This window comes from Streptomyces sp. 6N223, from assembly GCF_052246635.1.
In the GTDB taxonomy this organism is placed as follows: Bacteria; Actinomycetota; Actinomycetes; order Streptomycetales; family Streptomycetaceae; genus Streptomyces.
Window position 1 is genome coordinate 1 of the sequence record NZ_JBQQCA010000024.1, and the last position, 56393, is coordinate 56393.

Consider the following 56393-nt stretch of genomic DNA (forward strand, 5'->3'; position numbering starts at 1 on the left):
GTGGGGGCGGTGGGCGGGGGTCAGTCGCCGACGTCGAAGCCGCGGATCCGCAGCTGCTCGATGGTGTCGTCCTGCCATCGGCGCAGGGCGGAACTCAGGCCGTCCGGCTGTCCGATCGAGCCCGACATCTCGTCCATGAGGCTGGCGAATCCCTCGGTCATGTCCGGCCCCCACTCCCAGGACGGCGGGACGCTCTCGGCGGCGGCGAGGGCGACCTCGGGCAGGCCGATGCCCTTGACGTAGGGGTTGGCCGCCTCCAGCTCGGTGCGCCACGCCTCGAACAGCTCGGTGTTGGCGGGCATCGCCGTGCTGACGGGGGCCGCCGCGGCCACGGCCTCGGGGGAGGTGGAGACCCAGCGGGCGAACTCCATGGCCTCCTCGGGGTGGGAGGCGCCCTCCGGCACGGCCAGCGTCGAGCCGCCGTAGTTCCCGGCGGCGGGGTCGTCGGTGTCCCAGGCCGGGAGGGGCACCACGCCCCACTTCCCGGCGAGTTCGGGCACGAAGCGGGAGAGGTTGCCGGCCATCCAGGGGGCCGCGATCATGCCGAGCGAGCGGCCCTGCCGCAGGTCGGCGATGTGCTTCTCGGCGAAGACCGGCTCGGCCCACACCAGGCCGTCGGCGATCAGGGCGTCCCAGTAGTCGGCGACGGACCGGCTCGCCTCGTCGGTGGCGTCCACCTCCCAGGCGCCGCTGGAGGTGTCGAACCACTCGGCCCCGGCCTGCCAGGCGAGCCCGGCGACGAGTCCGGCGTCCGTGTTGCTGACGGTCGCGATGACGCTGCCGGGATGCCCCGCGCGGAGCTCCTCGGCGCTCTCGCGGAACTCCTCCCAGGTCGTGGGGGGTTCGAGGCCGTACTCCTCGAAGAGGTCGGAACGGTACAGCAACACCATCGGAGCCATGTTGACCGGCAGCGCGGCGATGTCGCCGCCGAGCGCCACCTGGTTCCAGGCCCACTCCGGGTACTGGTCGCGCAGCTCCTCGACGCCGAAGGACGTGATGGGCTGGATGACGTTGTGCGTGACGAACGCCGGGACCTGCGGGTACTCGACGTTCACGACGTCGGGCGCCCGCCCCGCGCGGACCGCGTTGTACATCTTCGAGTAGCCGCCGGCGGTCCCGGCGGGGATCAGCTCGAAGGTGACCTCGATGTCGTCGTGGGTGGAGTTGAAGCGGTCGACCATCTCCTGTGAGCCGGAGGTCCACGACCAGAAGGTGATGCTCGTCCTCCCCTCCTCGGAGCCCGAGCCGGGCGAGCCGCAGGAGGCGAGCAGGGCGACGGCTGCCCCGGCCGCGAGCAGGCCCCGGACGAGTCGGTTTCGTCGGTGAAACACGGCAACGGCTCCTAGGTGTGGCGTGCGCTACTGCACCTTGGCCCAGTCGCATCCATGAGTCAATAGAAATGATCGAGATTGTTCATGATCGAGCATTGGGGCCAGGATGCTCAACAATTGATCATGCAAGCCGCGCCGCCCGCCGCTCGGCTCGTTCACGCGGTGTGGCCGAGATCGCTCGGCGGCACGCCCCAGGCGGCGCAGCTCGTTGCCGAGGCGCACGCCGAGCGCCCGGGCGCCGGCCTGGTCGCGCCCCGCCGGGCCGGGCGCGAAAGGAGCGGGTCGCGCGGGCATCGAGATGAGCACGTTCGGTAGTCCCGGGTCACTGCCGAGCGTGACGGGGGTGGGCTCTTCCAGCCTTGCTCACGCACGAGCGTCAATCAAGAGGAATGTCTCACATGCATTCAATATTGGCAACAATCATCTAGGATGCTCAACAGATGCTCAATGGATGCTCGCGAGGAGACGCCACGGGAGGTGCTCGCATGTCCGGCATGCTGGTCGCGCAGCGACAGGAGCTGCTGGTGCGGGAGCTCCAGGCGTCCGGGATCGCGCGCATTCCCGAGCTGGCGGCGCGGTTCGGGGTGTCGGCCGGGACGATCAGGCGGGACCTGGCGGACCTCGCGCTCGCCGGCCGCGTGACGCGGATACGCGGCGGCGCCATGCCGGCCACGGGGCTAGCCGGGACCGATCCGGCGGCGCACGCCACCGCGCGGCCGCGCCCCGCCGGGCCGCCCGCGACGGGGCCGGAACCGGCCGCCGAGCGCAGGACCGTGGGCCTGCTGGTGCCCTCGGCGACGTACTACTACCCCCAGGTCGTCGCGGGCGTGCGGGCCGTGGCGGCCGAGCGGGGGGCCCGGATCGTCGTCGGCCTCACCGACTACGCCCAGCCGCGCGACCTGCAGCAGATCGAGGAGCTGTACGCCTCCGGCGTCGACGGGCTGCTGATCGCCTCCGCCGGCGGCCACCGCCTCTCGCCGGAGACCCTCGGCCGGCTCCGCTCCGGGGGGCGCCCCTTCGTGCTGCTGGAACGCCAGCCCCCGAACGCCTACGAGCCGTGCGAGTTCGTCGTCACCGACCACCGGCAGGGCGCGTACGCGGCCGTGCGGCACCTCGCGGAGCTGGGGCACGAGCGCGTCGCCCTCTTCACCACCGGCAGCCCCACCGCCGCCCTGGTCCGGGAGGGGCACGCGGCGGCGGTCGGGCGGCTCGGCCTCGTGCCGTCCGCCCCGGTCACGGACTGCGGCCAGCCCACCCGCGGCTCGGCCGAAGCCGCGAAGGCCTACGAGGAGTTCATCGACGCCTGCCTCGCCACCGGGTCGCACGCGGCGCTCGTCCACTCCGACCACGACGCGATCGAGCTGATGCAGCGCATGCGCTCGCGCGGCCTGCGCACGCCGGACGACCTTGCGCTCATCGCCTACGACGACGAGATCGCCGCCCTCGCCGAGGTGCCGCTCACCTCGGTGGCGCCGCCCAAGCAGGAGCTGGGCGACTACGCGGCCCGGCTGCTGCTGGAGCGCCTCGAGGCCGCGGAGCCGCCGCCCGTGCGGCAGATCATCGCGCAGCCGCGGCTCATCGTGCGGCAGTCCTGCGGCGGCGCGCGCTGAGGCGGCGCGGCCTCAGGCCCGGGTCGCCGCCCCGCAGGAGGACCTGACGATCAGGCGCGGCTGCACGAGGATCTGCCGCACCGGCGGCGGGTCGCCCGCGTCCAGGCGGTCGAGGCGCTCCAGCATCAGCCGCGCCGCCAGCTCGCCGAGCTCGTGCTTGGCCGGGGCCACCGCCGTCAGGGGCACGTCCGCCAGGGCGGCGATCTCGTCGTCGTACGCGATCAGCGCCAGGTCGTCCGGCGTACGCAGCCCCTGCGAGCGCATGCGCTGCATCAGCTCGATCGCGTCGTGGTCGGAGTGGACGAGCGCCGCCCGCGTGCCGCTGGTCCGGCAGGCGTCGATGAACCCGTCGTAGTGCCCGGCGGCCTCCGCCGCGCCCGGCGTGGGGCGGCCGCTGTCCCGGACCGGGGCCGAGGCGTCGAGGCCCAGCAGCTCGACGGCCGCCGCGTACCCCTCGGCGATCGGCGCGGCGGTGGGGCTGCCGTTGGTGAACAGGCCCACCCGGTCGTGCCCCAGCTCCGCCAGGTGCCGCACCGCCGCGACCGCGCCCTGCCGGTGGTCGGAGGCGACGAACTCGTAGGGCCCGTACGGGTCCTGCGGCTGGCGTTCCAGCAGCAGGAAGGGCAGGCCCCCGGAGCGGAGCCGGTCGAGCGTCTCCTGGGGGAGGAGGTGGCCGCCGGCGGAGGTGACGAGCAGGCCCGTGGCGCCGGCCGCGCCCAGCTCCTCGATCTGCCGCGAGTCGTCGGGCCGGGCGTAGTCGGTCAGGCCGATGATGATCCGCGCGCCGTGCTCGGCCGCCGCGGCCCGGACCCCGGTGACCACGCGCGGGTAGTAGTAGGTGGCGGACGGGATCAGCAGCCCCAGCGTGCGGGCCGGCCCCGTGGGGGAGGGGAGAGCGGCCGCGCCCGCCGGCCGTGGCACGGCTCCCTCGGCGGCGGGCGCCGCCGAGGTCGGCGTGGCCAGCAGGGCCCCGCCTCGGACGCGGGTGACCCGCCCCTCGGCCTCCAGGTCGGCCAGGTCCCGCCGGATGGTGGCGCCGGAGACGCCGAGGCGGGAGGCCAGCTCGGACACCTTCAGGCCGCCGGCGGCTTCCAACTCCCGCAGCAGCAGCCCGTGCCGCTGGGCGACGAGCATCTCGGCCATGACCCTCCCCGCGAACAGGTGGCGAACATCCTAGGTGAACGGTACCGATCATCCCCCGGCGCGTGTCGCGAACGGGGCCACGCGCACCCCGCCCCGCCGCATCGTGAATGATGATGGACTCTCGCGATCATTAGCGTTCACTAGCGAGTTATAGCGGTCACTTCTATTGACGACTGTTCATTCCTGTTCCAAGGTGCATGGCAAGGCAGAGAGAGGCAGTGAGAGGGAGCCGCCCTCGCCCACCGTGCGCCGCACCGAGCCCCAGGCCCCACCGAACCCGATGCACCGGAACGCCGTGCGCGCCGGCCCCGGCCGCAGCACGTCTCCTCCCCTCCCGACTCCTCCGCCGAACAGCCTCCACACCCCCCACCAAGAAGCCGAGGAGGTCTTCATGAAACACAAGCACCGGTGGCGTTCCGGCCGTTGGCGATCCGCCACCGCCGCGGGGATCCTGGCCGTGAGCGCCGCGCTCGTCGCCGGCTCCGCGAGCTTCGCCTCGCCCGGCGACTCGACGACCGCGGCGTCCTCGTCCGGGCCGGGCGCGTCGACGACGCAGGCCGCGCGCGTGATGGAGAACCTCGGCCGCGGCGTCGTGGCCGTGCGCTCCAGCGACACCGACGTGCTCGTCACCTGGCGGCTGCTGGGCCTGGACCCGGAGGGCATCGGCTTCAACGTCTACCGGTCCACCGCCGGAGGCGCGTTCGAGAAGCTCAACGCCGAGGTCCTGACCGGCGGCACCAACTACGCCGACTCCACCGCCGACCTGTCCCAGGACAACGCCTACCGCGTCGCGCCGGTGGTCGACGGCGCCGAGCGGGAGCCCAGCGAGGCGTTCACGCTGACCGCCGACCACGCCACGGAGCCGGCCGTGCGCCTGCCGCTGCGCTCCGGCGGCGCCGTGAAGTTCGTCTGGGCCGGTGACCTGAACGGTGACGGCGAGTACGACTACGTGCTGGACCGGCAGGAGTCGCCCCAGAGACTGGAGGCCTACTCCAGCGACGGGGAGTTCCTGTGGGAGGTCAACATGGGGCCGAACAGCACCAACCAGGACAACATCGAGCCGGGGTCGTCCACGATCGACGTGGGCCACAACGACGGCGTCACCGTCTACGACTTCGACAGCGACGGCATGGCGGAGGTCGCCGTGCGGATCGCCAACGGCGTCACCTTCGGCGACGGGGAGACCTGGACGCACGAGGACGACTCACGGCAGTTCATGGCCATCCTCGACGGCCGGACCGGAGCCCTGCGCAGCTGGTCCGCGGTGCCGACCGACTACCTCGCCGACGGGCCGATGGCCGCGCGCCTCGGCGTGGCGTATCTCGACGGCACCGCGCCCAGCCTGGTGGCGTTCCTGAAGAACCGCCAGGACGGCGGGGCCTTCAACCTCATGGTGGGCGCCTGGCGGTTCGACGGCGACTCGCTGGACCTGCAGTGGAAGTGGCTGCGCGGCGACCAGGACGCGCCCGACGGGCACAACTCACGCGCCATCGACGTCGACGGCGACGGGGCGGACGAGTTCGTCGAGATCGGCTTCGCGCTGGGCGGCGACGGCACCCTGAAGTACTCGATGGGACCCCAGGGCATCGTCCACGGCGACCGCTTCCACATCGCCGACATGGACCCGGAGCGCGCGGGCCTGGAGGGCTACGGCGTGCAGCAGGACAACCCCAGCGGCCTGCTGGAGTACTACTACGACGCCACGACCGGCGAGCTGATCTGGGAGCACGGCGGCGGCCCTGGCGACGTCGGGCGCGGCATGGCCGGCGACATCGACCCCCGCTTTCCCGGCATGGAGGTCTGGTCCTTCTCGGGTCTGTACAACGCGCCCACCGACGAGCTCACCGAGCCGGACACCGCGCTCGCCCCGTGGCCGCAGCTGGGCCTGCACTGGGACGGCGACCTGACCATGGAGCTGCTCAACGACGGCAAGATCGAGGAGTGGGACCCGGAGAACCCGACGGACAGCGCCGACCTGCCCCGCCTCCATGAGGTCGGGGACTACGGCGCGGTCACCGCCGCCCAGGGCGGGCCCACCCTCTACGGCGACCTGATGGGCGACTGGCGCGAGGAGGCGGTGTACACCAACGCCGCCTACGACGAGCTGATCATCTTCACCACAGACCAGCCCACCGACACGCGGCTGTACACCCTCGCCCACAACCCCGCCTACCGCAACGCCATGACCTTCCACGGCTACATGCAGTCCCACCACGTGGACTACTTCCTCGGCGACGGCATGTCCCCGCCCCCGCGGCCCAACATCACCTACGCGGGAGCCGGTGCCGCCCTCGCCGCATTCGAACAGATATCCCGAAATGGCCCTTGACCAGCCAGGATTGTCAGTCCGAAGCGGTATCCTGTAAGGAGTCAGCCCGGGTTCAGCCAGGCCGAGGAGGTCGCCCATGCCAGTGGCGTACGCCCCGACAACACCCGTAGCCAAGAAGCCGCTCCCGGCGGGGATGCCCCGCGAGTGGTACGTGGCGCACAACCGCATGCTCAAGGCCATGCGCATCTCCATCGCCCTCCTCGAGGCGGGCGTGTACACCCCGCAGCAGGCGCGGAACGAGGTCATAGGCCGGATGGCCGAGCTCATCGGGGTCCACCCGCCGTCGCCGGTCACCTGCCGGCTGGTCCGCAGCCTCCTCTGGTCCTCCGACCCGAGGAGCCGCCTCACGCGATGAGCGGCCGCCCAGGCGGCGTTCCATCGAGGGCCGGGGCGTCCCGAACCACAGCCGCACCCTGGCGCGGTGCGGCGCGGGCGGGGTAGCGTCCCGGAGACCCCCCACATCACGAGAGCGCACATCCGCACAGAGATCCCCCCACGTTTCTTACGGAGTCGCCATGTCATCACGCCGCTGGGCCGGCGGGCTGTTGCTCGCGGCCGCCCTGGCATCCCTCGGACCGCTCGTCGCCTACGGCAACGCGGCCGAGGAGGCGGAGGATCCACCCAGCACCGCCGCCGTCCCGCTCGACGAGCTGGCCGCCACCTCCACCCAGGTCGCCTCCGGCCTCTCGCGCCCCATCGCGATCGCCGCCCCCGACGACGGCACCGGCCGGCTGCTCATCGCCGAGAAGCCGGGCACCGTCCGCGTCTACCATCCCGACACCGGGCTGGCCGAGAAGCCGCTGTTCAGCATCGCCGACGCCGTCGACGACTCGGAGAACGAGCGCGGGCTGCTCGGCCTCGCCATCCCGCCCGACTTCGCCGACAGCCGGGAGCTGTACGTGGCGTACACCGCGCTGGAGGACGGCGCCGTGACGCTGGCCCGGTACTCGCTGGCCGACGACAGCCTGGAGGTGCTGCTGAGCCAGGAGCACGCCAAGTTCGGCAACCACAACGGCGGGCATATCACCTTCGACGCCAACGGCCTTCTCTACATGGGCATCGGCGACGGCGGCGGCGCCGGCGACCAGGACAACAACGGGCAGAGCACCGACACCCTGCTCGGGAAGATCCTGCGCATCGACGTGAGCGCCGCCTGCGGCGAGCTGCCCTACTGCATCCCCGAGGACAACCCGTTCGTCGGCGTCGCCGGGGCCCGCGAGGAGATCTGGGCCTACGGGCTGCGCAACCCGTGGCGCTTCTCCTTCGACCCCGCCGACAACTCCCTGTGGATCGGGGACGTCGGCCAGGGCGCCCAGGAGGAGATCGACCACCTCGCCCCCAACCAGGGCGGCGCGAACCTCGGCTGGTCCTGCCGCGAGGGCACGGTGGAGTTCGACCCCGCTCACTGCCCGGACAACGCGGAATTCGTCGAGCCGGTCCACACCTACCCGCTCACGGGCGGCAACTGCTCGGTGATCGGCGGCCTCGTCTACCGGGGCCAGCAGTACGCCGACCTGGCCGAGGGCACCTACCTGGCCTCCGACTACTGCGGCGCCACGGCGATCGCCATCCGCCCCACCGCGGACGGCGCCTACGAGACGGCGGAGATCGGCACGTTCGAGACACAGCCCACGGCCTTCGGCGCCACCACCGAGGGCGAGTTCTACTACGTCAACGACCTGCCCGGCGGTCTGCACCGCGTCGAGTTCCAGGAGGCGGGCGGGGCAGGGTGACACCCCGCGCCCCCATCACGGGCCGCGCCGCGCCCGGGATCCCCGTGCTCGGCGCGGCCGCCGTGGCCCTGCCACTGCCCTCGGCGCGGGCCGCCGCCGCCCGTTCCCGGTCCAGCTGGGGGCGTACACCGGCGGCGACGCCGAGCACGGCATCGGCGTCGCCCACGCCGACGATGCCACCGGCGCCCTCCGGCTCGAGCTGCGGCTCCTCGGACACCACCCGTGCGGCGGGAGCGGACCCCGCCACGTCGGCCCGGACGCCGAAGAGCGCTGGATGTTCGTCGCCAGCCAGGACTCCGGCTCCGTCGCCGTGTTGGCCCGGGACCCCACCACCGGCGCGCTCACCCCGGCCGGCGAGCCCGCGGCCCTACCCGCAGGCGGTGTGCGTGCTCCCGGCCAATACAGCTAGAGCGTCAGGCCGCGCTCCAGCACCGCGAGGGCGCGTTCGAACGTCGCCATAAGGTCGCTCCGCTGGCCGTGGCGGCCCCAGTCGTACACCGCCTGGGTCAGCGCGCCCATGACCGCCCCCACCACGACACGGAGTTCGAGGTCGTCCGCCGGCCGCCCGGTCCGCTCGGCGAGCGCCGCGCTCAGGTCCTCGACCATCCTGTCGTGGGCCTCGTGCACGTGCGCCCGCAGCGCGGGCACCTTGGACACCAGCTCCAGCCGCCGCGCGAACTCCGCGCTGCACTCCTCGTGGAGGAGGCGCGCCACCCCGATCACCGCCTCCCGCAGGGCGACCAGCGGCGGCTCGTCCGGCGGGCGGGCGAGGAGGAACCCGATGCTGGGGGCGGCGTAGTCCTCCGTGAGGATGATGTCTTCCTTGCTGGGGAAGTACCGGAAGACGGTGCTCGGCGAGACCTCGGCGGCCGCGGCGATCTGCTCGATGGTCGTGTTCTCATACCCCCGCTCGTCGATCAGCCGGTGGGCGGCCTGCCGGATCGCCTGGCGCGTGCGCAGCTTCTTGCGCTCACGCAGGCCGAGGTCGGCTTCGGCGGCGGCGAACGCCGATGACGTCGGTTCGGTGGGCGTGGCGGAGGACATACGGTTCATTGTCGGGCATCCTCGCGCGGACGGGGTAGGGACTCGATCGGCGGCCGGATCCGGTGTCTTCGCCGGCCCGGCGCCGACCGGCCCACGTTCTCACGCACGCGTACGCCGACGCCGACGGAGTTGCGCCGGCGGTTCACTCCGGCGCGTCGGCCCCGACCGAGGTCAGCGCGGCCCGCAGGTCCGGCAACGGCCCGATGTGCCGGTCGGCCGTGTCCGCTCCCTGCGGCTGGCCGGTCCGCACCAGGACGTCGCGGATCTGTTCCGCCGTCCACGGCTCCTGTCCCGTGGACGTGACGTAGGACTGGATCGCCGCCACCGCCGCGGTGACGATCGGGCCCGCGCCCGACGTGCCGCCGAACGAGTCCGTATAGCTGGCGTCACGGTCGCCCTCGACGCAGTGGAGCGTGCAGTATCCGGTGGTGACGATCTCGCGCCCCCAGCCCTGCAGGTCGAACCGCTGGCCGTGGTTGGAGAAGTCGAGGCGCTCGCGCGTGCCGCTGTCACCGGCGCCGACGAGTATCGAGCCGGAGGCGTTGCCCGGGCGGAACCACGGCTTCCCGCCCCTGGTGTAGGCGGGATGCTCGGTGCTGTTGTAGCCGTTGCCCCCGGTCGCCACGACCGTGACTCCCAGGCCGGTCAGCACCTGGATGGCCTCGTGCACGGGGACGTTCCACTCCAGGGGCGAGTAGCAGGTTCCGGACTCGGCGGGGCAGTCCGCGTCCGGGATCACCTGGCCGCCCTGCTGCTCCAGCAGCACCACGTCACCGGGCTTCAGGAACAGCTCGCCGCCGTCGTCCTCCAGGGCGGCGAGGAAGGCCAGCGCGGGGCCCGGACGCCATGACGTGTCGCCGTTCGGGAGCTGCTCGACCGGTGAGATGCCGTAGATCTCGGCGTCGGGGACTCCGCCGGTCACGCCGAAACGGTTGTCCACGGCGGAGAGCTGGCCGAAGACCGCCGTACCGTGGTCGTCGCCGAACGTGTCGTCGCGGACGAACCGGCCCTGGCCTATGTCGGTCGACCAGTCGAGCTGGAGATCCTCGTGGAAGGGATTCCAGTTGTACTCGAGATCGACGATCTTGATTCCGCCGCCACGCGCCCCCGGGGTGTCGCGCGAGAAGTCGGCGTCGATCCCGTTCACGGCGGCCGGGCCGAAGTAGCCCTGCAACGGCGTGAAGTCCGGAGTGTCGACGGGCTGCCTGCCGGCCGCGGGCGAGCTGGGCGGGGGAGCGGGCTCCGGAGCCGGCTCGGCGAACGCGACCTCCGGCAGCGTGCGGAGCTCGGCCAGGACCTCGTCGACATCGGTGTCCGCCGGAAGGATCAACGTGTACCAGGAGCCCAGGTCCGGCACCGGTTCACCGCCCCGCAGCCGCGGCCCCTGCGCGGCGTCGCGCAGCCCGCGCGCCGCGTCGTCGTCCAGGAACGGCAGGAGAGCCCGGGCGTCATGGCGGTCCAGCAGTGCCCGGACCCGCGGCAGGCCCTGCCCGTCGGCGCGGCGAACGGCCCTGCCGGAACCGCGGACGTTCAGCGCCTCCTCGAACTTGACCTCGACGACGACGTCCGCGCCGGTCAGCTCCGGACCCGGGGCCCCGGCCCGTACGCCGGCGTCGATGACGGTCCCGCCGCCGGCCGCTCGGGCCGCGCCGGCCGCACCCGCGCTCGAACCCACGGCGCCGGCCAGGCCGACCGCCGCCATCGTGGCGAACGCGACTCCCAGAACGAGATGCCGAGCCATGACGTGCTCTCCTCTCACAGGTGGGCGCAGCCGCCCGGGGCGCGGCCGCCGATGTCGCTGGCGGCTTCGAAGTCACGGCCTGCGCGCTGTTGCCGGCCAGCACCGGACCGTAGGCGTGGCGGAACTCGCTGAACCGCTCGGCCCACTTGTTCGGCGGCACCTGCGTGTTGTCCGTGAGGCTGACGGACCCGGCGAACGTGGTGCCGGCCAGCCGGCGGAGACAAGCATCGACACGAGAGCGGCGACCACACGCCCCACCAGAGCTCACCTCCGAGGTGCGTCCGACCTGATGCGCCAGTCCGTGCCGCCGCTAACACCCGGACCACCGGCCGGAGTTACGGGGATCCTGCCTCAGCCGTCGCGGGGTGGCAACCCCCTCACGCCGGGGCGCACGGGCCGGCTCACCGTTCACCGCACCGTCAGCCGGTGGTGGAACGGGGAGCGGCCGGTGATGAGCACGCGAGGGCCCGGAGGCGTCAGGGTGCCGTCCAGCCAGGTGTAGCGCTCGCCCGGGTCGACGACCGGAGGCTGGTGAGGTCGCCCTCCTCGCGGAAGACGAGTTCGATGGCGAGGGGCACCTCGGATTCCGTGACGTCGAAGGCGATGTCGAAGCCGGTGCCGGACTCCGTCACGAGGATCTCGGTGCGGAGCGTCCGGTATTCCTCGGGACGACGGGGGAAGTCCATCGCCGACCAGAAGCGGCCGTCGCCGGTGAGGGGATAGATGCCGTCGGGACGGCGGTGCTGAGGCGGGAGGGGGAGGTGGCAGGCGGCGCGGACGCGGGCGTTGAGGCGCCAGGTGCCGTTGCCCACGGGCTCAAGGCCCTCGGCACGGAAGTGGCCCAGGGAGAAGAACTGCGGGGAGAGCCGGACCGAGTCGAGGATCGCCGCCCCCTTGCGGACGCTGAGGAAGGTCGGGTTGGTGGACAGGCCGGAGGCGATGGCGCGGACCGCGGGGAAGTCGGTGCCGCCGAAGAGGGTGGCGGAGGTGTCACCGCGGCGGACGCGCACGGTCCGGGTGTCGGCGTCGTGGTGGGTGAAGCGGGTGGGCAGCGGCCGGGCCAGCTCGGGGTCGTCCATGACGTGAGCGAGCGCGTCGCCGGGCGGGTCCTCGAAGGGCGATGGCCAGCAACGCCCAGCCCGGCTTGGTGATCCAGCCGCCCCGGTCGATCCCGACGCCGGAGAGCACGTCGTCGACCGGCCAGTCGGCGTTGAAGACCGCCCGCCAGGCCAGCGCGATGCACCTGCCGTGACACGAGAGTTCATCCTGATGACAGGACAAGGTCCGTGCGGCAGCGAAGAATGTGAAGAGAGTGAAGGTTGTGAGGGCGGCGAGGTGGCGAGGACGGAGAGGGCAGCGAGGGCTCTGACGGACCGCCGGCCCTCGCGCCGTCGCGGTGTGACGACGGGGCGAGGGCTCGGGCGTCTCGGCTCGGTTCAGTTCGACGATGAACTCGGCGCGGGCGCCGCCGTGGTGCGGTTGGCCGGCGCCGCTAGCCGCCGGTGGGCGTGATGGCCAGGCGGTAGGCGAAGGCGGCGTCCATGCCGGTCACGGGGATGCTGACCTCGCCGTTGCTGACGGCGTGGGTGGTCTCGGAGACCAGGGTCGGCCCCTCGACATGGGTGAACCGGTCGGTGGTGGGGGCGCTTTCGAGGATGGCGTCGACCTCGGCCCCGAAGTCGGCCAGTCCCGTGACGTGGATCGTGTTGTCGCCGGACTCGTTGCCGAAGAGCACGTCCACGCGCTGGGCGCTCGGGTCGTGGCTGGCCAGGCCGTCGATCCCGGTCGTGGCGGGCGGGACGGACTCGACCATGTCACCCGTCATCTCCCCGTACCACACATAGAGCCAGTAGACGCCGGTGGGCAGCCCTTCGGGGGTCAGCAGGCCGCCGACGGTGCCGTACTCGTTCCAGAACGCGCGGTGGGCGGAACGGACCTGCGCGCGTTCGAACTTGGCGAGGTAGCTGGCCATGACCCCGGGGATGTTCATCTCCTCCGGGGTGCCGTACTCGTTGATGGCGATGGGGAGGGGGCCGATGCCCAGCTCGCCCTCGGCGGCGCGGTAGTCGGCGACGTTGGATTCGATCGCGACCGGTCCGCCCAGCTCGTGCCAGCAGATGATGTCCGGCACGGTGCCGGAGGCAACCGCGGAGGAGAGGAAGTCGCGCATGGCGGCACCGTCGTACCAGGAGAAGCTCGGGCCGACGATCGGCGTCTCCGGGTCGCCGGCGCGCACCCGCTGGAACGTCGTCGCCCAGCCGTCGTTGAACGGCCCGGCGGCCGCGGTGTCCCACGTCCAGTCGGGCTCGTTCCACAGCTCCCAGCCCTCGATGTTGGTGATCTCCGTAGCGGCGAGCCGGTCGCCGACTTGCGTGTCGACGCGAGCCAGCCAGTCGTCCCAGCTCACCCACTGATAGGGGAAGTTGGGATAGATGTCGGGCATGCGGATGATCACGGTCGCGCCGACGCGGTCGGCCTTGGGCGCGGTGATGAGGGCGTCGCCGCCCGGCGGCTGGCCGTTGGGCTGCTGCTGGACGCGGGGGGCGGGCTGGGTGACGGAGTGCATGCGCAGCGGCATGATCATGTCGTCCGAGGGGACCTCGTCGTCCTTGAGGGCGTACAGTCCGCCGGACGCGATCGCGCGGGTGGTGGGCCGGTAGGCGGATGCGGCGTTGACGGTGAGGGTGGCGCTCTGCGCGGAGACGGTCGCCGCGCGGGTGAGTACGAGCCCGGCGCCGAGGGCTGTGGCTGACGCCAGGACGGCGCGCCTGCTCGGTCCGCGCTCCACCCGCCGCCTCGCGTGGCGGGGGTGGGTGGGGGTGTCGGACACGGGAACCTCCTGGGTGGGGGGAGAACGTCAGCCGCGACCGGAGTCGTCCCAACCTGGCTTGGCGCGGCGTCCCGAAAACCTTTTCGGACCATAGGAGGAGTCATGCGGACGGTCAATAACTCGCACGCCTGAAACGCTTTCGGATTCGCTGACACCATGTGAGATGCCGCCGGGTGGCTGCCCGCTCCGGGGCATCTGCTCGACAGGTCGCTCGGGAGTGGCGAAGGACGACTACGGAGATGACCGCCGCGACCTCGGCCGCCGGCCGGAAGCCGACCCTGCGGGCCCGAAAGGCACCTGGCGCGGGCCGAGGCCGTTCGACCGCGTCCACGGTGGTTGGCCGTCGTCACGGGCCTGCCGGTCACCACCGGGCCGAACACCGGGCTGTTCTACGGCACACCGGCGGTCGCCCACCCCCTCGCGGGCGCTGCCGCCGTCCGGCCCGGCGCGTACCGTTCCGCCCTGTGGGCAAGGTCACGTCACGCTCGTGCGCGGTTATGCCCTGCCGTGGTCGCGCAGGGTGCGGATGGCGCCCAGGGTGACCACGCCGCGCCATTCCACGGTCTGGCCGGGCGAGAAGTGCAGGAAGTGGAAATCCCAGCCGCCGTCGTCCAGTTGCTCGCGTTCGAGCCGGTCCACATCGGCCGCGATGGTCTCGTCGCCGAACAACGCCCGGCTCGGGGTTCCGGGACGTGGCGAGAGATGGAGGGGCTTGAGGTGTTCGTTCTCCATCCCGCCCTCGACGGCAACCGTGCCGTCGTCGCGGATCGCGGAGCGGAAACGGTCGACGGCTGCCGCGGCGCGGGCGGGGTCGGGTACGGCGTCGAGGAACTGCAGGGCGAACACGACCGTGTAGCCGCCGGGTTCTTCGATCGCGTCGATCTGGTTCCAGCACCAGGTGGTGGCCTTCTCCAGCCACGGGTGCCGCACGCCCAGCCGCCACAGCCTGGCCGCGAGCGCGTAGGTGAGGAAGCCCGCCTCGGGGCTGGGCTCCATCCACGGCGCGCGCGGGTGGCCGTGGGCCGACGGCAACACCGTCGGCACGCCGCCGTCCGGGTGGGCGATCGCGGCGATCCAGTCGGCCACCTCGGTGACCATGGAGTCATGGGCGGCGTCCAGGTCGGCAAGCACATCAAGCGCGGACAGCGCTGCCGACGGCTGGCTGCCAGGACACCGCACGTCGGGCTCCAGCGCGTGGCCGAACCCGCCGTCGGCGTTGTGGTACGCCTTGAGCGCCGTCAGGACGGGCTCGATGGGCCCGTCGTCGAGAAGGACAGCGAGCTGGTGCCGTTCCAGGACGCGGGCGGTGGATTCGATGAACTGCCGGGCTGCACTCAGGTCAACACTCATACACCCGACGCTAGGCAGCCGTGAGCGTGGCTTCTTCCAGAAATCGGACAGGCGTGAGACCGGTCAGGCGCCGCACCTCATCGGTCATGTGCGCCTGGCTGGCGTAGCCCGCCGCATACGCACGATCGGCCAGCGCGCCCCCGCGCACAGCGACCAGCCGGCGCAACCGTGCCACGCGAGCCAGGAACTTGGGGCCATACCCCACGGCCGCGGTGACCCGCCGGTTGAGGTGGCGCTGGCTGACTCCGAGGTCATACGCCACGGTCGAGACCCGAGCGTCGGGGACGGCCATCCGGCGCACAGCGGCGCCGACGAGCGGGTCCGGTTCGGCCTTCCGGCGCAGTACAGCCTCGGTCAACAGCCGGAGCCGTGCCGAGGAGTCCGCGGCCTCGGGACGGTCGGTCAAGGCCTCTGCTGCCGGCCAGAGGAGAGACAGCGGGACCTGCTGATCGCGCACTTCGTCGGCGGGCACGCCCAGAACAGCGCCCGCCATCCCCGGCCGTAGCCGGATCCCGCCGGCCGGCGCACCGACCGCCTCCCACACCACCGGCTGGGTGTCCGCGCCTACGACGAGGAGCCGCTCACCGAGCCAGACCAGATCGACACACCCATCCGGGACGACGCGCTGCGTGCCGTCGACGAGAGCATCGCTTTCCCACACGCACGCCACCACCGGTTCCAGCCCGGCCGGAGGCCGGTACTCGCGGTAAACGCCCACGGAGGCACCTTAACCAATATGCGCGGTTATGCGCGGTGAAGCGGCCCGCTCTTGTGACGGACCGGATGGTCACGTCCGTCCAGCAGCGGCCCACCTGCACCCATGGCAGCGGAGTCGACGAGCGGGCCGGGCCCCACCACGGCGGAACCCGCTGCGGCCGTCGAACGTCCCAGCGCGCATGAGACACGGACAGCTCCTCCCTGTTGTCGCGGTGGCCCTCGCGGCCGTGGCCGCCCTGACTGGCTGCGAGACCGAGGCTGAGACCGAGGGCGGCGCCGGCAACGGCACTCCCACCAGCCCTGCCACGCCCACCCCGGCGGGCGGCGGGGCCGACGACGGCGCCGCGGAACAGCTGACGGACTCCCGCTGGCTTCCCGAGCAGGTCACGGTCGACGGCACCGAGTACCCCCGGCCGCCGGGCTTGACCCTCGTCCACCTGGACGTGCCCGACGTCGAGGACTTCCTCGACGAGTACGGGTGCAACTACGGCTCTGACGTGACGGTCAGCAGCGACACCCTGCTGGTGGGCGAGGTGGTCAGGACGGACACGGCCTGCGCCGAGGACGGGGCAGACTTCGAGGAGAACTTCCTCCACGTCTTCCAGGGCAGGCTCACCTACGAGATCGACGACGAGGACGGCCCCGGCATGAACGAGCCCGCCACCCTCACCCTCACCAATCCCGCGGGCGGGACCATCACGCTCACCGAGAACCTCCCAATCCCGGTGCCCACCACCTAGAGGGGCCCTGGCCAACTGGCTCCGCACATGATCGCTGGCACGCACGCTCATGGCAGATCGGCGCCTGAGCTGGGCGGTGACGACGTGTCATTGGGGCGTTCGGGGGATTCTGGGTCGGTGCCTGGCACATGCGGTGCCTGCGGCGCTGCTTCCGGCGGCGTGCAGCACCCGTAGGGCGTTGAGCGTCACCATCCGGTTGGCCCCGGAACGCCCCCAGTCGACGGTCTCCGGGGTGAGCCTGCTTCCCGGTGGTTTCCACCACTGGCCGCCGACACCCCACCGGCCGTCCGGCCGACGGCGCCGTTCCAACTCCTCCAGGGCGTCCGCGGCGCGTGGGTCGCGTGCCTTGCCGAGCCGGGAGAGCACGAGCAGCGCTTGGAGGATGTCGTAGTGCCAGTAGGGCGGGTAGCGCGGCATGAGCCACGCGCGGTTGATGACCTGGCCCCTGCGCCGCGAGCGGAAGAGCCGATGGTCCAGCAGCAGCTCAGCCGCCCGCGCGGTTGCTTCCCGGGCCGCCGGATCACCGGTTGCGCGGGCGTACTCGCCAAGGCCCCACAGCGCCGGCAGCGTCTCGTGGAAGGAGGAGCGGCGGGTGGCGTTCTTGTCGCAGTTCCATCCGCCGTCCGGCCACTGCCAGGCGATGAGCGACTCGGCGAGCATGCGCACGCGTGGGTCGGTGGCCAGGCCGAGGCGGCAGCATGCGCCCAGCGCGTTGCCCTCCTTGGAGGCGCAGCGGCGCACCAGCCCGTCGATGACGGTCACGCGGCGGGAGGCAGGCACGGTCAGCCATGCCAGGACGTGCTCGGCCGCGGCCACCGCTCGGGGTTCCCCCGCCGGGATCCCCAGCTCGGCCAGAGAGACCAGCCGCCAGTGGGACCCGGTCCACCTGCGGTAAGGGTGCGTGCCGAACCCACCGTCCGGACGCTGCCCCGACAGTGCGCTGCGGAGGACACCGTTTCGTCGGTGCTTCTTGGTGTCCGAGGGGGGACTTGAACTCTCCCCTCGGATACTCGTCTGTTGTGTCGCTGACCTGCGACAATGTGCCGAATGAACCGTCCTTGGAGGGCATGGTCGTTGCGCCTTTTAGCTGGGCTTCGCCGAGTGTCCGCGACCGCTGTTGTTCACGCGTTGTGCACGGCAGCGGATTTCCCATAGGAACAATCACCGCATGTCCCAATATGCTCTGTTCGATGTCCGGCTAGGGATCCGATCTCTTGAGCGGTTCGGACCACAGCGCAGGAAGCCACTGAGGCGGAAGTGCCCGCTCAACCTCGAAGATAGCGGCGAGTTGGTCAAGGGGTTGGGCAGGCCGCAGTCGGTGCGGGCGTCGGATAGGGCGAGGGCGCAGTGGCGCAGGTCGGCCGCCTGACCTCGGAATGAAGCTAACGGCTCACACGAGGGCCTCCGTCACGCCAGTCCCCTTTGAAGGATGCTGGTGGTCTCGAGCCAAGCACTGCGAGAGCCGTGACGTGCTCCACAACTCGTGGTTCGCCCGGACTGCGACAGCCCGGAGCTGACGGAGGGCTCCTACTACAGTTGCGCCATGGGATTTCGGGCGCGCTCGGCGGAGGAGGATGTACCGCTACGCGTTCCGGCTGGGCGACCGGGACCTGTCCCTTGGCGACGGCTTTGGCTGGACCATCCTGCTGGTCGGTGACAGCGGCGAGGTGACCAGGGAGTTTCTGCTGCGCTACGGCGTGGAGCTCAGCGTGAAGACTGCGCACCGGGTGCGCTTCGCCTTCTTCTCCGGCCTCGCTTTGCAGGGGACGGATCATGTCGCGATGGGCCGCAGACTCCCCGGGCACTCGGCGAGAGGGTTCCTCGACCGGCTGCAAGCCGGGCTGGGGCGCACGCGCCGGGGGCGCCAGCCGCTTGACTGGGAGGGCGATGGCTGGCGGGAACCGGTGCTGCTGATCCCGCGGTGCAGCGAGATTCCCGACGAGGCCGTCCTGCCCGGCGACTGCCGCAAGATCCTGGCGATCGTCCGGGCTGCCGACGGCCCGGTGCAGGTCAGGGGCATCGGCGAGGAGCTGGGCGTGGAGGTGAGGGCGCGCGGCAAGCTGGAACCGCTGCGCGCGAAGTTGACCAAACTCGCCGACCGCGGCTGGCTGCACAAACGACCTCACGATGCACACATCTCATTGAGCCCGACGTCCTGGGGCGACCCTGTCGATCCAGCCGTCGCAGACACCATCCCAGCTGGCGTACGACCGGGCTCGGTGACGAGCAGCGGAGTCAGCTGCTGACCTTGACCTGGGGCAGCAGCATCGTCAAGCAGACGGACATCCGCACCGGGGCGCTCCTGATGGTGGTCTCCGGCTCGCCAGCCTGGTGGACGCGCACGTCGATAAGGCGCTCGACAAGGCTCGTGCGACGGGCTGATCGCCCAACGTCGCTGCTGCGTGGGTGGGTTGGGGGGCCGCATGCTAGCAGCAGCAGACCTGCGGTATCCACTTCATTGCCCTAGTGGGTGCTCCTTCGGATACTCTACGTCGCGATCTGGAGCAAGAAAATCACGCAGTGGGGGATCTATGTCTGATTTGGGTAGCGCGACTGCTTCAGCCGTTGCCCTCGCCCGAGCGCGCGAGGCGGGCGGCTACCCCTACTTCCGGCGTCTCACCGGGCATCCGGCCCCCGGCGAGGTGCTCGTCGAAGGCATCCGGGCCATCAATGCCGCGTCCACCGACTACCTCGGGCTAGCCCGCGATCCGAGGGTGAGCCAGGCGGCGGCCCGCGCTGCCCACGAGCTGGGCGCATCCTGCTCAGGTTCGCCGCTCGTCATCGGCACGCTGGCGTTGCACAGTGACCTGGAGGAAGAACTGGCCGACTTCCTTCACCGGCCGGCGGTACTGCTGTCGGCCACGGGATTTCAGGCTAACCTCACGATGGCCTGCCTGTTCATCGAAGGCGCCACGGTCCTTTCCGACTGGCACAACCACGCCTCGCTCGTGGACGCCGTGCGGCTGGGACACACAGTCAATCGGCGGTTTCGGCACAACGACCCGCTTCACCTCGAAAGGCTGCTGGAGGAGGCGGCAGGCCAGCCTCTCCCGCCGGTCATCCTCACGGAGGGCGCGTTTTCCCTTGGCTACGACCTGGTGAAGCTTCCGCAGATCGCGGATCTGGCCGACCGTTACGACGCGACTCTCATCGTTGACGGGGCTCACGACATCGGCGTGCTGGGAGCGGGCGGGCGCGGCGTCGGCGAGTACTTTGGACGTGAGCCGGACATCACTGTGCTGACCGGCACGTTCTCCAAGGCCTTCGGGTCGGTCGGAGGATTCGTAGCCGGGCCCGCGGACCTCATCGACCACTGCCGCATCTTTGGACGCGCCGCCGTCTACTCAGCGTCCATACCTCCCTCTGCCACTGCGGCAGCCCTCGCCGCCCTGCGCATCATCCGCTGCGAGCCTGAACGCCGTACCGTCGTAGGGGAGTTGGCTGCCCACCTACACCGAGGACTGGCCGAGCAGGGACGCGTGGCCCCGGCCTGGACGGGGCCCGTGGTCCAGCTGCCTGTGGGCAGCCCGGACGAGTGCCTACGCGTCTGGCGGGAGTTGCTGGAGGCTGGCGTCTTCACCGCTGCGTTCCTTCCGCCGGCCGTGCCCCCGGGGCAGTCCAGCATCCGACTGTCGGTGACCGCGGCGCACACGGCCGCGCACATTGACCGGATCCTCGAGGTCCTGGACAGTCTTCTCCCCCCGGCCGCTAGCCAGCTTCCCGAGCAGGTGCCATGTCCGGTCACTTGAGCGCATCGCCGACGGCGGGTGAGTTCACCATCGTGCAAGCTCGTACACGCGCCGACATGCGAGACTTCATCCGCCTGCCCTACTCGCTCTACCGGCAGAACCTGCAGTGGGTGGCTCCCCTGGAAACGGAGCGCCGGCGGTTTCTGGACTCTCGCCACAACCCGTTTTTACGCCGCAGCAAGGTTGCCTACTTCCTCGCTGGCCGCGCTGGCCGCGTTGTCGGCCGGATCGCGGCGCTCCTCAATCCCGACAGCCCGCCCGGCGAGCGCGAGGGCTATGTGGGCTTTTTCGAATGCGCCAACGAGCCCGCCGCGGCGCGCGGCTTGTTCGACCACGCGGTGAACTGGCTGCGCACCTACCAGGTGCGCACCGTGATGGGGCCGATGAACCCGAACACACACCACGAATGCGGTCTGCTCGTCGCCGGCTTCGACGACGCACCCCTGATCGGGATGCCCTACAACCTGCCTTACTACGAGAGCCTGTTCATCACCAACGGCTTCACACCGGTCAAGGATCTGCTGTCGTGGCGGATCGACCCCGGCAGTCGAGCGGTCGGCGGGATTTCGGCGTTTGCGGATGGTCTGCGCCGCCAGCACGACCTCACCGTGCGGCCCTTCGACTGGCGACGCTACGGCTCGGAGATTGCCCTTGTCCGGGAGCTGTATCACTCCTGCTGGCAGGACAACTGGGGTTTTACCCCTGTCGGTGACGAAGAGTTCGGCCATCTAGCCCAGCAGGTCCGCCGGGCGGCCCCGGACGGGATCCGCATCGCCGAACGCCAAGGGGAGCCGGTCGGCTTCAGCGTCCTGCTGCCTGACGTTAATCAAGCTCTGGCACCGGCTCGGGGGCGCCTGACTCGCCACGGGGTGCCGACAGGTGCGTGGCGTCTGTGGCGGGCCAGCCGCGCGATCACCCGCGGGCGGCTGATGGCACTCGGCGTTCCACAGGTGCGACGGACTCAGGGAGCCGCGTACGTCCTGATAGCCGACGCTCTGCGCCACGCCCGGGACAAGCGCTGGAGCGAGGTCGACGTCTCCTGGGTGCTGGACGACAATGACAGCGCCAATCGCCCCTTGGCGGCGATGGGCGCCTCACTCCACAAGCGCCATCGCCTCTATGCCCGCTGCGTGCACCACGTCAGCAGTTGTCGCCCTCTTACCACCTGTACTTCCCATTCCCAGGAGGACTCCCATGCCATCCACTCATGAGGCCGTTGTTGCGGCGCTGGCCGACGTTCTCGGCGTGAGCGAAGAGGACATCACGCCCGAGACACCGTTGGAGAGGCTGGAGATGGACTCCTTGGCTGTGGCCGAGTTCGCCACAGTCCTCGCTCAAAAGTACGGGATCAACCTGGCGGAGAGTTTTGTCACCACGCAGGCCACCACTGTCGCCGACGTGGTGACCTGCGTGCACGAGCAGGACCAGCCAAGCACTGCCGCTCCGGCCGGACCCACAGCCCGATGACCGTGGATGTGGCCGTCACCGGCCTCGGGCTGATCACGTCGGCCGGGCACAGCGTAGACGCCACCTGGCAGGGCTTGTGCGCGAGCCGCTCCTTCGCCGTCCGTGACCCGGTCCTGGCCGGATTGCCCGTCGACTTTGCCTGCAGCGTCTCGGACTTCGACGCCGCGGATCGCCTCCCGCGCCGACTGGTCAGGCGCACGGATCCCTTCGTGCACTTTGCCCTCACGGCCGCCCAGCAGGCATGGGATGACGCGGGCCTGGCGCCCGGCCACGTCGATCCGGCGCGCATCGGCATTGTGCTCGGTGTCGCCTCCAGCAGCTACGTGGGCTTCGGGCCGGTCTTCCAGCGCTTGGACCGAGGCGAAGAGCACCTGGTCTCCCCCCTGATGATGGCTCGCAGCATTCCCAGTATGGCGGCCGGAGAGACCGCCGCTCATCTCGACTGCCGGGGCCCGAATTTCACCGTCTCCAGCGCCTGTGCCTCCGGTGGCCATGCTCTGGGAGTGGCCCGTGATCTGATCCGTGCCGGAACCTGCGACATCGTTCTGGCCGGCGGCGCCGAGTCCGGCCGCGCAACGTTCAACGGCATCGCCTTCGCGCGGATGGGCGCGCTCTCAAAGCGGCGCCACGACCCGGCAAGAGCGTCCCGGCCCTTCGACCGGGACCGCGACGGGTTCGTCCTCAGCGAAGGTGCAGCCGTCCTGGTCCTCGAGCGCACCGATCACGCCCGGGCCCGAGGCGCCACTGTCCACAGCGTCCTCGCCGGATACGGCGCCTCTGCCGACGCCCACCACCCCACCAACCCGCACCCGGACGGCCGGGGCCTGCATCACGCCATCACCACTGCCCTCGCCGACGCCCGCATCAGCCCGGCCGACATCGACCACATCAGTGCCCATGGCACCGGAACCCCCGTCGGAGATCTGATCGAGGCCCGTACTCTGGCCGCATCCTTCCCCGCTGGGCCTCCGCCGGTCACCGCCCTCAAAGGCGCCATCGGTCATGCGCTGGGGGCAGCCCCGGCGATCCAGGCCGCTTGCGCCGTGCTGAGTCTGCGTCACCAGGCCATCCCGCCCACCGTGAACCTCGACAACCAGGACGAGGCCATCGACCTCGACATCGTCACCAAAGCCCCCAAGGAAGTCCCGCTGCACAGTATCCTCAGCACGGCCTGCGGTTTCGGCGGCGCCAACGCCGCCCTGGTCCTCCGAGCCCCCTGACCGAAGACACCGCCGCCCTGCCCTCAGCGGGCCCGACTGCTATCACCGACGGGCCTGCCTATTCGGGTTCCCTCTCTGGCCGGCCAGGCTCGCACACACCCCAGGCGCGTCCGCGCCGACACATGGTCAGCCATGACACGTCATCTCTCTAAATGTGCTGCGCAGTCCCTCCGCGAACCCGACGCGGGCCGTGAAGGAGAAGTCCCTGCGGGCCCGGTCCGGCGATGCGGTCCATGCCACGCACACCGCCTCACGGGCCTTGTCCCGGTTGAACACCGGCACAACGCCCCACGGTCGCAGCACGGTGTCGCTCACCGCGACCGCCGCCCGCACCACTGGCGTCGGCACCGGCACCACCCGCGGCTGGCGAAGGCCCAGCACGGCACTCGCCGTCCGGCTCATACTCCGCATGGTGTGCTCCACACCGTCGGTGAGGTAATACACGCCGCTGTGGCCGTCGCCCGGATCCGCCGTTCGGCCGCGTGCTGCCGCGGCGACGAGCCCGTCGCACAGGTCATCCACATACAGCAGTGAATAGGTGCGCACTCCCAGCCCCGGCTGCAGGACCAGGCCGGTGCGTGCCATCGACATCAACGACGGTATGAACGCCTGATCCCCAGGCCCGTACACGATCGGGGGCCGCACGATCAACGTGGCGACCCGGTCCGAGACCCGCCTCGCGTGCATCTCACCCGCGAACTTGCTGCGCCCGTACCACGACACAGGACAGACCGGCTCCTCCTCACGGCGGGGCGCACCGACTCCCGCAGACGGGCCAGCGGCGGCCAGCGACGAGCACAGCACCAGCCGCGGAGCCTCACGCATGGCCGCCAGGGCCTTGACGAGCGTGCCTGTGGCCACGATGTTGCCCTGATCGAGTTGGGCACGCGACCCGCGCACGGTCCCGGCCAGATGCATCACCAGGTCCGCCCGCGCGACCGCCTCACGGACACCGCCACCGGTGAACAGGTCGGCGAGGGCGAAGTCGACCGGGCAACCAGCCAGAACGCGGCGGTCGGATCCCTCTCTCACCAGGGCGATCACCCGGCCGCCGAGTTGGTTGATGCGACGGCACAGACGACGTCCGATGAACCCTGTCGCCCCCGTGACCAGCACCCGCGCCCCGTCTAGCTCTGGGGGCGCGAACTCCTCATGCTGCGGGGCGCGTTGCATAAAATCTGTCACCTCAGAACGCTAGCGGTGTCGTGTGTCGTTCGGCCATTCCACAACCGGGCTGCCAGCACAGCCGCCGCCACCCGAACGAGTAACGGCCCCAGGGAGCGTGCCGACATGCCTCATGAACGGACGGTCTCAGGGGGGCGCCAACCGGTTGGCGCCCCCCGGTCGCCCGATGATCCAATCCCTGTTCTCGGAGCACTTGGACGCAACTGTCGAAGATCATCCGTCTCAATGCGACCTGTCCAGGCATCAAATGATACTGGCGCTCGCCAGCCCCAGTGAGGGCGCGCCAGTCAGGCCACACAGCACCCGCCGCAGCGGCCATACGCGGATGACCGCTGCGGCGGTTCTACCCGTGACCTGGTGTGCCCGTTAATCGTTAAGTCCAACTGTGCAGGTTCCCAGGCGCCCGTCCGTGCTGGCGCCGCGCCACATCTCGGCGAGAGACATGGAAGCGGTTCCTCGCACACTCCCCTGATCGAACGCACGCCTCGCCCCCGTGCACCCCGCGAGCCCAGCTGACAAGGGGCCACGGTCGGCTGGGCCACAGGACAGACATGGAACAGCAATCCCCTTCACCAGGGCGGCCGAGCGGAGGAAACCGTGAGAATACCCGATATCACCACAGCGCGGCCTACGGCGCTGCCCCCGGGTCCCCGACTGCCATTCGTAGTGCAGGCACTGCGCATGATGTATACCCCCGAAGCATTCACCCGGGCATGCCGACAGCGCTACGGCGGCACCTACACGCTTAGGGTGCCGCAGCAGCCAGCCACCGTGTGGAGTTCGGATCCGGCGCTAGCGCGCCTGCTGACCAGGCTGCCGCCAGCGGTCTCGACGGCCTCGGAATGGAACGCCTCGGCGGAGTTCATCTGGGGCCCCTGGTCGCCCCTCATCATCGAGGGGGAGGAACACCGGCGGGCTCGTCGGCTGGTGGTGCCTGATCTGCGCGGCCCTCGTATGCTCGCATACCAGGACGAGATCATCGACACAACGCAGCGGGCGGTCGCGGGCTGGAGCCGGGCCACGCCAATACGACTGTTGGAGCGAATGCGCGAGCTGCTCTTGGACCTGGTGGTCCGTACCGTCTTCGGCTCCACCGCCGACCCCCTCGCACGCCAGGTCGCCGAGCACACCGAAAACCTGCGGAAGGTCACCCTCACCCCTCTGCTGCTGCCGTGGACCAGGAACGTTCCCGGCAGCCCATACGGCCGGGCGCTGCGCACTCGACGTGAGCTGGCCGACTGCCTTGAGACAGCGTTCCGAGTACGTTCCCGACAGGGCGGTGGGCCGGGCCTACTGGGCGATCTCACGAGGGCCTGCGCCGAGCAGCGGCTTGCCGAAGCCGCCGTCACCGACCAGGTGATCGCCTACCTGATGGCCGGGTACGCGACGACGGCGACGGCGCTCACCTCCACGTTCGATCTGCTGTTGCAGCATCCGGACGCACTGAGCAGGGCCGAGAGCGAGGCCACCAGCGGGGCGGACAGCGGCGGGCACGGCGCCTGGCTGACTGCGGTCGTCGAGGAAAGCCTACGGCTGAACCCCCCTGTGTGGGTCTTCGGACGGGTGCTGCGTCAATCGGTGGACTTCGGCGAATGGCGGCTGCCAGCCGGGGTGTGGGTGGCCTTCGACATGCGGGAGATGCACCGACGGGTGGACAGCTACCCGGCGCCGGGCGACTTCCGGCCCGAGCGGCACCTGGCGCGGGCAGTGGACGGTGGCCCGTGCCCCAGCACAGTGGCGTCCTGGTACGTGTTCGGCGGCGGCAGGCGGGTGTGCCCCGCAGCGTCCTTCGCGCCTTTCGTGATGCGGGTCGTGCTCGGCGCAGTGCTGGCGCAAGTGCGGCTGCATCCGCGGCGGGACCGGCCCGGGGCGCTCACCCGCGAAGCAACGCTGCTGGTGGTCAAGGACGGCGTGCCGGTCACCGTGTCGGACCGCTGAGCGCGGTCCCACCGGAACGGAGGTGTCGTGGAGGAAGCTGTCACCAGGTACATGAAGCCGCGTTGACGGTCGAAGGCCAGTGTGACGCCCTCTAGCAACTCCTTCACCCGCGGGGCACCTCGCCCAGCAACTTCCGGATCTGCGCATCGGGTGAGGTCAAGCAGTGGCTCTGAACTCCGCATGCCGGTGACGCTACCGGCCCGTACCCCAGCCGCGAGGTCTGTCCACATGTCGCTGCGCCTGCAGGTAAGTTCGACGCGCCGCCAGTCGGTGGCGATGAGCAGCTGGCGGAGGCGCTGGCAGCCATCGACCCGGACTGGAACCCGAAGTGGCCGGTGGAGTGGCAGCGGCACTACGCCGTACGCGAGACGCTGCGTGAGGAGACCGAGCTGACCGAGCTACTGCCCGGCGTCACCGCCCACGGCATGAACGTCGGCGAATGGCTGACCCGCCAGCGCGAACACACAGTTCGGCAGAACCTGATGCCCGAGCAACGCGAACAATCTGAGATGGCGAAGGCCCATTGTCCACCTCTGCGACGACGTTGTAGTCGGCGTCCAGTACCGGGCCTCCGAGGGCAAGTCGACGGGGAATGCTTGCACGTGATCGGCTCCATGTCCTGGTTCTGGTACACGACAACCGCTACGTGAACCACACAGGCACGGAGGCGTTGCAGAACGAACCAATCAGGTCCGTACCCCACATCCCGCTACGGGCTGAGGACCCCTACAAAACAGGCCGGACGACGGAGTCACGGTGCAGCGAGACGAAGGCGCCTTGATGGACAACCTCGGTCGACGCTTGCTTCCACCCCATCGTCCCAGCCCTCCCCTCGCCACTCCGGACAACGCTAAGCCCGCGTTCGGTGGTCCGGCAGTCCATCCAGCCACGGACGGCGATGAAGCCGAACTGACCACTCCCGTCCTCGGCGAACTCGATGAAGCCGGGACCGACGAGGTCAATGGCGTCGCGATCCCACATCTCCATCTCCACGATCCGCCACCGACCGGTCAGGGGCACTGGTCCTCCACGCTCGTCGCCCGTACAGCGCCACTGTAGCCACCGCGCGGACTCCTCCGATGTGTTCGCGGTCTCTGGCCAAGGTGGGTGATTGCGGAACAGATTGGGCATGTGGGCCGCGCGGTGGGGTAGTTCCGACCTCGTCTGATCAACGTCTGCTGGGTACCTGAGAGAAGGCGACGCTCATGAGCAATCTTCTTGCCGCAGATGCCTCTTATCGCGTCCCCACTGGAGGCGGTATCGAGGGATCGTGTGCGGCCCTCAACGGGCAGTGTGTTGGCGACGGGTGTGCTCCCGGTATCGCGCCGGAGGGGCGGTATCACCATGCCGTCGCGCGGAACATCTCCATCGAGGACCCGTACCTTGTCCCGTTCATGTCCTTCCACCTGGCGCAGTTCGAGGATGACGAGCCGCATATCGCCTTCGTTGCCGACGGGTCCTGGGCCGAGCTTGACGAGGCGGCCACGGAGCAACTGATCACGGACGTGACCGCCTGGCTGGGGGATCTGAAGCGCTCCCGTGCTCACCTCGCCGCAGCCAGGATCACGCGACTGGTAATGGGGGGTGTTGACGCTGCGGTGGCCAGGCACTCCGCCGCTGGGTGTCCGCAGCCGGGCACACCGGAACTGGTAGCCGCACACCAGGCCGAAGAATCACGATCGTCCCCGGCCGCGACAGCAGGCACTGGACGGGTTGACCAAGGCCCGGGGCAGCGCGAGAGGAGATCTGCGTGACGACACGACGACCTCCAGTCGGGTTGACCAACGGTCCGGTCATCGAGGAGGGGGCATTGGCGGGGTGGGTGCGCCGCAGCGACATCTCGCCCGACAGCAAGAAGAGCGTTCCGGGCGGGTTGAGGTTCGCGTTCTATGGTCGGGTGTCGACGGAGGACCATCAGGATCCGGAGACCTCGCGCGCCTGGCAGGTGCTGCGGGCGGAAGCGATCATCTCAGGATTCGGGCGGATCGTGGCGGAGTTCTTCGATGTCGGGCACAGCCGGGTGGTGCCCTGGGCGCGCCGGCCGCAGGCCGCCGCGTTGGTGGGGGCGCTGTCGGATCCGGACCGGGAATTCGACGCGGTGGTGATCGGCTCCAGTGAGCGGGCCTTCTTCGGCAACCAGTTCGCCGCTATGGCGCCGCTGTTTGAACACTTCGGCGTTCAGATGTGGGTCCCCGAACTCGGCGGCGTGGTGGACCCGAAGGTCGCCGGGCATGAGGAGCTGATGATCCTGCTCGGGATTCTGTCCAAGCGGGAGATCGCCCGCACCCGCATGCGGGTGCGGGCGGCGATGACGGTGCAGGCCCGTGACCAGGGCCGCTACCTCGGCGGCCGGCCACCCTACGGATACCGCCTGGTCGACGCCGGCCCGCACCCCAACCGTGCTCTGGCCCGGCGTGGGGTGCGGATTCGCCGGCTGGACATCGACCCGGAGTACGGGCCCATCGTGCGGTGGATCTTCGCCCAGCGCCTCCAGCGGCACAGCGTCGCGCGCATCACCCGCGCCCTGAACGACGCCGGCATCCCCTGCCCGTCAGCCGCCGATCCGGAGCGCAACCCGCACCGGTCGGCGGCGAGGTGGGGGCTGACGGCCGTGCGGGCGATTCTGGCCAACCCCCGGTACACCGGCCGCCAGGTATGGAACCGGCAACGTACCGACCACGAGCTGCTCGACCCGGACAACACCAGCCTCGGGCACCGCGACGTCATGCGCTGGAACACGCCTGAGGACTGGATCATCTCCGCCAAGCCCGCGCATCCCGCGCTGGTCAGCGAGGCCGACTTCGTCACCGTCCAGCACCTCCACGCCGCCCGCGAGAACGCCCCGAAGCGGGTCTACCTCCTGGCTGGGCTGCTGCGCTGCGGGGTCTGCGAGCGGCGGATGGAGTCCTGCTGGATTTGGAACCGGCCCGCCTACCGCTGCCGCCACGGCCACACCAGCACCACCCGGCCCAACCCCGACCGCCCGCCCAACGCCTACGTTCGCGAAGACCACATCCTGCCCCACCTGCCGGCCCTGGTGATCCGACTGTCCGCCGAAGACGGCCACCTGCCGCCGCCCGCGGCGACCGGGACGGTCACGCCGACGGACGCGGTCGCACAGGTGCGGGCCCGGCAGGTGGCACTGACCTTCGATCCGACGGCCCAGACCCTGACCGCCGACACCCCGAGAGAGGAAAGGATCACTATCGGCTGAACGCTTCCCTGCCTACCCGGACACCAGCTCCCGCTCTCTTGTGAGAGGAGGAAGACCAGGTCACAGCCCTGAGACGACGAACACCCGCCTCCGGCCGGGAGCCGGAGGCGGGTGCCGGTTCCGCCTGCCCACGAATCGCGCCCCGTGGGGGAAGAGTGTGTCCGAGGGGGGACTTGAACCCCCACGCCCTTAATCGGGCACTAGCACCTCAAGCTAGCGCGTCTGCCATTCCGCCACCCGGACAGGGAGCGTGCGTGACCGGAGAGCACCGGCCAGCGCAGCGTGGGAAACCTTAGCAAAGTCCTGGCCTTGGGGATCTCCCTTGGGGCGGGGCGGGGGAGGGAGGAGGATGGGGTGGCGAAGGAACGCCGTAAGAGGAGGCAGCGTGAGTCAGACGAGCGCGGGGGCGGAGCGCACCGAGGAGGGCCGGGGCGGGGCGTCGGCCGAGGACGAGGTCGTCGGCATCTGCCGGGATCTGATCCGCATCGACACCAGCAACTACGGCGACGACTCCGGGCCGGGGGAGCGCGCCGCCGCCGAGTACGTCGCGGAGCAGCTCGCCGAGGTCGGCCTCGAGCCGAAGATCTTCGAGTCGCGGCCCGGCCGCGCCTCCACCGTCGTGCGCATCGAGGGGGAGGACACCTCGCGGCCGGCGTTGCTCATCCACGGGCACACCGACGTGGTGCCGGCCAACGCCGACGACTGGACGCACCACCCGTTCTCCGGCGAGATCGCCGACGGGTGCGTCTGGGGCCGGGGAGCGGTGGACATGAAGGACATGGACGCGATGACGCTGGCCGTGGTCCGCGACCGGATGCGCTCCGGGCGGCGGCCGGCGCGCGACGTGGTGCTGGCGTTCCTGGCCGACGAGGAGGCGGGCGGCAGCCACGGCGCCCGCTACCTGGTGGACAACCACCCGGAGCTGTTCGAGGGCGTCACCGAGGCCATCAGCGAGGTCGGCGGCTTCTCCTTCACCGTCAACGAGAACCTGCGGCTGTACCTGGTGGAGACCGCCGAGAAGGGCATGCACTGGATGCGGCTGACCGTGGACGGCACCGCCGGGCACGGGTCGATGACCAATGACGACAACGCCATCACCGAGTTGTGCGAGGCGGTCGCCCGCCTCGGGCGGCACAGGTTCCCGGTGCGGGTGACCAAGACCGTACGGGCCTTCCTCGACGAGCTCTCCGACGCCCTCGGCGTGGAACTCGACCCGGAGGACATGGACGAGACGTTGGCCCGCCTCGGCAGCATCGCCAAGATCATCGGCGCCACGCTGCGGAACACCGCGAACCCCACCCAACTCGGCGCCGGGTACAAGGTGAACGTCATCCCCGGCCAGGCCACCGCCCACGTGGACGGGCGCTTCCTGCCGGGGCACGAGGAGGAGTTCCTCGCCGACCTCGACCGGATCCTGGGGCCGCGCGTGCGCCGGGAGGACGTGCACAGCGACAAGGCGGTGGAGACCACGTTCGACGGGGCGCTGGTCGAGGCGATGCAGTCGTCGCTGCGCGCCGAGGACCCGATCGCGCGCGCCGTGCCGTACATGCTCTCGGGCGGCACGGACGCCAAGTCCTTCGACGACCTGGGCATCCGGTGCTTCGGCTTCGCGCCGCTGAAGCTGCCGCCCGAGCTGGACTTCGCCGGGATGTTCCACGGCGTGGACGAGCGGGTGCCGGTGGACGGACTGACGTTCGGCGTACGGGTGCTGGACCGCCTGCTGGACCAGTGCTGACCCGGCCGCTGATTCGGGCGGGCGTGCGGCGTTCCTCAAAGTGGGTGAATGCCCTCGGCGATTCGTGCCCTTGATCAACGCGCCTCGTTACATGGAGTGCAGTTCCCAGCTGGGACCGCATTGTCACCAAGGAGGAAGCATGATCAAGAAGGTCGTCGCTGCAGCGGCTGCCACCAGCGGTCTGATGCTCGCTGGCGCCGGCGTTGCCGTGGCGGACGCCGGTGCCCACGGGACCGCCGTCGGTTCCCCCGGAGTCCTGTCCGGCAACGTCGTCCAGGTGCCCATCCACATCCCGATCCAGGTCTGTGGCAACACCGTCAACATCGTCGCCCTGCTGAACCCCGCGTTCGGCAACACCTGCGTCAGTAAGTGATACCGCGGCCCACTCCATGAGGGCTTGACGTCGGGCGGCCCCGGGACATGCGTCGTGCACGCGGCCCGGGGCCGCCCGGCTGTACAGGGGTCGCGGGTGCCCTCATCCCCCCACCCCGCGGCCCACGAACGAACAAGGGGAACCAAGCATGCGACAGGTCACGAGGAAGGGCCTGCTCTCCGTAGCCGCCGCGGGCGGCGTGCTCGTCATGTCGGCCGGCGCGGCGGCACACGCCGACTCCGACGCCACGGGCGCCAGCAAGAACTCACCGGGTGTGGGGTCGGGCAACACCGCTCAGGTGCCGGTCTCGGCGCCGGTGAGCCTCTGCGGCAACACCATCAACCTGGTCGGCCTCCTCAACCCCGCCATGGCGAACGTCTGCGTCAGCGACGGCGGGGCCGAGGAGGAGCCGGGCCACGGCGGAGGCGGAGGCGGCAGCGGAGACGGCGGAGGCGGAGGCGGAGGCGGCGGAGGCGGAGGCGGCGCCGGGACCGGGGCCGACGGGGAAGCGGAACGGCGGGAGCCGGGCCGGGACGGCGGCGGAGCGGACGCGGACGGAGTGGCGGCCGGGTCGCCGGGCGTCGCTTCCGGGAACCAGGCCCAGGTCCCGGTCGAGGTCCCGGTCAACGCCTGCGGCAACAGCCTCAACGTCGTGGGCGCCCTCAACCCGGCCATGGGGAACGGATGCGTCGACGCCTCCGGCCCGCAGCGGTCGGCCGGGCCCGAGGAGCCGAAGGAGCCCGGCGAGCCCGAGCCTCCGTCGGAGCCGGCTCCGCAGGAGCCCGATCGGCCGAGTGAGCCGGCCGACGGCCAGGAGGCACCGGACGCGGACGACGCGCCCGAGCCGGAGACGCGGACCGGCGCGCAGAAGCCGGCGGACGACCCCGCACCGCAGGGCGGAGAACTCGCCAACACCGGCGCGGGTCTCGAGCTCATCGCCATGCTTCCGCTGGGCGCGGGCCTGCTTCTCGGGGGCGCGCTCCTCTACCGGCGGCGGGGCGCCCGCCCGGCCCACCGGGGCTGAGCCGCCCGGCACCCTCACCATGACGACGAGTGGGTCCCGCCCGGCGGGACCCACTCGTCACCACGTGGCGCGCATCTGCCGGATGATCCTCCGTCTCAACCGCACCCGGCGGCTTCCGTCGGGGTACAGGCGCAGCCGGGCCAACTCCCAGTGCCCGTACTCGGCATGTTCGGTCAGCAGGCGGGTGGTCGCGGCACGGGAGACCCCCCGCGGCACGTACACATCGCGAAACTCGTATTCCGGCATCGAATCTATTGTGCGGCCAAGGCCAGGATGCCGATACCGTCTGCACCATGTCTGATGCTGTGCAGCCAGGCGCTGCCGAAGTCCGTGCCGCAGCCGACGCCCTCAAGGGAGCGATCGACCGGCACCTCGCAGCCATTGAACGGCGGGCAGCGGCGCCCGCCGCCGACGCCGAGGCGGATGCCGAGGTGTTCGCCGCGTTCAACGAGATGGCCGCCGCGGGCGAGGCGTACGACGAGCTGCTGTACGACGTCTACGACGAGGTGACCCCGTTCGAGGTACCCGAGACCGACGGGGGCGCCGTCTACGCCGGTCCCGATGAGCCCGAGGCGCTGAGCGTCTTCATCCGCCGGGACTACAGCGTGGTCGACCCCCGGCGGCTGCTGGCCCAGGCGCGGCGCGTCGCGGAGCTCGATCCGGAGGCCGCCGTGGCGGACGAGGCCGACGTGCCGGACGCGGCGGGTCGCAGCATGCCGACCGCGCTCGGCGTGCTGTTCGGCGAGTTCGAGGCGGACGAGATCGCCAGCCGCCACAAGGAGTTCGGCCTGGAGGAGGGCGACGCCACGCTGTGGGTCACGGCGGCCGAGGAGCCGGCCGAGCCCGGGGAGTGGCTGGCCGCTCCCTTCGAGGCCGTCGACCCCGAGCGCGTCATCTGCCGCTTCGACATCAGCGAGGCGTTCGACGGCGACGACGTGGAGAGCGCGCCCTAGGGCCCGCCGGCCGGGTCGTGCGGGAGCTGCTCGCGCAGCAGCGCCCGCAGGCGCGTGGTGCGTGCGGGGCTGACGGGGGCGGCGACGGCCCGGGCCAGCGCCGCCCCGGCGCCCTGGACCACCGACAGGTGCCGCTCGCCGCGGCCGAACGCCGTGTACACCCAGGAGCGGTCCAGCGCCGCCGTGGCCTCGCCCGGCAGCACCACCACCGCCGCGGGCCAGCGCCTGCCCGCCGCCTGGTGCGCGGTCAGCGCCCAGCCGTGCCGCACCGTGTCGGCCACGCGCTCCCGGGCGACGCCGAAGCCGCCGCCGTCCTCACCGGTCAGCCGCAGGCCCTCGGCGTCCGCGCCCGACACCGTGGCCGGATGGATCCGGCCCGGCGCGGGGGAGTGGACCACCCGGTCGCCCGGATCGAAGCCGCCGAACCGGCCGGGCCCGGGGTTGAGGCGTTCCTTCAGCGCGGCGTTCAGCACCCGCGTGCCCACGGCGCCGCCGTGCCCGGGGGTGATCACGCAGACCGTGCCGGCCCCCTGCCCGAACGCGCGCGGGATGGAGTCGGTGACGAGCTGGACCGTGCGGTGCACGGCCTCCGCCGCGTCCGCCACGGGCACGATCACCACCTCCCGGCCCGGCGCGTCGACCGGCGGCAGCTCGCCGCCGCGAACGCCGGAGACGAGCCGCCCGAGCGGGCCGGGCTCGGCCGCGCCGGAGGCGACGTGCGGGCAGACCCGCGCGGCCAGCAGGTCGTCCAGCACCTGCCCGGGGCCGGCCGCGCCCAGCAGCACCGGGTCCCCGCTCAGCACGAGCCGGGCCCCGTCGGGCAGCGCCTCGACGAGCGAGGCGGCGGGCTCCGCGCCGAGCTGCGCGGCGTCCGTCACGGCGAGCAGGTCGAGCGGCAGCAGACCGGCCGCGTCCCGGCCCGGACCCTCCCGGCCGGACAGCAGCCCCTCCACGGTGACCGCCGCTTCGCCGGCGCCCTCGGGCAGCGCCGCCGCGAGCCGCCGCCGCCCGTCGGCGGTGTGGGTGGCGGCACACGCGCGCAGGCCCAGCGACCGGGCCGCGGCCACCAGCGCGGCGACCTCGGCGCGCGCCGCCTCACCGCCGGTGTGCGCCACCAGCCCGCCGCCGCCGGCCGCCCGGATCAGCTCCCCGGCCGGGGGCGTCGGCGCCGCGGCGGCCGCCGCCTCCCAGCGGGCCCGGTCGGCGCCCGCCGCGTCGAAGGTCCCCAGCAGCCGGGACAGCCCGTCGGCCAGGCTCTCCTCGGCCATGGCGTACCGGTCCAGGCCGATCAGCGCCTCGCCCAGGTCGGCCTCCGGATCGGCTCCCGGCTCCATCTCCGGCTCCATCTCCAGATCCGCGTCCGGCTCCGCTCCCGGCCCCGGCCGCGGGTCGTGGAACGCGAGCACCGCGCCGGACGCCACCGCCTCGCGCACCGCCGCCTCCGGGTCGGGCACGGCGTGCCGCGCCAGGCGCTGCCCGATGGTGGCGGCCGTCACGGCGGTGTGCCCGGCCAGCGCCGCCCGCTCCAGCACCCACGCCGCGAGCGCGCGCGTGCGGCGGGCGTCCCCCGGCCCGCACTCCGGGCCCAGCAGCGCCCGCGCGAAGTCGTCCGCCTGCGCCGGCGGCACGCCCGCCACCGCCAGCAGCCGCCAGGGGTCGGCCCGCAGCTCGTGCGCGGCGCCCTCGCCCAGCGCGGCCGCGGCCGGGGCGGCCAGCGCCTCCGGCAGGCCGCCCTCGCCCAGCAGCTTGGCGACGGCCTCCGTCGTCTCCGCGGTCGCCGGCCCCGGCCGGCCCGGTGGGGGAGGGGGCTGGCCGACGGGCTCGGGGAAGAAGGACGCGGCCGGGCGCTCGCCGCTCTGCACGGCCAGCACCGCGGCCCGCAGCTCCTCGGCCTTGCGCCGCCGCGCCTCGGCCGCCGCGTCGTTCTCGTGCTTGTCGTTCTCGTGCTCGGGAATCGAAGGGTCCGGGGAGTCCGGAGAGGTGGTCACAGCGCGCTCCAGTCGTGGTCGGGATAGCGGTGCACCGGGGCCGAGACGTCGTCCAGCGCCCGGCGGATCTCATCCGGAAGGCTAAGCTCCGCCACTGACAACGCCTCACCCAACTGCCGTCCGGTGCGCGCCCCCACGATCGGCGCCACGACCCCCGGCCGGTCCCGCACCCACGCCAGCGCCACCTGCAGCGGCGTGACCGCCAGCCCGTCCGCCGCTATCGCCACCGCCTCCACGATCCGCCCCGCCGCCTCGTCCAGGTACGGCGCAACGAACGCCGACAGCTGTTCAGAGGCCGCCCGCGAGCCCGCCGGGGCCCGCCCGTCGCGGTACTTGCCGGTGAGCACCCCGCGCCCCAGCGGCGAGGACGGCATCACCCCGATCCCCAGGTCCATCGCGGCCGGCAGCACCTCCCGCTCGATGCCGCGCTGCAGCAGCGAGTACTCCATCTGCGTGCTGGCCAGCCGGGTGCGCATCCCCGGAGCGGCCAGCTGCCAGGTCGCGGCCTTCGCCAGCTGCCAGCCGCAGAAGTTCGACACCCCGGCGTAGCGCGCCCGCCCGCTGGCGACCGCTATGTCCAGCGCCTGCAGCGTCTCCTCCAGCGGCGTCTCCTCGTCGAACGCGTGCACCTGCCACAGGTCCACATGGCTCGTGCCGAGGCGTTCCAGCGAGGCGTCCAGCGCGGACAGCAGATGCCCGCGCGAGGCGTCGAAGCGGCGGTCGGGGTCGGGCACGCTGCCCGCCTTGGTCGCGATCACCAGGTCGTCGCGCGGCACCAGCCCGTCCAGCAGCCGCCCCAGCAGGTACTCCGCGCCCCCGTCGGCGTACACGTCGGCCGTGTCCACCAGGGTGCCGCCCGCCTCCCAGAACGCCTTCAGCAGCTCGGTGGCCTCCTGCTCCCCGACCTCCCGCGCCCAGGTGAGGGTGCCGAGTCCGAGGCGGGAGACGCGCAGGCCGGTGTGGCCCAGAGCCTTGTGATCCATGGGCGTTGAGCGTACGCGCGACCGGACTCCGGCGTCCTGCGGGCCCGCCGGGTTACCGCCGGGTAAGCTTGGCTGTCCGCAAGGGTGGACGGCCGCTCGCGAGGAGCGTGCCGCGAGGCGTAAGGGAGCGTCGGGTGCGACTCGGAATCAACCTCGGCTACTGGGGTGCGGGGATGGACGCGGACAATCTCGCGGTCGCGCGCGAAGCCGAACGCCTGGGATACGCCGTGTGCTGGGCCGCCGAGGCGTACGGCTCGGACGCCGCGACCGTGCTGGCCTGGGTCGCCGCCCGGACCGAGCGTATCGACGTCGGCTCGGCCATCTTCCAGATCCCGGCCCGCGCCCCGGCCATGACGGCGATGACCGCCGCCACCCTCGACACCCTCTCCGGCGGCCGCTTCCGGCTCGGGCTCGGCGTCTCCGGGCCGCAGATCTCCGAGGGCTGGTACGGCGTCAGGTTCGACCGGCCCCTCGCCCGCACCCGCGAGTACGTGGAGATCGTCCGCAAGGTCATGTCCCGCGAACGCCTCACCCACGCCGGGGAGCACTGGACGCTGCCGCTGCCGGGCGGCCCCGGCAAGCCGGTCAAGCTGACGGTGCACCCGGTCCGCGAGCGCGTGCCGCTGTACATCGCCGCCATCGGCCCGAAGAACCTCGCCCAGACAGGGGAGATCGCCGACGGCGCGCTGCTGGTCTTCTTCGCGCCCGAGCACGCCGAGGAGACGACGCTCGGCCCGCTGCGCGCCGGACGGGCCAGGATCGGCAAGGACCTGGACGGCTTCGACATCGTGCCCACCGTGCCGCTGGCCGTCGGCGACGACCTCGACGCGCTGGCCGATCACTTCCGGCCGTACACCGCGCTGTACGTCGGCGGCATGGGCAGCCGCGAGCAGAACTTCTACAACCGGCTCGCGCGGCGGATGGGCTACGAGAAGGAGGCCGCCGAGATCCAGGAGCGCTACCTGGCGCGGGACCGGGACGGCGCCGCCGCCGCGGTGCCGCGGCGGCTGATCGACGCCACCACGCTCATCGGCCCGCCCGACCGCATCGCCGACCGCATGCGCGCCTACGCCGAGGCCGGGGTGACGACGCTGTCGCTGGCCCCTGCCGGCTTCGACCTCGAGCAGCGGCTCGCGGGCCTGCGGGCGGGCGCGGAGGCGCTGGAGCGCGCGGGCCTGGGCTGAGCAGCGGCCGGAGTCCCCCGGCAATCCCCCCGCCGGGAATCCCCCCGCCGGGCGGCCCGGCCGGGCCGCCCGGCGTCTCGCGCGGAGGTGGTGGGGGCTCGGGGCCATCCCCGCCACGGCCGTCACCCGGCTAACGCCCGCGCCCGCCGCCGGGTTACTCACCGCCGGGCGGCGCACCGGGCGCGCGGGCCCAGCGCATAGGCTGTCCGGCATGGCCACCCTGCTGCTCCTCCGCCACGGGCGCACCACCGCCAACTCCGCCGGCGTGCTCGCCGGCCGCACCCCGGGCATCGGTCTGGACGAGTACGGGGCGGCGCAGGCCGCCGCGCTCCCGGCCCGGCTGGACGGCATCCCGCTCGCCCTGGCCGTGCACAGCCCGCTGCCGCGCTGCGCGGAGACCCTGGAGCCGCTGCGCGTCGCACGCCCCGGGCTCCCGGTCCACGCCGACGAGCGGATCATCGAATGCGACTACGGACAGTGGACCAACCGCACGTTGAAGGAGCTCGCCGAGGAGCCGCTGATGGCCACGGTCCGGCACCAGCCGGCCGCCGTCGTCTTCCCCGGCGGCGAGTCGCTGCGCGCGATGCAGGCCCGCGTGGTGGACGCGGCCCGTGACTGGGACGCCCGCGTCCAGCGGGAGCACGGCGAGAACGCCATCTGGCTGATGTGCACGCACGGTGACAACATCAAGGCGATCGTGGCCGACGTCCTCGGCCTCCACCTCGACCTCTTCCAGCGCCTCGTGCCGCACCCGGCGTCGGTGACCGCCCTGCGCTACGGAGCGGCGCCGCAGCTGCTGCGTTTCGGCGACACGGGAGACCTCGGCGAGTTCGTGCCCCGGACCGAGGCCGCCGCGCGGGCCGCCGCCCGGGACGCCGAGGCGCCGGTGGGCGGCGGCGCGTGAGCGGCGCCCGACCGCGCCCCCGGCACGTCAATCGCCGGGCGCAGTAGGGTGCCAGTGTCCCGGCAGGGCGTCCGGCAGGGCGTCGCGCCAGGACGTTCCGGCAAGACGTTCGAGACGACCCCCACAAGACCCCAACGAGTCCCACGGAGCAGTGCGTGTCCCGTCAGGTGTTCCTCTACGACCCTCCCGAACGCTTCGTCGCGGGGACCGTCGGACTGCCTGGCCGCCGTGCGTTCTTTCTGCAGGCGTCGGCGGCGGGCCGGACCACCAGCGTCGCGCTGGAGAAGGCACAGGTGGAGGCGCTCGCCGAGCGCATCGACGAGTTGCTGGACGAGGTGGTGCGGCGTTCCGGGGGCAACACCTCCGTCCCGGCGGTCGCGCCCGCCGAGGTGACCGACGCCGAGCCCCTGCAGACCCCCGTCGAGGAGGAGTTCCGCGTCGGCACCATGGCCCTGGCCTGGGACAGCGACAACGAGCGCATGATCGTCGAGGCCCAGGCCCTGGTGGAGCTCGACGCGGACTCCGAGGAGGAGTTCGCCGAGGCCGAGGAGCGGCTGCTGCGGGACGACGAGAACGGGCCGCCCATGCTCCGCGTGCGGATCTCCGGCACCGTGGCCCGCGCCTTCGCCAAGCGCGCGATGGAGGTCGTCAAGGCGGGACGCCCGCCCTGCCCGCTGTGCAGCCTGCCGCTCGACCCGGAGGGACACGTATGTCCGCGCCAGAACGGATACCGCCGCAGCAGGGCGGCGTGACGGACGCGGCCACGGCGACCGAGGTCCTGACCAGCGGCGAGCTGACCGTCCACGCCCGCGTCGCGGACGCCTCCAACGCCGTGCTCTACGCCACCGCCGAGCTGGCGGGCGAGCGCCTGCCGTGCGTGTACAAGCCCGTCGCCGGCGAGCGCCCGCTGTGGGACTTCCCCGACGGCACCCTCGCCCAGCGCGAGGTGGCGGCGTACGAGGTGTGCCGGGCGCTCGGCTGGGACCTGGTGCCGCCCACGGTGCTGCGCGACGGGCCCTACGGCGAGGGCATGTGCCAGCTGTGGGTCGGCCCCGCCCCCGACGCCGAGGACTTCGGCCAGGGCCCCGAGGGTCTGCTGGCCCTCGTGGACGGCGACGCGCCCGGCCCCGGCTGGCGGCCGGTGGTCCGCGCCAGCGTCGGCGACGGCCGCACGGCGCTGCTGGTCCACGCCGACGACGAGCGGCTGCGGCGGCTCGCCGCGCTGGACGCCGTCATCAACAACGGCGACCGCAAGGGCGGCCACCTGCTGCCGCTCCCCGACGGCAGGCTGTACGGGATCGACCACGGCGTGACCTTCCACACCGAGGACAAGCTGCGCACCCTGCTGTGGGGATGGGCGGGCGAGCCGCTGCCGGAGGGCGTGGTGGGGGCGCTGCGCGGACTCGCTGCCGAACTGGCGGCCGGACGCCCGCTGCTGGCGCGGCTGCGCGAACTGATCAGCGAGGCGGAGTGCCGGGCGCTGCGCGAGCGGACGGCGGCGCTGCTGCGCACCCGGCGTTATCCGAGGCCGGGCGGCGAGTGGCCGGCGATTCCCTGGCCCATTCTCTGACGGTCCGTCGGTCTTGTCCCCGACTGTTCATCCCCGCCCGTTCGATCCGCCGAGGAGCTCCGGCTAGGCTCATGGACATGCATGCCTGGCCCGCCTCCACGGTTCCCGTACTGCCCGGTCAGGGACGTGACCTCTCGGTTCACGACACCGCGACAGGCGGGCGGGTGACGCTCACCCCGGGCCCGGTGGCCCGCCTCTACGTCTGCGGCATCACGCCCTACGACGCCACCCACATCGGGCACGCCGCCACCTACACCGCATTCGACCTGGTCCAGCGCGTGTGGCTCGACGCCGGCCATGAGGTGCACTACGTCCAGAACGTCACGGACGTGGACGACCCGCTGCTGGAGCGGGCCGCCGCGACCGGCGAGGACTGGCGGGCGCTGGCGGAGCGCGAGACCACCGGCTTCCGCGAGGACATGACGGCGCTGCGGGTCCTCCCTCCCCGCCACTACCTCGGGGCGGTGGAGTCGATACCGCTGATCATCCCGCTGATCGAGCGGCTGCGGTCCCTGGGCGCGGCGTACGACCTGGAGGGCGACGTCTACTTCTCGGTCGAGTCCGACCGGCACTTCGGCGCGGTCTCGCGGCTGGACGCCGCCACGATGCGGGCGCTGTCGGCGGAGCGCGGCGGCGACCCGGACCGCCCGGGCAAGAAGCACCCCGTCGACCCGCTGCTGTGGCGGGCCGAGCGGCCGGGCGAGCCCGCCTGGGACGGCGGCTCCCTCGGCCCGGGCCGCCCCGGCTGGCACATCGAGTGCGTGGCGATCGCGCTCGAACACCTCGGCATGGGCTTCGACATGCAGGGCGGCGGCACCGATCTCGTCTTCCCGCACCACGAGATGGGCGCCTCGCACGCCCAGGTCCTCACCGGCGAGTACCCCTACGCCTCCGCCTACGTCCACGCCGGGCTCGTGGCGTACGAGGGCGAGAAGATGTCGAAGTCCAAGGGCAACCTGGTCTTCGTCTCGCGGCTGCGGCGCGAGGGAGTGGACCCGGCCGCGATCCGGCTGGCGCTGCTGGCCCACCACTACCGCGCCGAATGGGAGTGGACCGACGCCGTGCTGGCCGGGGCCGCCGGCCGCCTGGAGCGGTGGCGGGCGGCCGTCTCGCGCCCGGACGGTCCGGCGGCCGACGGGCTGGTGGCCGGGGTCCGCGCGGCCCTGGCCGACGACCTCGACGCCCCCGCGGCGCTCGCCGCCGTCGACCGGTGGGCGGCGGCCCAGCTCGCCGACGGCGGCGCAGATCCCGGCGCGCCCGGCGTCGTCAGCCGCGCCGTGGACGCGCTGCTGGGGGTGGCGCTGTGAAACGCCGGGGAGCCCAGGGAGCCTGGGGAGCCGCGCACGGGAGCGGCGCGGCGTAGCGGCGGCTACTCGTCGCCGTCGCCCGCGCCCTCGCCAGGACCGCTCGCGGGGCCGGGGCCGGGGCCCTCGCCCTCCGGCCGCCGGCGCGGCCGGGTGCGCCCGCTGCCCGGGTCGCGCAGGTACGAGCCGGAGTCGCCGGGCCCGGGCGGCGCGGGCGGCGAGCCGTCGCGCCGCCTCAGGTAGCGCTCGAACTCCTTGGCGATCGCCTCGCCGGACGCCTCCGGCAGCTCCGTGGTGTCCCTGACCTGCTCAAGGGACTGCACGTACTCGGCGACCTCGCTGTCCTCGGCGGCGAGCTGGTCGACGCCGATCTGCCAGGCCCGGGAGTCCTCCGGCAGGTCGCCCAGCGGGATGCCCACGCCCAGCAGGTCCTCCAGGGAGTTCAGCAGCGCGAGCGACGCCTTCGGGTTGGGCGGCTGCGACACGTAGTGCGGCACCGCCGCCCACAGGCTCACCGCCGGCACCCCGGCGTGCGCGCATGCCTCCTGCAGGATGCCGACGATGCCGGTCGGCCCCTCGTACCGCGACTCCTCCAGGTCCAGCGTGCGCGCCAGCTCCTCGTCCGAGGTGACGCTCGTGACGGGCACCGGCCGGGTGTGCGGAGTGTCGCCCAGCAGCGCCCCGAGCACCACCACCATCTCCACGCCCAGCTCGTGGGCGAAGCCGAGGATCTCGTTGCAGAACGAGCGCCAGCGCATGCTCGGCTCGATGCCGCGCACGAGCACCAGGTCGCGGCGCCTGCCCGGGCCGCCGTCGGAGCCGGCGCGGGCGACGGACAGCCGGGTGGTCGGCCAGGTGACGCGGCGCACACCGCCGTCCAGCCACATGTGCGGCCGGTTGACCTGGAAGTCGTAGTAGTCCTCGGCGTCCAGCGCCGCGAACACCTCGCCCTTCCACTCCCGCTCAAGATGGGCGACCGCGGCGGAGGCGGCGTCACCGGCATCGTTCCAGCCTTCGAACGCGGCCACCATGACCGGGTCGACCAGCTCGGGAATCCCTTCGAGCTCGATCACCCAGGCCTCCTTCCGGGCGGGGCGGGACGAGGCCCGGCCCCGGCTGCCGATGTGTTCCGTGCGGCCCCAGCCTACGGCGTCACCGTGCCCAGCCCGCAGCCCGCGTACGCATGGAAACGCCCGGCTCACCGGCCGGGAGCCGGACGCCGCCGGGCGCCGCGCCGCCGGGTGACGGCGCGGGGCCCGGCGGCGTCCCGGGTCCCCTCGTGTCCCGGCCCCCCGTCCTCGGTCCTCCGTCCTCGGTTCTCGGTCCTCAGTCCTCCTCGAGCCAGCCCATGCTGCTCTGCACCGCCTTGAGCCACTGCTTGTACTCCCGCTCCCGCTCGCCGGCGTCCATCTGCGGGTTCCACTCGGCGGCGCGGCGCCAGTTCGCGCGCAGGTCCTCGATGCTGGTCCAGAAGCCCGTGGCGAGCCCGGCGGCGTAGGCGGCGCCGAGGCAGGTCGTCTCGGAGACCATCGGGCGCACCACGGGCGCGTCGAGAAAGTCCGAGATGCTCTGCATCAGCAGGTTGTTGGAGGTCATGCCGCCGTCGACCTTGAGGGCGGTGAGCTCGACGCCGGAGTCCTTCTTCATCGCGTCGACGATCTCGCGGGTCTGCCAGGCGGTGGCCTCCAGCACGGCCCGCGCGATGTGGGCCTTGGTGACGTACCGGGTCAGGCCGGCGATGACGCCGCGCGCGTCGGAGCGCCAGTAGGGGGCGAAGAGGCCGGAGAAGGCGGGGACGAAGTAGCAGCCGCCGTTGTCCTCCACCGACAGGGCCAGGGTCTCGATCTCGGGCGCGGTGCTGATCAGGCCGAGCTGGTCGCGCATCCACTGCACCAGGGCGCCGGTGATGGCGATGGAGCCCTCGAGGGAGTAGACGGGCGCCTGGTCGCCGATGCGGTAGCCGACGGTGGTGATCAGTCCGGCGTAGGAGTTGATGACCTCGCTGCCGGTGTTCATCAGCAGGAAGGTGCCGGTGCCGTAGGTGGACTTGGCCTCGCCGACGGCGAAGCAGGTCTGGCCGAAGAGCGCGGCCTGCTGGTCGCCGAGGGCGGAGGCGACGGGAACGCCGTCGAGGGCGCCGCCCTTGGCGTAGCCGTAGACCTCGGCGGAGGAGCGGATCTCGGGGAGCACGGCGGCCGGGACGCCGATGGAGTCGAGGATGCGCTCCTCCCAGGCGAGGGTGCGCAGGTTCATCAGCAGGGTGCGGGAGGCGTTGGTGACGTCGGTGACGTGGACGCCGCCGTCGACGCCGCCGGTGAGGTTCCAGATGACCCAGGAGTCCATGGTGCCGAAGAGGATCTCGCCGCGCTCGGCGCGGTCGCGCAGGCCCTCGACGTTGTCCAGCAGCCAGCGGATCTTGGGGCCGGCGAAGTAGGAGGCCAGCGGCAGGCCGGTCTCGCGGCGGAACCGGTCCTGGCCGACGTTGCGGCCCAGCTCGCGGCAGAGGGCGTCGGTGCGGGTGTCCTGCCAGACGATGGCGTTGTGCACCGGCTCGCCGGTGGCCTTGTCCCACAGCAGCGTGGTCTCGCGCTGGTTGGTGATGCCGATCGCCTTCACCTGGTCCTTGGCGATGCCGCCCTTGCGCAGGGCTCCGGCCACGACCTCCTGGACGTTGGTCCAGATCTCGGTGGCGTCGTGCTCCACCCAGCCGGGGCGGGGGAAGATCTGCTCGTGCTCCTTCTGGTCGACGGCGACGATGCGGCCGTCGTGGTCGAAGACGATGCAGCGGCTGGACGTCGTGCCCTGGTCGATGGCCGCGATGTACTCGCGGGGGGCGGTGGGTGTGTCGCTCATGCGGCGGCTCCTGGTCGGTGGTGGGCTGCGGGCGGAGTGGTCGGGTGGTCAGGGGCTCAGTTGATGAGGTTGTGGATGCCGGCCGCCAGGGCGCCGCCGATCAGGGGTCCGGCCACCGGGATCCAGGCGTAGCTCCAGTCCGAGCCGCCCTTGTTCGGCCCGAGCGGGAGCAGGGCGTGGACGATGCGGGGTCCCAGATCGCGGGCCGGGTTGATGGCGTATCCGGTCGGCCCGCCGAGGGAGAGGCCGATGCCGACGACGACCAGGGCCACCATGAAGCCGCCGGTGCCGGAGACGGCCAGGCCCTCGTTGAGGCCGATGGCCAGGACCAGCAGCACCAGCACCGTGGTGCCGATGATCTCGGTGGCGAGGTTCTGCACGGTGTTGCGGATCTCGGGGGCGGTGGAGAAGACGCCGAGGACCGGGCCGGGCTCGTCGGAACGGGCGGCGGGCCGCTCCTCGCGCACGGCGGGCTCCTCCTCGACCGCCTCCGGCCCGGGGATGCCGGACCCGCCGACGAGCTCGCGGTCCCGCAGATGGGCCTCGAAGTGTCCGTAGTAGGCGAGCCACACGAGGGTCGCGCCGAGCATGGCGCCGATCATCTGGCCGGCGAAGTAGGTGGGGACGTCGTTCCACTCGCCGCTGTCCAGGGCGATGCCGAGGGTGACGGCCGGGTTGAGGTGGGCGCCGGAGAGCTGGGTAGAGACATAGACGCCGGCGAGCACCGCGAAGCCCCACCCGAAGGTGATGGCGACCCAGCCGGCGCCGAACGCCTTGGACTTCTTGAGCACGACGCCGGCGACGACGCCGCCACCGAGCAGGATCAGTGTGGCGGTGCCGAGGATCTCGCCAAAAAAGATGTCGGAGCTGGACATCCGTGACTCCTTTGTCCTTCGTCCAGGGATCTGGTCGACTTTCGTCCGATGTTCGACAATGTCGACCAACGACCGGCAGTTTTTCTCTGGGAGAGTCCGGCGTCAAGGGGGTGCGCTGTAGATAACTCTCCGCGAATCAGTTGTTACTGGATTGTTCTAGAAGCGCCCGGCGCCGAGGTCGCGCGACACGGACCGGGCGCAGTCCCGTACCGCCGCGATCAGCTGCGGCCGGAGCTCGTGGCCCGACTGCATCCGCTCCACCGCGCCGGCGATGCCCACCGCCCCCACCGGCATCTTCCGGCGGTCGAGGATCGGCGCGGCGATGGAGGCCACGCCGTCCCAGGTCTCGCCCACGTCGCTGGCCCAGCCGCGCACCCGCACCAGCTCGAGACCCTTGTCGAACTCCACCGGGTCGGTCACGGTCAGCTCGGTGATCGCCTCGAAGCGGCCGTCCATCACCTCGTTGTACGCCACCGGGTCGAAGGCGGCCAGCACCTTCCCCAGGGCGGTGCTGTGCAGCGGCCGCATGGCGCCGACCTCCAGCACCTGCCGGCTGTCGTCCGGCCGGAAGACGTGGTGCACGATGAGCACGCCCTGCTGGTGCAGCACGCCGAGGTACGCGCTCTCGCCGCTGGCCCGCGCCAGGTCGTCGGTCCACACCAGGGCGCGGGCCCGCAGCTCGTGCACGTCCAGGTAGCTGTTGCCCAGGCGAAGCAGCTCGGCGCCGAGCTGGTACTTGCCGGATTCCTCGTCCTGCTCGACGAAGCCCTCCTGCTGCAGCGTGCGCAGCAGGCCGTGGGCGGTGGCCTTGGCGAGCCCTATGGAGGAGGCGATGTCGGACAGGCCCAGGCGCCGCTCGCCACCGGCTAGCAGCCGCAGCACCGCCGCCGCCCGCTCCAGTGACTGGATGGTGCGAGCCATCGGAATGCCTCCCTGCTCTCGCGCCGCCAGGCGTCGTCGGACCCGGGTCCCGTCCGGATCCACTCACGTTCGGCATTGTCGAACGAGATCAGGTGATCTCGATACCCCCGGAAGCCGGAAAAGAGTCTACGGGCCGGAACCGGCCGGATATCGGGGAGCCGGAAGCCGCGCTGCGGATAGGCTGGCCGCGTGCGCCCGCCCGCGACCTGCCGGCGGCCGCATAGCCGACAGCCGTCGCACCCAGGGAGCACCCCATGACCTCGCCCACCCCCAGCCTGGCAACGCCCGCGTCACCCGGCCCGCGGCCCCCCGCCCAGGAACGCCGCGCCGACGCCCTGCGCGAGGCGTTCGCCTCCCGCGTCGTGGTCGCGGACGGCGGGATGGGCACCATGCTCCAGGCGCAGGACCCCACCCTGGAGGACTTCCAGCAGCTCGAAGGCTGCAACGAGGTCCTCAACGTCACCCGCCCCGACATCGTCCGCTCCGTCCACCGCGCCTACTTCGAGGCCGGAGTCGACTGCGTGGAGACCAACACCTTCGGCGCCAACCTCTCCGCCCTCGGCGAGTACGGCATCGCCGACCGCGTCGGCGAGCTCTCCCGCGCCGGCGGCCGCGTCGCCCGCGAGGTCGCCGACGAGCTCACCGCCGCCGACGGCCGCCAGCGCTGGGTGCTGGGCTCCATGGGCCCCGGCACCAAGCTGCCGACCCTCGGGCACGTCCGCTACGCCGACCTGCGGGACGCCTACCAGCGCAACGCCGAGGGCCTGATCGAGGGCGGCGCCGACGCCCTCCTGATCGAGACCAGCCAGGACCTCCTCCAGACCAAGGCCGCCGTGCTCGGCGCCAAGCGCGCCGTGACCGCCACGGGCGTGGCCGTGCCCGTCCTCGTCCAGGTCACCGTCGAGACCACCGGCACCATGCTCCTCGGCTCCGAGATCGGCGCCGCCCTGACCGCGCTGGAGCCGCTGGGCATCGACATGATCGGCCTGAACTGCGCCACCGGCCCCGCCGAGATGAGCGAGCACCTGCGCCACCTCTCCCGCCACGCACGCGTGCCCCTGTCCTGCATGCCGAACGCCGGGCTGCCGGTCCTGGGCCGCGACGGCGCCCACTACCCGCTCACCCCCGGCGAGCTCGCCGACGCCCACGAGACCTTCATCGGCGAGTTCGGCGTCAGCCTCGTCGGCGGCTGCTGCGGCACCACCCCCGAGCACCTGCGGCAGGTCGTCGAGCGCGTCCGCGCCCTCGCGCCCGCGCCGCGCGAGGCACGCCCCGAGCCCGGCGCGTCCTCCCTCTACCAGGCCGTTCCCTTCCGGCAGGACACCTCCTACCTGGCGATCGGCGAGCGGACCAACGCCAACGGCTCGAAGAAGTTCCGCACCGCCATGCTGGAGGGCCGCTGGGAGGACTGCGTCGAGATGGCGCGGGAACAGACCCGCGAGGGCGCCCACCTGCTGGACCTGTGCGTGGACTACGTCGGGCGCGACGGCGTGGCCGACATGCGGGAGCTCGCCGGCCGCTTCGCCACCGCCTCCACGCTGCCGATCGTGCTCGACTCCACCGAGCCGGCCGTCCTCCAGGCCGGCCTGGAGGCGCTCGGCGGCCGGGCCGTCATCAACTCCGTCAACTACGAGGACGGCGACGGCCCCGACTCCCGCTTCGCCCGCGTCGCCCGCCTCGCCGTGGAGCACGGCGCCGCGCTCATGGCGCTGACCATCGACGAGAACGGCCAGGCCCGCACCGTCGAGGACAAGGTCGCCATCGCCGAGCGGCTCATCGCCGACCTCACCGGCACCTGGGGCGTGGCCGAGTCCGACATCATCATCGACTGCCTGACCTTCACCATCTGCACCGGCCAGGAGGAGTCCCGCCGCGACGGCGTCAACACCATCGAGGCCATCCGCGAGCTGAAGCGCCGCCACCCGGCCGTCCAGACCACCCTCGGCCTGTCCAACATCTCCTTCGGGCTCAACCCCGCCGCGCGCCTGGTGCTCAACTCCGTCTTCCTCCACGAGTGCGTCCAGGCGGGCCTGGACTCCGCCATCGTCCACGCCGCGAAGATCCTGCCGATCAACCGCATCGACGCCGAGCAGGTCGAGGTCGCCCTGGACCTGATCCACGACCGGCGCCGCCCGGACTACGACCCGCTGCAGCGCTTCCTGACGCTCTTCGAGGGCGTCGACGCCAAGTCGATGAAGGCGGGCAAGACCGAGGAGCTGCTGGCGCTGCCCCTGGAGGAACGCCTCAAGCGGCGCATCATCGACGGCGAGCGCAAGGGCCTCACCGAGGACCTCGACGAGGCCCTGACCACCCGGTCGGCCCTCGTCATCGTCAACGAGATCCTGCTGGAGGGCATGAAGGTCGTCGGCGAGCTCTTCGGCTCCGGCCAGATGCAGCTGCCGTTCGTGCTCCAGTCCGCCGAGGTGATGAAGGCGGCGGTGGCGTACCTCGAGCCCCACATGGAGAAGACCGACGACCAGGGCAAGGGCACCATCGTGCTGGCCACCGTCCGGGGCGACGTCCACGACATCGGCAAGAACCTCGTCGACATCATCCTCACCAACAACGGCTACAGCGTCGTCAACCTCGGCATCAAGCAGCCCGTCTCGGCCATCCTCGACGCCGCCGAGGAGCATCGCGCCGACGTGATCGGCATGTCCGGGCTGCTGGTGAAGTCCACGGTGGTGATGAAGGAGAACCTGGAGGAGCTCAACCGGCGCGGCATGGCCGCCGACTACCCCGTCATCCTCGGCGGCGCCGCCCTCACCCGCGCCTACGTCGAGCAGGACCTGCACGAGGTCTACCAGGGCGAGGTCCGCTACGCCCGCGACGCCTTCGAGGGCCTGAAGCTGATGGACGCCCTCGTCGCCGTCAAGCGCGGCGTCCCCGGCGCCACCCTGCCCGAGCTGCGGCGCCGCCGCGTCCCGAGCCGCAACGCCGCCGCCGCGCCGCCCGAGGCCGCTGCCGACTCCGGCGGCCCGGTCCGCTCGGACACCGCCACCGACGTGCCCGTCCCGCGGGTGCCCTTCACCGGGACCCGCGTGGTCAAGGGCATCCCGCTCAAGGAGTACGCCGAGTGGCTGGACGAGGACGCGCTGTTCAAGGGCCAGTGGGGCCTGAAGACGGCCCGCGGCCCGGAGGGCCCGTCCTACGAGGAGCTCGTCGAGACCGAGGGCAGGCCCCGGCTCCGCGGCTGGCTCGACCGGCTGCACACCGACGGCCTGCTGGAGGCGGCCGTCGTCTACGGCTACTTCCCGTGCCACGCCGACGGCGACGACCTCGTCATCCTCGGCGAGGACGGCGCCGAGCGCACCCGCTTCACCTTCCCGCGGCAGCGTCGCGGCCGCCGCCTGTGCCTGGCCGACTTCTTCCGCCCGGCCGCGAGCGGCGAGACCGATGTCGTCGCCCTCCAGACCGTCACCGTGGGCGCCCGCGTCAGCGAGGCCACCGCCGAGCTCTTCGCCTCCGACGCCTACCGCGACTACCTGGAGCTGCACGGCCTGTCCGTGCAGCTCGCCGAGGCCCTGGCCGAGTACTGGCACGCCCGCGTCCGCAACGAGCTGGGCATCGCCGGGGCGGACCCGGACGAGCTGTCCGGCATGTTCCGCACCGAGTACCAGGGCTGCCGCTACTCGCTGGGCTACCCCGCCTGCCCCGAGCTGGCCGACCGCGCCAAGATCGCCGAGCTGCTGGAGCCGGAGCGCATCGGCGTGACCCTGTCCGAGGAGTTCCAGCTCCACCCCGAGCAGTCCACCGACGCGATCGTCCTTCACCACCCGGAAGCCAACTATTTCAACGCCCGCTGACCGCCGTGCCCCGCGCGCCGGGCGGCCGTTCACGTGAGGGCGTAAACTGGTCGATCCGGTACAGGCCGGCCGCCTCCTCCCCGCCGGGAAGGGTGTGGCCGGCCTTCTGGCCCCTTATGGAGGTGTGCGCGGATGACGCATTCCCTGCCCGCCATCGACACCCGCATCGCGCCGGGCACCGAGCCGCAGGCCGTCCTGCTGGACATGGACGGCACCCTGGTCGACACCGAGGGCTTCTGGTGGGACGCCGAGGTCGAGGTCTTCCGCCGCCTGGGCCACCGGCTGCGCGAGGAGCACCGGCAGGTGGTGGTCGGCGGGCCCATGACCCGCAGCGCTGGCTACCTCATCGAGGAGACGGGCGCCGACATCGCGCTCGACACGCTGAAGGACCTGCTCAACGCCGCGTTCCTGCGCCGGGTCGACGGCGGCGTGCCGCTCATGCCCGGCGCGCGGCGGCTGCTGACCGAACTCACCGCCCACCGGGTGCCCGCCGCGCTGGTCTCCGCCTCGCACCGCACCGTGATCGACCGGATGCTGGCCTCGCTGGGACCGGAGAACTTCGCCGTCACCATCGCGGGCGACGAGCTGGAGCGCACCAAGCCGCACCCCGACCCCTACCTCACCGCCGCGGCCCGGCTCGGCGCCGACCCGCACCGCTGCGTCGCCGTGGAGGACACCGCCACCGGCGTGGCCTCGGCCGAGGCGGCCGGCTGCCGGGTGGTGGCGGTGCCCTCGGTCGCCCCGATCCCGCCGGCCGCCGGCCGGCTGGTGGTGGGCTCGCTGACCGAGGTGGACCTGGCGTTCCTGCGCACCCTGGCGGCCACCCCGGTGGCGTCCGCGGCGGCGTCTCCGGCGGCCCGGGCGGCGCGCCCCGCCCCTCCGGGCCCCGCGGCCGCCCCCGCGCCTGCGGCCGTCCAGGCGACGGCACCCGCCCCCACCAGCGGCGGAGCGTGAGGATTCTCACGACGTCTGTGCGGCGCCCCGCCTCCAACGCGCCTCGACCGCCCGGTTAGGGTCATCGAGGCCGCAAGGAGCGCAAAGGATCGCAAAGGAACACGCACGTGAGAAAACGCGTCCAGTGGGTGTCGCTTCCGCTCGTCGCGGGGGTGGCCGCCGCACTGCTCACGGGATGCGGATGGGCCGGCGACGACGGTGCCGGCCAGGGCGAGCCGGTCGTCATGGGGATGACGGACGACGTGCTCGCCGTCGACCCGGCCTCGGGCTACGACCCCGGCTCGTGGCTGGTCTTCAACAACGTCTTCCAGTCCCTGCTCAGCTTCCCGCCCGGCGGCAGCGAGCCGCAGCCGGAGGCGGCCGAGAAGTGCGGCTTCACCGACCGCGTCAGCCAGCGCTTCACCTGCACCCTGCGCGACGACCTGACCTTCAGCAACGGCAACGAGCTCACCTCCAGGGACGTGAAGTTCTCCTTCGAGCGCACCCTGCGCATCGACGACCCCGACGGGCCGGCGGTCATGCTCTCCACCATCGACCACATCGAGACGCCCGACGACCGGACCGTCACCTTCCACCTCAGCCAGCCCGACGCCACCTTCCCTCAGAAGATCGCCTCCGGCGCCGGATCCATCGTCGACCACCGCGCGTACCCGCCGAACGCGCTGCGCACCGACGGCCGGGCCGTCGGCTCCGGCGTCTACACCCTGGAGAGCTACGGCCGCGACGAGGCCGTCTTCGCCGTCAACCCCGGCTACACCGGCCCGGCCGAGGTGAAGAACTCCGGGATGACGATGCGGTTCCTCCACGGCGACCAGCGGGCCCTGAAGGAGGCCGTGACCTCCGGCGACGTCGATGTCGCCTACCGGGGTCTGACCGCCCCCGCCATCGCCGAGCTGGACGAGGCCGCGCTGCGCGGCGAGACCTCGCTGCGGGTGGTGGACGGCACCGGCGCCGAGGTGCAGCACCTGGTGTTCAACATGGACGACCCGGTGGCCGGGAACCCGGCGGTGCGCGAGGCCGTCGCCTGGCTCATCGACCGCGACGCCCTCACCCGCGACGTCTACCACCGCACCGTCGACCCGCTGTACTCGATCGTCCCGGCCGGCATCGCGGGCCACAACACGGCGTTCTTCGACGCCTACGGCGACAGCCCGCAGCCCGCGCGCGCCGAGGCCGCCCTGCGCGAGGCGGGCATCACCGAGCCGGTCGAGCTGACGCTGTGGGCCACCCCGGTCCGCTTCGGCCCGGACACCGTCGCCGAGTTCGAGCACATCGCCGACCAGCTCAACGCCAGCGGCCTGTTCCGCGCGGACGTCCGCAGCGTCGGCACCGAGGCGTTCAACGAAGGCGTCGAGAACGGCGACTTCGGCGCCTACGTGCGCGGCTGGGTGCCCGACTACCCCGACCCCGACAACTTCACCGCCCCGTTCTTCGGCCAGGGCAACGTGCTGGCCAACAACTACGACGCCGGGCCCATCACCGAGGAGCTGATCCCCCGCACCGCCGCCCAGATCGACCGCGCCGCGACCGTCGACGACTACCACGCCCTGCAGGACACGGTCGCCGAGGAACTGCCGGTGATCCCCCTCTGGCAGAGCAAGCAGTACGCCGTCACCGCCGGGGACGTCGCCGGACTGGAGTGGACCCTAGACGCCTCCACCGTCTTCCGCTTCTGGGAGATCGCCAAGACGTCCTAGCGGCGCTCGCGGCGGTCAGCTGCCCGGGCGCACGAGGCCGCTCTCGTAGGCGAAGACCGCGGCCTGCACCCGGTCCCGCAGCTCCAGCTTGGTCAGCACGTGCCCCACGTGCGTCTTCACCGTCGTCTCGCTGACGAACAGATCCGCCGCGATCTCGGCGTTGGACAGCCCGCGCGCCACCAGCTTCAGCACCTCGACCTCGCGCTCGGTCAGCGTGTGCAGCGCGTCCGGCACCGGCTCCTCGCCCGAGGGCAGCTTGCCGGCGTACATGTCCAGCAGCCGGCGGGTGACGCTGGGCGCCAGCATCGCCTCGCCCGCCGCCACCACCCGGATGGCCTGCACCAGCTCCGCCGCCGGCGCGTCCTTCAGCAGGAAGCCGCTCGCGCCCGCCCGCAGCGCCTCCACCACGTACTCGTCGAGGTCGAAGGTGGTCAGCACCAGCACCTTGGCCGGGCCGTCCTTGGCGGGGCCGGTGATCTGCCGTGTCGCCTCCACGCCGTCCATCCGGGGCATCCGGATGTCCATCAGCACCACGTCCGGCTGCAACGCCCTGACCTGGTCCAGCGCCTGGAGCCCGTCGCCCGCCTCCCCGACGACGGCCACGTCGTGCTCCGCCTCAAGGATCATCCGGAAGCCGGTGCGCAGCAGCGGCTGATCATCGACGAGCAGTACGCGGATCGGCATGGGCACACCCTTCGCTAGACGCCCCCATTCTCACCCACGGCGTCCGCCGGCCGCCGCGACCCCGCGCCGCCCTGCGCGGGCACCGGGGCGGGCAACTCCGGCTGGATCGTCAGCGGATACGGCGGGGGAGTGCCGCCGAACTCCGGGCAGTGCGCCTGGTGGTCGCACCAGCCGCACAGCCTGCTCCGGCTCGGCCGCCATTCGCCCGTCTCCGTCGCCCGCCGGATCGCCTCCCACAGCGCCAGCAGCTTGCGCTCCGTGGCCCGCAGATCCCCCTCGTCCGGGTCGTACGTGAGCAGCTCGCCGCTGCCCAGGTACACCAGCTGCAGGCGCCGGGGCACCACGCCGCGCAGCCGCCACAGCACCAGGGCGTAGAACTTCATCTGGAACAGCGCGCCGCCCGCGAACTCCGGCCCCGGCGCCTTGCCCGTCTTGTAGTCCACGATCCGGACCTCGCCGCTGGGGGCGATGTCCACCCGGTCGATGACGCCCCGCAGCCGCAGGCCCGACTCCAGCCGCGTCTCCACCCACAGCTCGCGCTCGGCCGGCTCCAGGCGCGACGGATCCTCCAGCGAGAACCACCGCTCGACCAGCGCCTCGGCCTCCGCCAGCCACTCCGCCAGCCGCGCCCGGGCCCGGCCCTGCTCCTCCCGCTCCTCCCCGCCGCCCTCGCGGTCCCCGCCACCCTCGCCGTCCTCCGGGAAGAGCCCGGCCAGCTCCGGCCGCCGCGCCAGCAGCCGCTCCCACTCCCGGGCCACCATCGCCCGCGCCCGCGGCACGCTCCGCTCCGCCGGAGGCGCGTCGAAGACCCGCTCCAGCACGGCGTGCACCACCGTGCCCCGGGTGGCGGCGGCGTTCGGCGCCTCGGGCAGTCTGTCGATCACCCGGAAGCGATACAGCAGGGGACACTGCATGAAGTCGGCGGCCCTGGACGGCGACAGCGAGTCCGGACGCGCGGGAGTTGACCGTTCCATGGTTCGGAACCCTACGGGGCGTCACTGACAGCCAGGCGCTTACCATCGACTCCAGTACGTGCGCGCGGCATGATCGCTGACCGAGCACGTGACGCGCGCAGCTGAGGCAGCGAGGGGACCTGGTGGCAGACTCGGAACCGGACCGGACACCGCGCTCCGGCGGCCCGCAGACCCCCGGCGGCGGCCCGCGGCGCCCCCGGCAGACCGGCGGCGGCCTGCTGATGGGCCGAGTGCTCGGCGTCCCGGTGTACGTCGCCCCGAGCTGGTTCCTCGTCGCCGCCCTCATCACCTGGTTCTTCGGCAACCAGCTCGACCGCGTCCTCCCCGAGCTCGGCAACAGCCGCTACCTCGTCTCGCTCTTCTTCGCCGTCGCCTTCTACGCCTCCGTGCTGGTCCACGAGCTCGCCCACACCGTCGCCGCCCTCCGCTTCGACCTGCCCGTCCGCCGCATCCAACTGCAGTTCTTCGGCGGCGTCTCGGAGATCGAGAAGGACTCCCAGACCCCGGGCCGCGAGTTCGTCCTCGCCGGCGTCGGCCCTCTCCTCTCCCTGGTGCTCGCCGGGCTCTGCTACGCCGGGATGCTGGCCGTGGAGTCCGGCACCGTCCCCGGCGTGCTGCTCGCCGGGCTGATGATCTCCAACCTCATCGTCGCCGTCTTCAACCTCCTCCCCGGACTGCCGCTGGACGGCGGCCGCATGCTGCGGGCGGTGGTGTGGAAGATCTCCGGCAGGCCCATGACGGGCACCATCGCCGCCGCCTGGACCGGCAGGGCCCTGGCCATCGCCGTGCTGATCGGCTTCCCCCTGGCCACCCACACCGGCTCGGTCGCCGAGCGCGAGTCGCTCACCGGCCTCGCCACCCTCACCGACGCGCTGCTCGCCGCGATCCTGGCTGCCATCATCTGGACCGGCGCCGGCAACAGCCTGCGCATGGCCCGGCTCCGCGAACGCCTCCCCGCCCTCTCCGCCCGCTCCCTGACCCGCCGCGCCGTCCCCGTCACCGGCGAGACCCCGCTGTCGGAGGCGCTGCGCCGCGCCAACGACGCCGGCGCCCGCGCCCTCGTCGTCGTCGATGCCGCCGGCACCCCGCTCGCCGTCGTCCGCGAGGCCGGCATCGCCGGCATCCCCCACCACCGCCGCCCCTGGGTCGCCGTCGGCACCCTCGCCCAGGACCTGACCGACGACATGCGCGTGCCGGCCGAGCTGACCGGCGAGGGGCTGCTGGACCACCTGCGCGCCGTGCCCGCCACCGAGTACCTCGTGGTCGAGGAGACCGGCGAGGTCTACGGCGTGCTCTCCGCAGGGGACGTCGAGCGGGCCTTCATCAACGCCATGGCCCGCCCCACCACCCCGAGCCGCGGCGTGAAGTCCCTGGACTAGGCTTGACCCCATGTCCGAACCGACCGGTGCCGCCCGCCGTCGCGGGCCCTTCCAGGTCGGGGACCAGGTTCAGCTCACCGACCCCAAGGGCCGCCACTACACCTTCACGCTCGAAGCCGGGAAGAGCTTCCACACCCACAAGGGCGCCTTCCCGCACGACGAGCTGATCGGCGCGCCCGAGGGGACCGTCGTCCACACCACCGGCAACGTCGCCTACCTGGCGCTGCGCCCCCTGCTCCCCGACTACGTCCTGTCCATGCCGCGCGGCGCCGCCGTGGTCTACCCCAAGGACGCGGGGCAGATCCTCTCCATGGCCGACATCTTCCCCGGCGCCCGCGTCGTGGAGGCGGGTGTCGGCTCCGGCTCGCTCAGCACCTTCCTGCTGCGCGCCATCGGCGACCAGGGCATGCTCCACTCCTACGAGCGGCGGGCCGACTTCGCCGACATCGCGCGGGAGAACGTCACGCGCTACTTCGGCGGACCCCACCCGGCCTGGCAGCTGACCGTCGGCGACCTCCAGGACAACCTGACCGACACCGACGTCGACCGCGCCATCCTCGACATGCTCGCCCCCTGGGAGTGCCTGGACGCCGTCTCCAAGGCGCTCGTCCCCGGCGGCCTGCTGTGCGCGTACGTCGCCACCACCACCCAGCTCGCCCGCACCGTCGAGTCGATCCGGGCCCACGGCACGTTCAACGAGCCGGCCGCCTGGGAGACCATGGTGCGCACCTGGCACGTCGAGGGGCTGGCGGTACGCCCCGACCACCGCATGATCGGGCACACCGGCTTCCTGCTCACCGCCCGCCGCCTCGCGGACGGCGTGGAGCCGCCCCGGCGCCGCCGCCGCCCCGCTCCGGGCGCGTACGGCGAGGACTACACCGGGCCCGGCGG

49 protein-coding genes and 1 tRNA gene (1 of these 50 running past the window's edge) are annotated in these 56393 nt (G+C 72.1%); 29 read left to right on the top strand and 21 right to left on the bottom strand.

Annotated features, from left to right (window positions below; genetic code table 11):
- Positions 1-20: 20 nt before the first annotated feature.
- The gene (locus ACTWQH_RS16605) at positions 21-1331 is read right to left on the bottom strand and encodes an ABC transporter substrate-binding protein (protein WP_443287340.1); all 1311 of its coding nucleotides are present in this window, start codon (positions 1329-1331) and stop codon (positions 21-23) included.
- A 485-nt stretch (positions 1332-1816) separates the two neighbouring features.
- Here ACTWQH_RS16605 and ACTWQH_RS16610 point away from each other — a divergent pair, with 485 nt between their 5' ends.
- Positions 1817-2941: a substrate-binding domain-containing protein gene (locus tag ACTWQH_RS16610; protein ID WP_443287341.1), complete on the top strand. Its 1125-nt coding sequence runs from the start codon at positions 1817-1819 to the stop codon at positions 2939-2941.
- A 12-nt stretch (positions 2942-2953) separates the two neighbouring features.
- Here ACTWQH_RS16610 and ACTWQH_RS16615 read toward each other — a convergent pair whose 3' ends face one another.
- Positions 2954-4084 carry a substrate-binding domain-containing protein gene (locus ACTWQH_RS16615; protein WP_443287342.1) on the bottom strand — a complete coding sequence of 377 codons (1131 nt, stop codon included), beginning with the start codon at positions 4082-4084 and terminating at the stop codon, positions 2954-2956.
- A gap of 391 nt (positions 4085-4475) precedes the next feature.
- On the opposite strand from ACTWQH_RS16615, the gene ACTWQH_RS16620 reads away from it, so the two are divergent.
- The 4 genes from ACTWQH_RS16620 to ACTWQH_RS16635 all read left to right on the top strand — a co-directional run bounded on the left by ACTWQH_RS16620 (position 4476) and on the right by ACTWQH_RS16635 (position 8555).
- Positions 4476-6413 (top strand): rhamnogalacturonan lyase family protein, encoded by a 1938-nt coding sequence (locus tag ACTWQH_RS16620; protein ID WP_443287343.1) that lies wholly within the window; start codon positions 4476-4478, stop codon positions 6411-6413.
- Between the two features lie 76 nt (positions 6414-6489).
- Positions 6490-6768, top strand: coding sequence for a hypothetical protein (locus tag ACTWQH_RS16625; RefSeq protein WP_443287344.1), 279 nt, complete (start codon positions 6490-6492; stop codon positions 6766-6768).
- A 160-nt stretch (positions 6769-6928) separates the two neighbouring features.
- The gene (locus tag ACTWQH_RS16630; RefSeq protein WP_443287345.1) at positions 6929-8146 is read left to right on the top strand and encodes a PQQ-dependent sugar dehydrogenase; all 1218 of its coding nucleotides are present in this window, start codon (positions 6929-6931) and stop codon (positions 8144-8146) included.
- A 199-nt stretch (positions 8147-8345) separates the two neighbouring features.
- Entirely contained in the window at positions 8346-8555 is a 210-nt protein-coding gene (locus ACTWQH_RS16635; RefSeq protein ID WP_443287420.1) for a beta-propeller fold lactonase family protein, read from the top strand.
- Here the strand turns inward: ACTWQH_RS16635 and ACTWQH_RS16640 are convergent.
- The 3 genes from ACTWQH_RS16640 to ACTWQH_RS16650 form a co-directional block, all read right to left on the bottom strand.
- Positions 8552-9190, bottom strand: a complete 639-nt coding sequence (locus tag ACTWQH_RS16640) for a TetR/AcrR family transcriptional regulator (RefSeq protein WP_443287346.1) — start codon at positions 9188-9190, stop codon at positions 8552-8554. The two genes, ACTWQH_RS16635 and ACTWQH_RS16640, sit on opposite strands and share 4 nt — an antisense overlap.
- 142 nt (positions 9191-9332) lie before the next feature.
- The gene (locus tag ACTWQH_RS16645) at positions 9333-10931 is read right to left on the bottom strand and encodes a S8 family serine peptidase (RefSeq protein WP_443287347.1); all 1599 of its coding nucleotides are present in this window, start codon (positions 10929-10931) and stop codon (positions 9333-9335) included.
- A 476-nt stretch (positions 10932-11407) separates the two neighbouring features.
- Positions 11408-12010 (bottom strand): hypothetical protein, encoded by a 603-nt coding sequence (locus tag ACTWQH_RS16650; protein WP_443287348.1) that lies wholly within the window; start codon positions 12008-12010, stop codon positions 11408-11410.
- A 41-nt stretch (positions 12011-12051) separates the two neighbouring features.
- On the opposite strand from ACTWQH_RS16650, the gene ACTWQH_RS16655 reads away from it, so the two are divergent.
- On the top strand, positions 12052-12183 hold the full coding sequence (locus tag ACTWQH_RS16655; RefSeq protein ID WP_443287349.1) for a hypothetical protein: 132 nt from the start codon (positions 12052-12054) through the stop codon (positions 12181-12183).
- Between the two features lie 240 nt (positions 12184-12423).
- On the opposite strand, the gene ACTWQH_RS16660 is transcribed toward ACTWQH_RS16655, so the two are convergent.
- The 3 genes from ACTWQH_RS16660 to ACTWQH_RS16670 all read right to left on the bottom strand — a co-directional run bounded on the left by ACTWQH_RS16660 (position 12424) and on the right by ACTWQH_RS16670 (position 15829).
- Positions 12424-13761 carry an RICIN domain-containing protein gene (locus tag ACTWQH_RS16660; protein ID WP_443287350.1) on the bottom strand — a complete coding sequence of 446 codons (1338 nt, stop codon included), beginning with the start codon at positions 13759-13761 and terminating at the stop codon, positions 12424-12426.
- Positions 13762-14256: 495 nt separating this feature from the next.
- Positions 14257-15111 (bottom strand): hypothetical protein, encoded by an 855-nt coding sequence (locus ACTWQH_RS16665; protein ID WP_443287351.1) that lies wholly within the window; start codon positions 15109-15111, stop codon positions 14257-14259.
- Between the two features lie 10 nt (positions 15112-15121).
- Entirely contained in the window at positions 15122-15829 is a 708-nt protein-coding gene (locus tag ACTWQH_RS16670) for an AraC family transcriptional regulator (RefSeq protein WP_443287352.1), read from the bottom strand.
- A gap of 178 nt (positions 15830-16007) precedes the next feature.
- Between ACTWQH_RS16670 and ACTWQH_RS16675 the strand changes: the two genes are divergently transcribed.
- Entirely contained in the window at positions 16008-16568 is a 561-nt protein-coding gene (locus ACTWQH_RS16675) for an META domain-containing protein (protein WP_443287353.1), read from the top strand.
- Positions 16569-16655: 87 nt separating this feature from the next.
- Here ACTWQH_RS16675 and ACTWQH_RS16680 read toward each other — a convergent pair whose 3' ends face one another.
- On the bottom strand, positions 16656-17384 hold the full coding sequence (locus ACTWQH_RS16680; protein ID WP_443287354.1) for a hypothetical protein: 729 nt from the start codon (positions 17382-17384) through the stop codon (positions 16656-16658).
- A 758-nt stretch (positions 17385-18142) separates the two neighbouring features.
- Here ACTWQH_RS16680 and ACTWQH_RS16685 point away from each other — a divergent pair.
- The 5 genes from ACTWQH_RS16685 to ACTWQH_RS16705 all read left to right on the top strand — a co-directional run bounded on the left by ACTWQH_RS16685 (position 18143) and on the right by ACTWQH_RS16705 (position 23004).
- Positions 18143-18814 carry a hypothetical protein gene (locus tag ACTWQH_RS16685; RefSeq protein ID WP_443287429.1) on the top strand — a complete coding sequence of 224 codons (672 nt, stop codon included), beginning with the start codon at positions 18143-18145 and terminating at the stop codon, positions 18812-18814.
- Between the two features lie 285 nt (positions 18815-19099).
- Entirely contained in the window at positions 19100-20317 is a 1218-nt protein-coding gene (locus ACTWQH_RS16690; protein WP_443287355.1) for an aminotransferase class I/II-fold pyridoxal phosphate-dependent enzyme, read from the top strand.
- Between the two features lie 56 nt (positions 20318-20373).
- Positions 20374-21528: a hypothetical protein gene (locus ACTWQH_RS16695; RefSeq protein ID WP_443287356.1), complete on the top strand. Its 1155-nt coding sequence runs from the start codon at positions 20374-20376 to the stop codon at positions 21526-21528.
- The gene (locus ACTWQH_RS16700; protein ID WP_443287357.1) at positions 21512-21784 is read left to right on the top strand and encodes an acyl carrier protein; all 273 of its coding nucleotides are present in this window, start codon (positions 21512-21514) and stop codon (positions 21782-21784) included. Before ACTWQH_RS16695 ends, ACTWQH_RS16700 begins: the two co-directional genes overlap by 17 nt.
- Positions 21781-23004: a beta-ketoacyl-[acyl-carrier-protein] synthase family protein gene (locus ACTWQH_RS16705; protein WP_443287358.1), complete on the top strand. Its 1224-nt coding sequence runs from the start codon at positions 21781-21783 to the stop codon at positions 23002-23004. The genes ACTWQH_RS16700 and ACTWQH_RS16705 overlap by 4 nt, the downstream gene beginning before the upstream one ends.
- A 126-nt stretch (positions 23005-23130) precedes the next feature.
- Here the strand turns inward: ACTWQH_RS16705 and ACTWQH_RS16710 are convergent, their stop codons facing one another.
- Entirely contained in the window at positions 23131-24189 is a 1059-nt protein-coding gene (locus tag ACTWQH_RS16710; protein WP_443287359.1) for an NAD-dependent epimerase/dehydratase family protein, read from the bottom strand.
- 597 nt (positions 24190-24786) lie between these two features.
- Between ACTWQH_RS16710 and ACTWQH_RS16715 the strand changes: the two genes are divergently transcribed.
- Positions 24787-26127, top strand: a complete 1341-nt coding sequence (locus tag ACTWQH_RS16715; protein WP_443287360.1) for a cytochrome P450 — start codon at positions 24787-24789, stop codon at positions 26125-26127.
- A gap of 726 nt (positions 26128-26853) precedes the next feature.
- On the opposite strand, the gene ACTWQH_RS16720 is transcribed toward ACTWQH_RS16715, so the two are convergent.
- The gene (locus tag ACTWQH_RS16720; RefSeq protein WP_443287361.1) at positions 26854-27147 is read right to left on the bottom strand and encodes a hypothetical protein; all 294 of its coding nucleotides are present in this window, start codon (positions 27145-27147) and stop codon (positions 26854-26856) included.
- A 185-nt stretch (positions 27148-27332) separates the two neighbouring features.
- Here ACTWQH_RS16720 and ACTWQH_RS16725 point away from each other — a divergent pair, with 185 nt between their 5' ends.
- Both ACTWQH_RS16725 and ACTWQH_RS16730 read left to right on the top strand, forming a co-directional pair.
- Positions 27333-27881: a hypothetical protein gene (locus ACTWQH_RS16725; protein ID WP_443287362.1), complete on the top strand. Its 549-nt coding sequence runs from the start codon at positions 27333-27335 to the stop codon at positions 27879-27881.
- Positions 27878-29341 carry a recombinase family protein gene (locus ACTWQH_RS16730; RefSeq protein ID WP_443287363.1) on the top strand — a complete coding sequence of 488 codons (1464 nt, stop codon included), beginning with the start codon at positions 27878-27880 and terminating at the stop codon, positions 29339-29341. The genes ACTWQH_RS16725 and ACTWQH_RS16730 overlap by 4 nt, the downstream gene beginning before the upstream one ends.
- A gap of 158 nt (positions 29342-29499) precedes the next feature.
- Here ACTWQH_RS16730 and ACTWQH_RS16735 read toward each other — a convergent pair.
- Positions 29500-29584, bottom strand: a tRNA-Leu gene (locus ACTWQH_RS16735).
- A gap of 106 nt (positions 29585-29690) precedes the next feature.
- On the opposite strand from ACTWQH_RS16735, the gene ACTWQH_RS16740 reads away from it, so the two are divergent.
- The 3 genes from ACTWQH_RS16740 to ACTWQH_RS16750 all read left to right on the top strand — a co-directional run bounded on the left by ACTWQH_RS16740 (position 29691) and on the right by ACTWQH_RS16750 (position 32473).
- Positions 29691-31076, top strand: coding sequence for a M20/M25/M40 family metallo-hydrolase (locus ACTWQH_RS16740; protein WP_443287364.1), 1386 nt, complete (start codon positions 29691-29693; stop codon positions 31074-31076).
- Positions 31077-31215: 139 nt separating this feature from the next.
- On the top strand, positions 31216-31449 hold the full coding sequence (locus tag ACTWQH_RS16745; RefSeq protein WP_443287365.1) for a chaplin: 234 nt from the start codon (positions 31216-31218) through the stop codon (positions 31447-31449).
- Positions 31450-31597: 148 nt separating this feature from the next.
- Positions 31598-32473, top strand: coding sequence for a chaplin (locus ACTWQH_RS16750; RefSeq protein WP_443287366.1), 876 nt, complete (start codon positions 31598-31600; stop codon positions 32471-32473).
- Between the two features lie 57 nt (positions 32474-32530).
- Here ACTWQH_RS16750 and ACTWQH_RS16755 read toward each other — a convergent pair whose 3' ends face one another.
- Positions 32531-32719 (bottom strand): DUF5703 family protein, encoded by a 189-nt coding sequence (locus tag ACTWQH_RS16755; protein ID WP_443287367.1) that lies wholly within the window; start codon positions 32717-32719, stop codon positions 32531-32533.
- Positions 32720-32766: 47 nt separating this feature from the next.
- Here ACTWQH_RS16755 and ACTWQH_RS16760 point away from each other — a divergent pair, with 47 nt between their 5' ends.
- Entirely contained in the window at positions 32767-33426 is a 660-nt protein-coding gene (locus tag ACTWQH_RS16760; protein ID WP_443287368.1) for a hypothetical protein, read from the top strand.
- Here the strand turns inward: ACTWQH_RS16760 and ACTWQH_RS16765 are convergent.
- Positions 33423-35426, bottom strand: a complete 2004-nt coding sequence (locus ACTWQH_RS16765) for a helix-hairpin-helix domain-containing protein (RefSeq protein WP_443287421.1) — start codon at positions 35424-35426, stop codon at positions 33423-33425. The genes ACTWQH_RS16760 and ACTWQH_RS16765 overlap by 4 nt on opposite strands.
- Positions 35411-36397 carry an aldo/keto reductase gene (locus ACTWQH_RS16770; protein WP_443287369.1) on the bottom strand — a complete coding sequence of 329 codons (987 nt, stop codon included), beginning with the start codon at positions 36395-36397 and terminating at the stop codon, positions 35411-35413. The genes ACTWQH_RS16765 and ACTWQH_RS16770 overlap by 16 nt, the downstream gene beginning before the upstream one ends.
- Before the next feature lie 134 nt (positions 36398-36531).
- Here ACTWQH_RS16770 and ACTWQH_RS16775 point away from each other — a divergent pair, with 134 nt between their 5' ends.
- From ACTWQH_RS16775 to mshC, 5 genes are all read left to right on the top strand, one after another.
- Positions 36532-37581: an LLM class F420-dependent oxidoreductase gene (locus tag ACTWQH_RS16775; RefSeq protein WP_443287370.1), complete on the top strand. Its 1050-nt coding sequence runs from the start codon at positions 36532-36534 to the stop codon at positions 37579-37581.
- Positions 37582-37792: 211 nt separating this feature from the next.
- Positions 37793-38485 carry an MSMEG_4193 family putative phosphomutase gene (locus ACTWQH_RS16780; protein WP_443287371.1) on the top strand — a complete coding sequence of 231 codons (693 nt, stop codon included), beginning with the start codon at positions 37793-37795 and terminating at the stop codon, positions 38483-38485.
- A 155-nt stretch (positions 38486-38640) separates the two neighbouring features.
- Positions 38641-39237, top strand: a complete 597-nt coding sequence (locus ACTWQH_RS16785) for a DUF3090 domain-containing protein (protein ID WP_443287372.1) — start codon at positions 38641-38643, stop codon at positions 39235-39237.
- A complete protein-coding gene (locus ACTWQH_RS16790) occupies positions 39195-40055 on the top strand; it encodes an SCO1664 family protein (protein ID WP_443287373.1) in 861 nt (286 codons plus the stop codon). Before ACTWQH_RS16785 ends, ACTWQH_RS16790 begins: the two co-directional genes overlap by 43 nt.
- Positions 40056-40132: 77 nt before the next feature.
- Positions 40133-41362: a cysteine--1-D-myo-inosityl 2-amino-2-deoxy-alpha-D-glucopyranoside ligase gene (mshC, locus tag ACTWQH_RS16795; protein WP_443287374.1), complete on the top strand. Its 1230-nt coding sequence runs from the start codon at positions 40133-40135 to the stop codon at positions 41360-41362.
- 62 nt (positions 41363-41424) lie between these two features.
- On the opposite strand, the gene ACTWQH_RS16800 is transcribed toward mshC, so the two are convergent.
- The 4 genes from ACTWQH_RS16800 to ACTWQH_RS16815 all read right to left on the bottom strand — a co-directional run bounded on the left by ACTWQH_RS16800 (position 41425) and on the right by ACTWQH_RS16815 (position 46008).
- A complete protein-coding gene (locus ACTWQH_RS16800; protein ID WP_443287375.1) occupies positions 41425-42432 on the bottom strand; it encodes a PAC2 family protein in 1008 nt (335 codons plus the stop codon).
- Positions 42433-42685: 253 nt separating this feature from the next.
- Positions 42686-44212, bottom strand: coding sequence for a glycerol kinase GlpK (gene glpK, locus ACTWQH_RS16805; protein ID WP_443287377.1), 1527 nt, complete (start codon positions 44210-44212; stop codon positions 42686-42688).
- A gap of 56 nt (positions 44213-44268) precedes the next feature.
- Positions 44269-45087, bottom strand: a complete 819-nt coding sequence (locus ACTWQH_RS16810; protein WP_443287378.1) for an MIP/aquaporin family protein — start codon at positions 45085-45087, stop codon at positions 44269-44271.
- Between the two features lie 156 nt (positions 45088-45243).
- Positions 45244-46008 carry an IclR family transcriptional regulator gene (locus ACTWQH_RS16815; RefSeq protein WP_443287379.1) on the bottom strand — a complete coding sequence of 255 codons (765 nt, stop codon included), beginning with the start codon at positions 46006-46008 and terminating at the stop codon, positions 45244-45246.
- Between the two features lie 254 nt (positions 46009-46262).
- Between ACTWQH_RS16815 and metH the strand changes: the two genes are divergently transcribed.
- The 3 genes from metH (at position 46263) to ACTWQH_RS16830 (ending at position 52465) form a co-directional block, all read left to right on the top strand.
- A complete protein-coding gene (gene metH / locus ACTWQH_RS16820; RefSeq protein ID WP_443287380.1) occupies positions 46263-49814 on the top strand; it encodes a methionine synthase in 3552 nt (1183 codons plus the stop codon).
- Positions 49815-49946: 132 nt separating this feature from the next.
- Positions 49947-50768, top strand: a complete 822-nt coding sequence (locus ACTWQH_RS16825) for an HAD family hydrolase (RefSeq protein ID WP_443287381.1) — start codon at positions 49947-49949, stop codon at positions 50766-50768.
- 107 nt (positions 50769-50875) lie between these two features.
- Positions 50876-52465: an ABC transporter substrate-binding protein gene (locus tag ACTWQH_RS16830; RefSeq protein WP_443287382.1), complete on the top strand. Its 1590-nt coding sequence runs from the start codon at positions 50876-50878 to the stop codon at positions 52463-52465.
- A gap of 15 nt (positions 52466-52480) precedes the next feature.
- Here the strand turns inward: ACTWQH_RS16830 and ACTWQH_RS16835 are convergent, their stop codons facing one another.
- Positions 52481-53149 carry a response regulator gene (locus ACTWQH_RS16835; protein ID WP_443287383.1) on the bottom strand — a complete coding sequence of 223 codons (669 nt, stop codon included), beginning with the start codon at positions 53147-53149 and terminating at the stop codon, positions 52481-52483.
- 14 nt (positions 53150-53163) lie between these two features.
- Entirely contained in the window at positions 53164-54123 is a 960-nt protein-coding gene (locus ACTWQH_RS16840) for a RecB family exonuclease (protein WP_443287384.1), read from the bottom strand.
- Positions 54124-54245: 122 nt separating this feature from the next.
- Between ACTWQH_RS16840 and ACTWQH_RS16845 the strand changes: the two genes are divergently transcribed.
- Both ACTWQH_RS16845 and ACTWQH_RS16850 read left to right on the top strand, forming a co-directional pair.
- Positions 54246-55502, top strand: coding sequence for a site-2 protease family protein (locus ACTWQH_RS16845; protein WP_443287385.1), 1257 nt, complete (start codon positions 54246-54248; stop codon positions 55500-55502).
- Positions 55503-55512: 10 nt separating this feature from the next.
- Positions 55513-56393, top strand: the 5' portion of a protein-coding gene (locus tag ACTWQH_RS16850; RefSeq protein WP_443287386.1) for a tRNA (adenine-N1)-methyltransferase. It continues 10 nt past the right edge of the window; 881 of the gene's 891 nt are visible here — the first part of the coding sequence; it begins with the start codon at positions 55513-55515; its stop codon lies off the right edge, out of view.

Coding starts and splice junctions, on each gene's coding strand:
- ACTWQH_RS16630 (WP_443287345.1), top strand. CDS start 6,929: ATGTCATCACGCCGCTGGGCCGGCGGGCTGTTGCTCGCGGCCGCCCTG.
- ACTWQH_RS16615 (WP_443287342.1), bottom strand. CDS start 4,084: ATGGCCGAGATGCTCGTCGCCCAGCGGCACGGGCTGCTGCTGCGGGAG.
- ACTWQH_RS16690 (WP_443287355.1), top strand. CDS start 19,100: ATGTCTGATTTGGGTAGCGCGACTGCTTCAGCCGTTGCCCTCGCCCGA.
- ACTWQH_RS16750 (WP_443287366.1), top strand. CDS start 31,598: ATGCGACAGGTCACGAGGAAGGGCCTGCTCTCCGTAGCCGCCGCGGGC.
- ACTWQH_RS16705 (WP_443287358.1), top strand. CDS start 21,781: ATGACCGTGGATGTGGCCGTCACCGGCCTCGGGCTGATCACGTCGGCC.
- ACTWQH_RS16695 (WP_443287356.1), top strand. CDS start 20,374: ATGCGAGACTTCATCCGCCTGCCCTACTCGCTCTACCGGCAGAACCTG.
- ACTWQH_RS16825 (WP_443287381.1), top strand. CDS start 49,947: ATGACGCATTCCCTGCCCGCCATCGACACCCGCATCGCGCCGGGCACC.
- ACTWQH_RS16665 (WP_443287351.1), bottom strand. CDS start 15,111: ATGAGTGTTGACCTGAGTGCAGCCCGGCAGTTCATCGAATCCACCGCC.
- ACTWQH_RS16725 (WP_443287362.1), top strand. CDS start 27,333: ATGAGCAATCTTCTTGCCGCAGATGCCTCTTATCGCGTCCCCACTGGA.
- ACTWQH_RS16740 (WP_443287364.1), top strand. CDS start 29,691: ATGGGGTGGCGAAGGAACGCCGTAAGAGGAGGCAGCGTGAGTCAGACG.
- ACTWQH_RS16780 (WP_443287371.1), top strand. CDS start 37,793: ATGGCCACCCTGCTGCTCCTCCGCCACGGGCGCACCACCGCCAACTCC.
- ACTWQH_RS16645 (WP_443287347.1), bottom strand. CDS start 10,931: ATGGCTCGGCATCTCGTTCTGGGAGTCGCGTTCGCCACGATGGCGGCG.
- ACTWQH_RS16840 (WP_443287384.1), bottom strand. CDS start 54,123: ATGGAACGGTCAACTCCCGCGCGTCCGGACTCGCTGTCGCCGTCCAGG.
- ACTWQH_RS16610 (WP_443287341.1), top strand. CDS start 1,817: ATGTCCGGCATGCTGGTCGCGCAGCGACAGGAGCTGCTGGTGCGGGAG.
- ACTWQH_RS16760 (WP_443287368.1), top strand. CDS start 32,767: ATGTCTGATGCTGTGCAGCCAGGCGCTGCCGAAGTCCGTGCCGCAGCC.
- ACTWQH_RS16685 (WP_443287429.1), top strand. CDS start 18,143: ATGTACCGCTACGCGTTCCGGCTGGGCGACCGGGACCTGTCCCTTGGC.
- ACTWQH_RS16700 (WP_443287357.1), top strand. CDS start 21,512: ATGCCATCCACTCATGAGGCCGTTGTTGCGGCGCTGGCCGACGTTCTC.
- ACTWQH_RS16675 (WP_443287353.1), top strand. CDS start 16,008: ATGAGACACGGACAGCTCCTCCCTGTTGTCGCGGTGGCCCTCGCGGCC.
- glpK (WP_443287377.1), bottom strand. CDS start 44,212: ATGAGCGACACACCCACCGCCCCCCGCGAGTACATCGCGGCCATCGAC.
- ACTWQH_RS16755 (WP_443287367.1), bottom strand. CDS start 32,719: ATGCCGGAATACGAGTTTCGCGATGTGTACGTGCCGCGGGGGGTCTCC.
- ACTWQH_RS16640 (WP_443287346.1), bottom strand. CDS start 9,190: ATGTCCTCCGCCACGCCCACCGAACCGACGTCATCGGCGTTCGCCGCC.
- ACTWQH_RS16650 (WP_443287348.1), bottom strand. CDS start 12,010: ATGGACGACCCCGAGCTGGCCCGGCCGCTGCCCACCCGCTTCACCCAC.
- ACTWQH_RS16815 (WP_443287379.1), bottom strand. CDS start 46,008: ATGGCTCGCACCATCCAGTCACTGGAGCGGGCGGCGGCGGTGCTGCGG.
- mshC (WP_443287374.1), top strand. CDS start 40,133: ATGCATGCCTGGCCCGCCTCCACGGTTCCCGTACTGCCCGGTCAGGGA.
- ACTWQH_RS16745 (WP_443287365.1), top strand. CDS start 31,216: ATGATCAAGAAGGTCGTCGCTGCAGCGGCTGCCACCAGCGGTCTGATG.
- ACTWQH_RS16790 (WP_443287373.1), top strand. CDS start 39,195: ATGTCCGCGCCAGAACGGATACCGCCGCAGCAGGGCGGCGTGACGGAC.
- ACTWQH_RS16770 (WP_443287369.1), bottom strand. CDS start 36,397: ATGGATCACAAGGCTCTGGGCCACACCGGCCTGCGCGTCTCCCGCCTC.
- ACTWQH_RS16810 (WP_443287378.1), bottom strand. CDS start 45,087: ATGTCCAGCTCCGACATCTTTTTTGGCGAGATCCTCGGCACCGCCACA.
- ACTWQH_RS16655 (WP_443287349.1), top strand. CDS start 12,052: ATGGCCAGCAACGCCCAGCCCGGCTTGGTGATCCAGCCGCCCCGGTCG.
- metH (WP_443287380.1), top strand. CDS start 46,263: ATGACCTCGCCCACCCCCAGCCTGGCAACGCCCGCGTCACCCGGCCCG.
- ACTWQH_RS16620 (WP_443287343.1), top strand. CDS start 4,476: ATGAAACACAAGCACCGGTGGCGTTCCGGCCGTTGGCGATCCGCCACC.
- ACTWQH_RS16625 (WP_443287344.1), top strand. CDS start 6,490: ATGCCAGTGGCGTACGCCCCGACAACACCCGTAGCCAAGAAGCCGCTC.
- ACTWQH_RS16835 (WP_443287383.1), bottom strand. CDS start 53,149: ATGCCGATCCGCGTACTGCTCGTCGATGATCAGCCGCTGCTGCGCACC.